The 55537-nt window shown below is 67.4% G+C and carries 56 protein-coding genes (2 of these 56 only partly in view); 37 read left to right on the forward strand and 19 right to left on the reverse strand.

The genetic code is table 11. The annotated features are described in order from the left end of the window. Window positions 1-279: the end of a signal peptidase I gene (lepB, locus tag KQ297_RS06345; RefSeq protein ID WP_259738652.1), read on the forward strand. 297 nt of this gene lie to the left of the window's left edge; only the last 279 of its 576 coding nucleotides appear in the window; its start codon lies off the left edge, out of view; it ends in the stop codon at window positions 277-279. Between the two features lie 53 nt (window positions 280-332). Then, window positions 333-680 (forward strand): DUF760 domain-containing protein, encoded by a 348-nt coding sequence (locus KQ297_RS06350; RefSeq protein WP_259738653.1) that lies wholly within the window; start codon window positions 333-335, stop codon window positions 678-680. 31 nt (window positions 681-711) lie between these two features. On the opposite strand, the gene KQ297_RS06355 is transcribed toward KQ297_RS06350, so the two are convergent. The 6 genes from KQ297_RS06355 to KQ297_RS06380 form a co-directional block, all read right to left on the reverse strand. Then, window positions 712-1890, reverse strand: coding sequence for a DUF4336 domain-containing protein (locus KQ297_RS06355; protein ID WP_259738654.1), 1179 nt, complete (start codon window positions 1888-1890; stop codon window positions 712-714). Further along, window positions 1887-2726 carry a metal ABC transporter permease gene (locus KQ297_RS06360; RefSeq protein ID WP_259738655.1) on the reverse strand — a complete coding sequence of 280 codons (840 nt, stop codon included), beginning with the start codon at window positions 2724-2726 and terminating at the stop codon, window positions 1887-1889. The genes KQ297_RS06355 and KQ297_RS06360 overlap by 4 nt, the downstream gene beginning before the upstream one ends. Next, window positions 2726-3529 carry a metal ABC transporter ATP-binding protein gene (locus KQ297_RS06365; RefSeq protein WP_259738656.1) on the reverse strand — a complete coding sequence of 268 codons (804 nt, stop codon included), beginning with the start codon at window positions 3527-3529 and terminating at the stop codon, window positions 2726-2728. The genes KQ297_RS06360 and KQ297_RS06365 overlap by 1 nt, the downstream gene beginning before the upstream one ends. Window positions 3530-3533: 4 nt before the next feature. Continuing rightward, window positions 3534-4457: a metal ABC transporter substrate-binding protein gene (locus tag KQ297_RS06370; protein ID WP_399251358.1), complete on the reverse strand. Its 924-nt coding sequence runs from the start codon at window positions 4455-4457 to the stop codon at window positions 3534-3536. Between the two features lie 205 nt (window positions 4458-4662). Further along, window positions 4663-5739, reverse strand: coding sequence for a photosystem II q(b) protein (gene psbA / locus KQ297_RS06375; RefSeq protein ID WP_259738657.1), 1077 nt, complete (start codon window positions 5737-5739; stop codon window positions 4663-4665). A 211-nt stretch (window positions 5740-5950) separates the two neighbouring features. Beyond that, window positions 5951-7348, reverse strand: a complete 1398-nt coding sequence (locus KQ297_RS06380) for a YcjF family protein (RefSeq protein WP_259738658.1) — start codon at window positions 7346-7348, stop codon at window positions 5951-5953. Window positions 7349-7451: 103 nt separating this feature from the next. Between KQ297_RS06380 and KQ297_RS06385 the strand changes: the two genes are divergently transcribed. The 4 genes from KQ297_RS06385 (at window position 7452) to KQ297_RS06400 (ending at window position 10486) form a co-directional block, all read left to right on the forward strand. Beyond that, window positions 7452-7982 (forward strand): hypothetical protein, encoded by a 531-nt coding sequence (locus tag KQ297_RS06385; RefSeq protein WP_259738659.1) that lies wholly within the window; start codon window positions 7452-7454, stop codon window positions 7980-7982. A gap of 12 nt (window positions 7983-7994) precedes the next feature. Then, complete coding sequence (locus KQ297_RS06390) at window positions 7995-8522, forward strand: hypothetical protein (protein ID WP_259738660.1); 528 nt, start codon at window positions 7995-7997, stop codon at window positions 8520-8522. Continuing rightward, on the forward strand, window positions 8519-9535 hold the full coding sequence (gene trpS, locus KQ297_RS06395) for a tryptophan--tRNA ligase (RefSeq protein ID WP_259738661.1): 1017 nt from the start codon (window positions 8519-8521) through the stop codon (window positions 9533-9535). Before KQ297_RS06390 ends, trpS begins: the two co-directional genes overlap by 4 nt. 243 nt (window positions 9536-9778) lie before the next feature. Continuing rightward, window positions 9779-10486: a glycoside hydrolase family 104 protein gene (locus KQ297_RS06400; RefSeq protein WP_259738662.1), complete on the forward strand. Its 708-nt coding sequence runs from the start codon at window positions 9779-9781 to the stop codon at window positions 10484-10486. Here the strand turns inward: KQ297_RS06400 and KQ297_RS06405 are convergent, their stop codons facing one another. Beyond that, a complete protein-coding gene (locus KQ297_RS06405) occupies window positions 10487-10930 on the reverse strand; it encodes a TM2 domain-containing protein (protein ID WP_259738663.1) in 444 nt (147 codons plus the stop codon). A gap of 41 nt (window positions 10931-10971) precedes the next feature. Continuing rightward, window positions 10972-11346, reverse strand: a complete 375-nt coding sequence (locus tag KQ297_RS06410) for a DUF2605 family protein (protein ID WP_259738664.1) — start codon at window positions 11344-11346, stop codon at window positions 10972-10974. A 124-nt stretch (window positions 11347-11470) separates the two neighbouring features. Between KQ297_RS06410 and thrS the strand changes: the two genes are divergently transcribed. From thrS to KQ297_RS06435, 5 genes are all read left to right on the forward strand, one after another. Then, a complete protein-coding gene (gene thrS / locus KQ297_RS06415) occupies window positions 11471-13297 on the forward strand; it encodes a threonine--tRNA ligase (protein WP_259738722.1) in 1827 nt (608 codons plus the stop codon). 28 nt (window positions 13298-13325) lie between these two features. Beyond that, window positions 13326-14357: a glucokinase gene (locus KQ297_RS06420; RefSeq protein WP_259738665.1), complete on the forward strand. Its 1032-nt coding sequence runs from the start codon at window positions 13326-13328 to the stop codon at window positions 14355-14357. Between the two features lie 60 nt (window positions 14358-14417). Continuing rightward, a complete protein-coding gene (gene thrB, locus KQ297_RS06425) occupies window positions 14418-15368 on the forward strand; it encodes a homoserine kinase (RefSeq protein ID WP_259738666.1) in 951 nt (316 codons plus the stop codon). Window positions 15369-15458: 90 nt separating this feature from the next. Continuing rightward, window positions 15459-17033: an NAD(P)H-quinone oxidoreductase subunit 4 gene (locus KQ297_RS06430; RefSeq protein ID WP_185464523.1), complete on the forward strand. Its 1575-nt coding sequence runs from the start codon at window positions 15459-15461 to the stop codon at window positions 17031-17033. 55 nt (window positions 17034-17088) lie between these two features. Continuing rightward, the gene (locus KQ297_RS06435; RefSeq protein ID WP_259738667.1) at window positions 17089-19224 is read left to right on the forward strand and encodes a M3 family metallopeptidase; all 2136 of its coding nucleotides are present in this window, start codon (window positions 17089-17091) and stop codon (window positions 19222-19224) included. Window positions 19225-19245: 21 nt separating this feature from the next. On the opposite strand, the gene KQ297_RS06440 is transcribed toward KQ297_RS06435, so the two are convergent. Genes KQ297_RS06440 through KQ297_RS06460 form a run of 5 tightly spaced genes read right to left on the reverse strand, consistent with a single transcriptional unit; the run spans window position 19246 to window position 27089 of the window. Then, window positions 19246-19839, reverse strand: coding sequence for an alpha/beta fold hydrolase (locus KQ297_RS06440; RefSeq protein ID WP_259738668.1), 594 nt, complete (start codon window positions 19837-19839; stop codon window positions 19246-19248). A gap of 4 nt (window positions 19840-19843) precedes the next feature. Beyond that, a complete protein-coding gene (locus KQ297_RS06445) occupies window positions 19844-20233 on the reverse strand; it encodes a dihydroneopterin aldolase (protein ID WP_259738669.1) in 390 nt (129 codons plus the stop codon). A gap of 28 nt (window positions 20234-20261) precedes the next feature. Continuing rightward, entirely contained in the window at window positions 20262-21581 is a 1320-nt protein-coding gene (locus KQ297_RS06450; RefSeq protein WP_259738670.1) for a glutamate-5-semialdehyde dehydrogenase, read from the reverse strand. A 39-nt stretch (window positions 21582-21620) separates the two neighbouring features. Continuing rightward, window positions 21621-22505 carry an ROK family protein gene (locus KQ297_RS06455; RefSeq protein ID WP_259738671.1) on the reverse strand — a complete coding sequence of 295 codons (885 nt, stop codon included), beginning with the start codon at window positions 22503-22505 and terminating at the stop codon, window positions 21621-21623. Between the two features lie 15 nt (window positions 22506-22520). Beyond that, window positions 22521-27089 (reverse strand): translocation/assembly module TamB, encoded by a 4569-nt coding sequence (locus KQ297_RS06460; protein ID WP_259738672.1) that lies wholly within the window; start codon window positions 27087-27089, stop codon window positions 22521-22523. 68 nt (window positions 27090-27157) lie between these two features. Between KQ297_RS06460 and KQ297_RS06465 the strand changes: the two genes are divergently transcribed. The 11 genes from KQ297_RS06465 (at window position 27158) to KQ297_RS06515 (ending at window position 36581) form a co-directional block, all read left to right on the forward strand. Beyond that, a complete protein-coding gene (locus KQ297_RS06465) occupies window positions 27158-27625 on the forward strand; it encodes a Ycf51 family protein (protein ID WP_259738673.1) in 468 nt (155 codons plus the stop codon). A gap of 14 nt (window positions 27626-27639) precedes the next feature. After that, complete coding sequence (locus tag KQ297_RS06470; RefSeq protein WP_259738674.1) at window positions 27640-28029, forward strand: DUF4332 domain-containing protein; 390 nt, start codon at window positions 27640-27642, stop codon at window positions 28027-28029. Window positions 28030-28097: 68 nt separating this feature from the next. Further along, a complete protein-coding gene (locus KQ297_RS06475; protein WP_311133986.1) occupies window positions 28098-28424 on the forward strand; it encodes a hypothetical protein in 327 nt (108 codons plus the stop codon). Window positions 28425-28460: 36 nt separating this feature from the next. Beyond that, window positions 28461-30005: a CocE/NonD family hydrolase gene (locus KQ297_RS06480; RefSeq protein ID WP_259738675.1), complete on the forward strand. Its 1545-nt coding sequence runs from the start codon at window positions 28461-28463 to the stop codon at window positions 30003-30005. Between the two features lie 29 nt (window positions 30006-30034). Further along, window positions 30035-30763, forward strand: a complete 729-nt coding sequence (locus tag KQ297_RS06485; protein WP_259738676.1) for a DUF3887 domain-containing protein — start codon at window positions 30035-30037, stop codon at window positions 30761-30763. A 57-nt stretch (window positions 30764-30820) separates the two neighbouring features. Then, window positions 30821-33130 carry a 1,4-alpha-glucan branching protein GlgB gene (gene glgB, locus KQ297_RS06490; protein ID WP_259738677.1) on the forward strand — a complete coding sequence of 770 codons (2310 nt, stop codon included), beginning with the start codon at window positions 30821-30823 and terminating at the stop codon, window positions 33128-33130. A gap of 26 nt (window positions 33131-33156) precedes the next feature. Then, a complete protein-coding gene (gene hemE, locus KQ297_RS06495) occupies window positions 33157-34215 on the forward strand; it encodes a uroporphyrinogen decarboxylase (RefSeq protein ID WP_259738678.1) in 1059 nt (352 codons plus the stop codon). Beyond that, window positions 34212-35222: an NAD(P)-dependent oxidoreductase gene (locus tag KQ297_RS06500; protein ID WP_259738679.1), complete on the forward strand. Its 1011-nt coding sequence runs from the start codon at window positions 34212-34214 to the stop codon at window positions 35220-35222. Before hemE ends, KQ297_RS06500 begins: the two co-directional genes overlap by 4 nt. A 52-nt stretch (window positions 35223-35274) precedes the next feature. Continuing rightward, on the forward strand, window positions 35275-35652 hold the full coding sequence (petE, locus tag KQ297_RS06505; protein WP_050751477.1) for a plastocyanin: 378 nt from the start codon (window positions 35275-35277) through the stop codon (window positions 35650-35652). A 113-nt stretch (window positions 35653-35765) separates the two neighbouring features. Beyond that, window positions 35766-36107, forward strand: coding sequence for a c-type cytochrome (locus tag KQ297_RS06510; protein WP_259738723.1), 342 nt, complete (start codon window positions 35766-35768; stop codon window positions 36105-36107). A 132-nt stretch (window positions 36108-36239) separates the two neighbouring features. Then, window positions 36240-36581 (forward strand): hypothetical protein, encoded by a 342-nt coding sequence (locus tag KQ297_RS06515; RefSeq protein ID WP_259738680.1) that lies wholly within the window; start codon window positions 36240-36242, stop codon window positions 36579-36581. Here KQ297_RS06515 and KQ297_RS06520 read toward each other — a convergent pair. Continuing rightward, window positions 36542-36748: a hypothetical protein gene (locus KQ297_RS06520; protein WP_006171349.1), complete on the reverse strand. Its 207-nt coding sequence runs from the start codon at window positions 36746-36748 to the stop codon at window positions 36542-36544. The genes KQ297_RS06515 and KQ297_RS06520 overlap by 40 nt on opposite strands. Before the next feature lie 36 nt (window positions 36749-36784). Here KQ297_RS06520 and KQ297_RS06525 point away from each other — a divergent pair, with 36 nt between their 5' ends. After that, a complete protein-coding gene (locus tag KQ297_RS06525; protein WP_259738681.1) occupies window positions 36785-37093 on the forward strand; it encodes a hypothetical protein in 309 nt (102 codons plus the stop codon). A gap of 26 nt (window positions 37094-37119) precedes the next feature. Here the strand turns inward: KQ297_RS06525 and KQ297_RS06530 are convergent, their stop codons facing one another. Further along, window positions 37120-37593, reverse strand: coding sequence for a hypothetical protein (locus tag KQ297_RS06530; protein ID WP_259738682.1), 474 nt, complete (start codon window positions 37591-37593; stop codon window positions 37120-37122). A 149-nt stretch (window positions 37594-37742) separates the two neighbouring features. Here KQ297_RS06530 and clpB point away from each other — a divergent pair, with 149 nt between their 5' ends. The 5 genes from clpB (at window position 37743) to rfbC (ending at window position 43989) form a co-directional block, all read left to right on the forward strand. Then, a complete protein-coding gene (clpB, locus tag KQ297_RS06535) occupies window positions 37743-40370 on the forward strand; it encodes an ATP-dependent chaperone ClpB (RefSeq protein ID WP_259738683.1) in 2628 nt (875 codons plus the stop codon). Window positions 40371-40453: 83 nt separating this feature from the next. Beyond that, entirely contained in the window at window positions 40454-41362 is a 909-nt protein-coding gene (rfbA, locus tag KQ297_RS06540; RefSeq protein ID WP_259738684.1) for a glucose-1-phosphate thymidylyltransferase RfbA, read from the forward strand. Further along, window positions 41359-42321, forward strand: a complete 963-nt coding sequence (gene rfbD / locus KQ297_RS06545; RefSeq protein ID WP_259738685.1) for a dTDP-4-dehydrorhamnose reductase — start codon at window positions 41359-41361, stop codon at window positions 42319-42321. The genes rfbA and rfbD overlap by 4 nt, the downstream gene beginning before the upstream one ends. Next, the gene (rfbB, locus tag KQ297_RS06550; protein ID WP_259738686.1) at window positions 42321-43403 is read left to right on the forward strand and encodes a dTDP-glucose 4,6-dehydratase; all 1083 of its coding nucleotides are present in this window, start codon (window positions 42321-42323) and stop codon (window positions 43401-43403) included. Before rfbD ends, rfbB begins: the two co-directional genes overlap by 1 nt. 22 nt (window positions 43404-43425) lie before the next feature. Further along, window positions 43426-43989 (forward strand): dTDP-4-dehydrorhamnose 3,5-epimerase, encoded by a 564-nt coding sequence (rfbC, locus tag KQ297_RS06555; RefSeq protein ID WP_259738687.1) that lies wholly within the window; start codon window positions 43426-43428, stop codon window positions 43987-43989. Window positions 43990-43992: 3 nt separating this feature from the next. Here the strand turns inward: rfbC and xth are convergent, their stop codons facing one another. Further along, window positions 43993-44814 carry an exodeoxyribonuclease III gene (gene xth, locus KQ297_RS06560; protein ID WP_259738688.1) on the reverse strand — a complete coding sequence of 274 codons (822 nt, stop codon included), beginning with the start codon at window positions 44812-44814 and terminating at the stop codon, window positions 43993-43995. A 69-nt stretch (window positions 44815-44883) separates the two neighbouring features. On the opposite strand from xth, the gene KQ297_RS06565 reads away from it, so the two are divergent. Further along, entirely contained in the window at window positions 44884-45201 is a 318-nt protein-coding gene (locus KQ297_RS06565; RefSeq protein ID WP_259738689.1) for a hypothetical protein, read from the forward strand. Here the strand turns inward: KQ297_RS06565 and KQ297_RS06570 are convergent. Next, on the reverse strand, window positions 45134-46018 hold the full coding sequence (locus KQ297_RS06570) for a lipopolysaccharide assembly protein LapB (RefSeq protein ID WP_259738690.1): 885 nt from the start codon (window positions 46016-46018) through the stop codon (window positions 45134-45136). The two genes, KQ297_RS06565 and KQ297_RS06570, sit on opposite strands and share 68 nt — an antisense overlap. Before the next feature lie 83 nt (window positions 46019-46101). On the opposite strand from KQ297_RS06570, the gene KQ297_RS06575 reads away from it, so the two are divergent. From KQ297_RS06575 to KQ297_RS06605, 7 genes are all read left to right on the forward strand, one after another. After that, entirely contained in the window at window positions 46102-46812 is a 711-nt protein-coding gene (locus KQ297_RS06575; RefSeq protein ID WP_259738691.1) for a hypothetical protein, read from the forward strand. Between the two features lies 1 nt (window position 46813). Continuing rightward, window positions 46814-47479, forward strand: coding sequence for a hypothetical protein (locus KQ297_RS06580; RefSeq protein WP_259738692.1), 666 nt, complete (start codon window positions 46814-46816; stop codon window positions 47477-47479). Between the two features lie 5 nt (window positions 47480-47484). Continuing rightward, window positions 47485-48711, forward strand: coding sequence for a LarC family nickel insertion protein (locus KQ297_RS06585; RefSeq protein ID WP_259738693.1), 1227 nt, complete (start codon window positions 47485-47487; stop codon window positions 48709-48711). Beyond that, a complete protein-coding gene (locus KQ297_RS06590) occupies window positions 48711-49778 on the forward strand; it encodes a flippase-like domain-containing protein (RefSeq protein ID WP_259738694.1) in 1068 nt (355 codons plus the stop codon). The genes KQ297_RS06585 and KQ297_RS06590 overlap by 1 nt, the downstream gene beginning before the upstream one ends. 72 nt (window positions 49779-49850) lie before the next feature. Continuing rightward, window positions 49851-50363, forward strand: coding sequence for a Fur family transcriptional regulator (locus tag KQ297_RS06595; protein WP_399251346.1), 513 nt, complete (start codon window positions 49851-49853; stop codon window positions 50361-50363). 290 nt (window positions 50364-50653) lie between these two features. Then, a complete protein-coding gene (locus tag KQ297_RS06600; RefSeq protein WP_259738695.1) occupies window positions 50654-51250 on the forward strand; it encodes a Crp/Fnr family transcriptional regulator in 597 nt (198 codons plus the stop codon). Window positions 51251-51321: 71 nt separating this feature from the next. Further along, on the forward strand, window positions 51322-52257 hold the full coding sequence (locus tag KQ297_RS06605) for an esterase-like activity of phytase family protein (RefSeq protein ID WP_259738696.1): 936 nt from the start codon (window positions 51322-51324) through the stop codon (window positions 52255-52257). Here KQ297_RS06605 and KQ297_RS06610 read toward each other — a convergent pair. Continuing rightward, window positions 52219-53763: an iron ABC transporter permease gene (locus KQ297_RS06610; RefSeq protein WP_259738697.1), complete on the reverse strand. Its 1545-nt coding sequence runs from the start codon at window positions 53761-53763 to the stop codon at window positions 52219-52221. The two genes, KQ297_RS06605 and KQ297_RS06610, sit on opposite strands and share 39 nt — an antisense overlap. Next, window positions 53760-54803 carry an extracellular solute-binding protein gene (locus tag KQ297_RS06615; RefSeq protein ID WP_259738698.1) on the reverse strand — a complete coding sequence of 348 codons (1044 nt, stop codon included), beginning with the start codon at window positions 54801-54803 and terminating at the stop codon, window positions 53760-53762. Before KQ297_RS06615 ends, KQ297_RS06610 begins: the two co-directional genes overlap by 4 nt. A gap of 73 nt (window positions 54804-54876) precedes the next feature. On the opposite strand from KQ297_RS06615, the gene KQ297_RS06620 reads away from it, so the two are divergent. After that, window positions 54877-55537, forward strand: partial view of a bifunctional aminoglycoside phosphotransferase/ATP-binding protein gene (locus tag KQ297_RS06620; RefSeq protein WP_259738699.1) — the 5' end (the start) only. Its footprint extends 1004 nt past the window's final position; 661 of the gene's 1665 nt are visible here — the first part of the coding sequence; its start codon is at window positions 54877-54879; its stop codon lies off the right edge, out of view.

A 55537-nucleotide genomic window follows, 5' to 3' on the forward strand; every position in this document is an offset into this window, starting at 1 on the left:
CCTGGCGATCGGATTGAGGTGGCTGATGGTGAGCTGCGGCGCAACGGTGTGGTGGTGAGCGAGCCCTGGCGGGCTGAGCCGATCGATTACGAGCTCCCTCCGCTGACCGTGCCGGCTGGGCATCTGCTGGTCATGGGGGATAACCGCAATGCCAGCCTCGACTCCCACCTCTGGGGCCCCCTGCCGTCCGACCACGTGATCGGCACGGCCGTCTTCCGTTACTGGCCCCTGCGCCATCTGGGCCCGATACGGTTCTCACCCACCACCGGGACTGGGTGAGCTGAAAGCTTGCGTTATGGTGCAGCCTCAGAAACGGATCACGCCGGAGGGGCATGTTCAACCCGGAGTTCCTGACCACCGACAGCGAAGCGATCAGCGGCAATTCCCTGATCGAATACCTGCAGGATCAGTCACCCGATGTGCTTCAGCGGGTTGCACGCTCAGCCAGCGGCGACATCCAGGACATCATTCGCCATAACGTTCAGGGCCTGCTGGGGATTCTTCCCGGTGAGCAGTTCGAAGTGAAGATTCAGACCAGCCGCGACAATCTCGCCGGTCTGCTTGCTTCCGCCATGATGACCGGCTACTTCCTGCGCCAGATGGAGCAGCGCATGGAGCTGGAAACCACGCTCTTCGGAGAGGGTGGTCTGGATGCCGACCCGGGCGAACTCAAGCTCTGAGATCCTCCCGATCAGCGCCCAGGCCCCCTGATCAGCTCACTGGGTCGCTCGGCACCACTCCCCAGCGCACCAGGGCCTGATCGATGCCGGCCAGATACGCCCAGGAGCCCTCCGACGGAGCCCAGGCCCGTTTGTCGAGCGCCGCTGCCAGAGCCAGCAGATCGTCTCCGCAGCAAGCCACCGGAGCGTCGTAGTGCGCTGGCACCAGCCAGCGCAGCTCCTTCAGCGTGCCCAGGTTTTCGAGCCAGTGGATCAGGGCCTCCCGGCAGCGCGGGAACACCAGACGCTCCAGCACTGGTGCCACCTGCAGGCGCGGCTGCCCGTCAGGGCCCAGCAGGGACCTGAACTCCTGCTCCCAGCCGGGCGCCCAGCGAAAGGGATAGAGGCCGAAGTAGGCGCTCGGATGGCGCAGGCCCGGTTGCAGGGCCTGGCTGAGCACCTCTTTGATCCCAGGCACTGATACGGACTCGGGGCGCAGGTAGGAGGCGAACAGCACCATCCGCCACCAGCCGCGCCGTCGTTGCTCAGGGCTGTCGGCCAGAGGCTGATCGCCCCTGTCACGGCCATGGAAGAGAAGCGGAGTGGGGTCGGCCTCGAACAGCTCAGGCGGCTCCGGCGGGATGGCCACCAGGGCGTCGGTGACCAGCAGGCTCCCACTGGCTCGGTGCAGACAGGCCACCTCCATGAACGTGCCTGCCCCCAGATCGAGGGGGCCGAGCGGGTGCCAGGAGAGTTCCTGCCCGTGGGGCACACCATCCTCGAAGAGCACCCGCGTACGGGAGGGGGGGAACCCCAGCCAGGGGAGCGGCAGCGTCAGTGGAAAACTCCATTGCCTGGGGCTCACCCACACCTCCGCCTGCGGGAAGGCCCTGGCCATGGCCGGCACCGGCAGTTTGTGCTCCAGGCCCGAGCTGGTGGGCAGCACGATCGTGCGCACGGCTCCATAGCGCTGCTCCAGGGCCCGCAGCTCCCCCAGCAGCTCCTCGGTGGGGGCCACCGGGGCGTACAGCAACAGGCCCGCTCGCAGACGCAGCACCGTCATGCGGATCGGCACTGCCACGTAGAGAATCCCCTGCAGTTGCTCGAAGCTCCAGACCTGAGCGGGGATCAGTGTGCGCACCAGGGTGCGGCGAAGGCCGTAGGGGTAGAGGGGCAGCAGGGGCCACCAGGGCCAGCTCCGGCTTGGCCTTGGCTGCTCCACCGGCGTCAACGGCGCTGCTGGGCCAGCAGGCCGTGCCGGGGGGCGAACAGGAAGCTGAGCAGAAACAGCCCCGTCTGCACCAGCACGATGCAGCCCGCCGTGGACGCATCCATCCAATAGCTCCAGTAGATGCCCAGCACGCTGGAGAGAACGGCTGAGCCGATGGCGATCCAGGTCATCCGGTCGAAGCGGTCGGTGAGCAGGTAGGCGGTGGCTCCCGGTGTCACCAGCATCGCCACCACCAGAATGATGCCCACGGTCTGCAGGCCGGCCACTGCTGCCAGGGAGAGCACCGAGAGCAGCAGATAGTGGAGGAAGCCCGTGTTCACCCCGATCGAGCGGGCGTGGGTGGGGTCGAAGCAGAACAGGATCAGGTCGCGCCGGAACAGCAGCAGCAACGCCAGCACCAGCAGGCTGATCAGCACGGTCTGCCGGATGTCGTCGCCGCTGATGCCCAGCACGTTGCCGAACAGGATGTGGGTGAGGTCGATGGTGCTGCGCACCTTTGAGACCAGGGTGAGACCCAGTGCGAAGAACCCGGTGAAGACCAGGCCGATCACCGTGTCCTCCTTGATCCGGGTCATCTGCTTGATATAGCCGATCACGGCAACCGAGCCCACCCCGAACACGAAGGCCCCCAGGGCGAAGGGCAGGTTCAGCGCATAGGCGATCACCACCCCCGGCATCACGGCGTGGGAGACCGCATCCCCCATCAGGGCCCAGCCCTTGAGGGTCATGAAGCAGGAGAGCAGCCCGCAGACTCCCGCCACCAGAGCGCTCACCAGAAGGGCCCGCACCATGAAGTCGTGGCGCAACGGCTCCAGCAGCCAGACCAGGGGATCCATCAGGGCTCGCTCCCCGTTTCCGGCTGTGGCTCCACTCCCGGGCTGGTCAGCAGTTGCGCCGGACTGCCGCCGAAGGTCCGCGCCAGGTTCTCTTCAGTGAACACCTCGGAGGTGTCGCCGTAGGCCAGCACGGTCTTGTTGATCAGCACCACCTCATCGCAGAAACCGGTGACATGGGAGAGGTCGTGGGTGGAGATCAGCAGGGTGCGTCCCTCGGCGCGGAACTGCTGGAACAACTCGATCATCAACCGCTCCGTGCGGATGTCGACGCCGGCGAAGGGCTCATCGAGCAGCAGCACCGAGGCGCCCTGAGCCAGGGCCCGCGCCAGGAAGGCCCTTTTGCGCTGACCGCCGGAGAGTTCACCGATCTGGCGGTGGCGCAGGTTCCAGAGCTCCACCCGCTCGAGGCTTTTGCGCACGGCCCGGTGGTCGTCACGGCCTGGAATGCGCAGCAGGTTCATGCCGCCGTAGCGGCCCATCATCACCACGTTGGCCACGTGGATCGGGAAATTCCAGTCGACGCTCTCCATCTGGGGCACGTAGGCCACTGCCTGACGACGCAGGGCCTGACGCAGGGGCAGGCCGTTGATGCTGATCTCCCCCTGGGAGGGGCGCACAAAGCCCATCAGGGCCTTGAACAGGGTTGATTTGCCGGCTCCGTTGGTGCCCACCAGGCCACAGATGCTGCCGGCATTCACCTTCAGAGAGACATCGTGGAGGGCCACGACCCCGTGGTAGCTCACGCAGAGGTGGCTGACGCGGATGCGCTCGGCGTTGGGGGCCAGGTCGGGGTGGGCGGCCATGCGATCAGCTTCCCTTCAGGCCCTTGATCAGGGTGCTCACGTTGTGGCGCTGCAGCTTCAGCAGGGTCGGGGCGTCCCCCTGCGGCGAGGAGAGCGAATCGACGTAGAACACACCACCGAAGCGGGCACCGCTCTGCTGGGCCACCTGGCGTTGCACCTTGTCGCTGACGGTGCTCTCACAGAAGACAGCCGGCACCTGCCGCTGGCGCACGGTGGCGATCAGCCGCGCCATCCGCTGGGGGGTGACCTGGGACTCGGCATTCACCGGCCAGAGGTAGGCCTCATCGAGGCCGTAGTCCTTCGCCAGGTAGGTGAAGGCCCCCTCGCAACTGGCCAGCACCCGCCTGGCCGCCGGGATCGTGGCCAGCTCGCGGCGCAACTCCTGGTCGAGCGCCCGCAGCTGGCGGCGGTAATCCTCGGCGCGGCGGCGGTAATCCCCGGCGTTGGCCGGATCGAGCTGGCTGAAGGCCTCACGGATGTTGTCCACGTAGATCTCAGCGAGGCGAGGGGACATCCAGGCATGGGGATTGGGTTTCCCTTGGTAGGCATCCTCGGTGATCGGCAGGGGCGTGATCCCAGCGGTGAGGGTGGAACGCTTCAGCTTCGGCATTCCTGCCAGGAAGCGATCACTCCAGCGCTCCAGGTTCAGGCCGTTCTCCAGCACCAGCGAGGCTCCTGCGACCCGGCGCAGATCGCTCGGGGTGGGCTCGTAGCCATGGATCTCCGCCCCCAGCTTGGTGATCGATTCCACGCGGAGGTGATCACCGGCCACGTTGCGGGCCATGTCGGCCAGGACGGTGAAGGTGGTGATCACCAGTGGGCGATCATCGGAGCCACCGGCAGGGCTGGAGGGGGGCGAGGCGGCAGGTTCTGAGCCGCGGCAGCTCACCAGGGCCGGCAGCACGAGTGCGGCGATCAGCCAGCTCAGGGCCCCAGCGCCAGGGCTCCGGCCTGCGGCCGATGCCTCTCCCCCTGGACGAGATCCCAAACGCCGCCCCTCAGAGCCAACAATCCTAGAGAAGCCCTGTCCGCAACAACAGGCAGGCTGTTCACCCGGCAGCAAAAAGCCCCTGCCACAGGCAGGGGCTGGAACGATCCGGACTGTCGCTGCGAAGGAGCGGACCCAGCCTGGATCAGCCGATGGAGGGAGCGGTCAGTGCCAGGGGCACGATCTCGCTGGTGGCCAGATCCAGCGGGAAGTTGTGGGCGTTGCGCTCGTGCATCACCTCGAAGCCGAGGTTGGCACGGTTGATCACATCGGCCCAGGTGTTCACCACACGGCCCTGGGAATCCAGGATCGACTGGTTGAAGTTGAAACCGTTCAGGTTGAAGGCCATCGTGCTCACACCAAGGGCGGTGAACCAGATGCCGACCACAGGCCAGGCAGCCAGGAAGAAGTGCAGGCTGCGGCTGTTGTTGAAGGAGGCGTACTGGAAGATCAGGCGACCGAAGTAACCGTGAGCAGCCACGATGTTGTAGGTCTCTTCTTCCTGGCCGAACTTGTAGCCGTAGTTCTGGCTCTCGCTCTCGGTGGTTTCACGCACCAGGGAGGAGGTCACCAGCGAACCGTGCATGGCGGAGAACAGGGAGCCACCGAACACACCAGCCACACCCAGCATGTGGAAGGGGTGCATCAGGATGTTGTGCTCAGCCTGGAACACCAGCATGAAGTTGAAGGTGCCGGAGATGCCGAGGGGCATGCCGTCGGAGAAGGAACCCTGACCGAAGGGATAGATCAGGAAAACGGCGAAGGCGGCCGAGAGGGGCGCCGAGTAGGCGACGCAGATCCAGGGGCGCATGCCGAGGCGGTAGGAGAGCTCCCACTGGCGGCCCATGTAGCAGGCGATGCCGATCAGGAAGTGGAAGACCACCAGCTGGTAAGGGCCGCCGTTGTACAGCCACTCATCGAGGCTGGCGGCTTCCCAGATCGGGTAAAAGTGGAGGCCGATGGCGTTGCTGGAAGGAACAACGGCGCCGGAGATGATGTTGTTGCCGTACAGGAAGGATCCTGCGACGGGCTCCCGGATGCCGTCGATGTCGACGGGGGGAGCAGCGATGAAGGCAATGATGAAGCAGATGGTGGCTGAGAGAAGACAGGGAATCATCAGCACACCGAACCAACCGACATAAATGCGGTTGTCGGTGGAGGTGACCCACTGACAGAAGCTTTCCCAGGAGCCAGCGCGTCCGCTGCGAACGGCCGTGGTCATTGGAGGAATGAGGACGGGATGGATGCGCTTGTCGTGCTCTGGCTCGGATCGGGCTGAAGCAACCAAAACCCAGCTTGAGACGTAAGAAGCGCTCCCCAACGCTAAGTACAGCCCCTGAATTGGCCAGGAAATCCTTCGAAACGTTGTCTGTATTCGAATAACTTCATGAACTGCTTCATCAACTCGTCATGAAGCATTGGTTTTGAGCCGGTCAATCTGCTGTCCTGACCCCAGCACCGGGCTGGCTGAGCAGCCAGGCCTGCCCCTGCTGAAGAAATCCTTTCCAGTCGAGCCGTTCCGCTTCGGCAGCCCTGGCCACCAGCAGCGGGGCCTGCCGCTTGAGGGCCTGCAGGTCCATCTCGGCAACACCGCTGGAGAGGGCGAGCACGTCGGCCATCGCATGGGCCACCACCCGGGTGAGGTAGGCGGCGCTGAGGGCCTGCAGCGTTCCACCCACCAGCCAGGTGGTGCCCTCCAGCCGCATTGCGCTGAGCAGGGCCTGGCTGGTCCATTCGGTGATGCCCAGCGCCAGGGCTGCCTTGGCCAGTTCCGTGGCCGCTTCCCGCAGTTGCTGCATCTGCCAGGGGCAGGACCAGAGCTCGGCCATCTCCTTGAGCATCAGGCCGTTGGCCACGGCCAGCACCAGCAGATCGACGCTGGGCAGCGGAGCCGTGAACACCCCTGCGGCCACCAGCCACTGGGTTCGCCGCACCAGTCCCTCCAGGCGCTGACGCCGAAGGCCCTCCAGCAGGCTCTGCCATTCCCCATGGAGAGCCTCCAGGCAGCGAAGCTCGGTCTGCATCAGCAGGTTCCGGCCACGGGCCCGCAGCATCCGGCTGCAGGGCTCGAGCACCGCGCCGAGATCGTCGCCCTGGCCGCTCCAGAGGATCACCTGATCGGAAAGGTTCGCGGGCAGCTGGGCGCGCAACTCCTCAAGCAGGCCTGGCTGCGGCCCAGTGCAGGGGCTTGCCACCAGCAGGGCCACCGTCTGGTCCGCGGGGAGCGCTTCAAGCCAACGCAGATCAGCCGCCCGCAGAGGGGGCTCCAGGTGGAAGAGCAGCAGATCGCAGCGCTCGAACAGCTGCGGCCAGCGCCAGTCGGAGCTGTGGCCGCTCAGCGGGTGACCCCAATGCAGACAGAGCGGCAGGGGAGCCCTCAGGGCCTGCGTCAGCGCTGGCTGGAGGCCTGCGGGCGGCAGGGTCACCCCGGCAAGGCCCACCTGAAGTTGCCGGCGGGGTTGACGGTCGCGCAATTCCTGGAGCCGCTGCCTGCGCAACTGCTGGTCAGCAGCCGTTTCGGGGCCGGCGGGCCCTGCCTGGAGCTGCTCAAACTGCTCGAGCAATCCCTCCAGGCGCTCCATCCACCCGCTCCAGCTGGAGGGAAGGCGGGGCTTGATCGGTGTCCTGCCCCTGCTCAGCCACCACATCCCGGCGGCGGCGGCGGCGGCCATCACAGCTCCAGACCAGCTGCCATGCAGGCTGTCTCCTACTACCAGCCCACCCGCCAGCACCAGCGCCGCTGGCATCCAGGGCATCCCCGGCCGCCACGTCGCCGCCCTGGCTTCGCTGGAGTGATCGGCCTGGGCCTGGGAGGCGGCGGGAGTGGTCAAGGGGGTGGGGCTCTGCCGAAGCAGAGTCTCTCTAGCTCAGCCGACCAGTCCTGCACAGAGTGGCTGGATCACCCCCAGACTGGAGGAGTCGTGCGGCCTCGCCATGGTTGAGACGGCTCTGCCCACCAGTCTGAAGCTCACCCCACGTCTGGAGCTGCAGCTGGCCCGGCGCCTGCAAGGGCAGCAGCGGGAGGATCACTGGCACGGACGCCTGCCGGTGCTGCTGCTGGATCGTTGCTGGTTGCAGCTCCAGGAGGTGCCTGTGGAGCGGCTGGCGGCCCATCTGCCCCCGGATTGCACTGCCGCCGCTCCCGAGCTGGCGGCTTTTCGCCACTGGTGCAGGCAGGGCCTGAGTCCGGAAGCGGCCGAGGCCCACTGCTGGCAGGAGTTCGGTCAGGAGGCCTGCGGTCTGGCTCTGAAACGCCACTGGCAGGCCCAGGAGCGGGGTCATGGCGGTTGGACCCTGACGACGTATCTCGACTTCCTCTCCCGCTACCGCCGCTGCTTCGCCGCGGCGGGACCTCGGCCCTTGCCGCTGCTGGTGATGGCCCGTATCGGTAGTGGCGAGCCCCATCGGCTGCTCTGGCTTGTGGCCCCGGGAACGCTTGATGCGGCACACTTGCCCCCTGATTGAAGGGCTCCGGCGATGGCCGACGAGAACACAGCAGCAGTGCCCCAGCCTGAGCAGGAGCAGACCGCCCGCACCCGGCGGATCGAGTCAGGTCGTGGCGGCGGCGGCGGGCGTGATCGTGATGCCGGCGGTTTCCGCATCCGCCTGAGCGACAACGAGCTGCGGGCCGCCCATGCCATTCAGGAGGCCTTCCAGCTCCGCTCCACAGTGGCGGCACTGGGTTTCTCGATCCGAACCGTCGCCCAGTTGCTGGAGCAGGGGCAGCTTGAGGCCGTGCTGGCCGAGCACCGTGCCCATGGCGGTGGCGCCCGCCACGAAGGCGCTCCCCGAGACGGGCAACGTGCCCGCCGCGGAGCGGCCGAGGGTCGTGGTGAGCGGCGCTCCAGCCGACCGGATCCTTTCGCACGGCCCAGTCGCCCCCCGGCCCCTCCAGCTGAGGCGGAGAGCGACGAGACTGCGGATCAGAGCCCCGAGGCGGAGATCTCCCCTCCAGTGGATGACGCGCCTCAGCCCTCCGTCGAGGCGGCTGAGATCCAACCGTGAGCGGCAGGCCCCGGGTTCTCTCCGGTGTGCAACCCACCGGCGCACTGCACCTCGGCAACTGGCTCGGGGCCATTCGCAACTGGGTCAGCCTCCAGGACAGCCACGACACGTTCTTCTGTGTTGTCGACCTTCACGCCATCACCGTTCCCCACGACCCTGCGCTGCTGGCGGAGAACACCCGTCGCACGGCGGCCCAGTACCTGGCCAGTGGCATCGATCCGGCCCGCTCCTGTGTCTTCGTGCAGAGCCAGGTCACGGCCCACAGCGAACTCACCTGGCTGCTGAATTGCGTCACGCCGCTCAACTGGCTGGAGCGGATGATCCAGTTCAAGGAAAAGGCCCGCAAGCAGGGCGAGAACGTCTCGGTGGGGCTGCTGGACTATCCCGTGCTGATGGCGGCCGACATCCTGCTCTACGACGCCGATCTGGTGCCGGTGGGGGAAGACCAGAAGCAGCATCTGGAACTGGCCCGCGACATCGCGCAGCAGCGCATCAATGCCCGCTTCGCCCCGGAGGAGCGGCCGCTGCTGAAGGTGCCTGAGCCGTTGATCCTCACGGAGGGGGCCCGGGTGATGAGCCTGGCGGATGGGCGCAGCAAGATGAGCAAGAGCGATCCCAATGAGGGCTCTCGCATCAACCTGCTCGATCCCCCCGAGCTGATCACCCGCAAGATCAAACGGGCGAAAACCGATCCAGTGATGGGGCTGGAGTTCGACAATCCCGAGCGTCCGGAGGCCGGCAACCTGCTGGCGCTTTATGCCCTGCTGAGTGGGGTGGGCCGCGAGGTCGCCGCCCGGGAGTGCGCCTCGATGGGCTGGGGCCAGTTCAAACCCCTGCTGGCAGAGGCGGCTGTGGAAGCCCTGCGCCCCCTGCAGGAGCGCTACGAAGACATCCTCGCGGAACCGGGTTATCTCGATCAGGTGCTGCGCAGCGGCCGTGAGAGGGCCTCAGCAGTGGCGGAGGCCTCGCTGACGCGGGTGCGTGAGGCGATGGGATTTCTGCCGGCAAGCTGATCGTCGGCTTGAGATGGATCAGCGGCCCTGATCATCCAGCTCCCGGGCAGGGCTTGCTTCTTGAGTTGTGTGTGGTAACCCGGAGGATCAGGGCTCCAGTGCTGGCCCTGTTTCGGCCCTGGTGGGCCCGACGGAGCACGCGATCAGCACATCGAAGCCTAATTGTCCAGCCCTCGGCGACCACTGTTCCAGATGTGGTGTGCCAACCAGCACAGTTTCGGAATCTTTAAGAATTGATTCTGCATGGTTGGCAAGGGAACATCCCGTGGGCCCATCGACGCCCTGGGCAGCACCGCCCTGCTGCTGGTCCTGCCGGCCCTGATCTCCAGCCGCTACAGCTCGGCCCTGGCCGCCGTCCCCAGCCCTCCGGTCGCTGTTGCTGCCAGCTCCACCCCCTCCACCACGGAGCCTGAGGCCAAGCCGGAGACGCTCGTGCCGCCCACCTCGGAGAACGCCGCCCGCTACGACCTCACCCCCCATCGCAGGGCCCTGCTGGCCACGATCCGCTTCGCGGAGGGCACATGGGCCGACGGTTCTCCCCGGGGCTACCGCACCCTCTATGGAGGCCAGCTGGTGCCTTCTCTGGAGCGCCACCCCGACACCGTGGTTGTGAAGCGCTACGCCAGTGCCGCCGCCGGGGCCTATCAGATGTTGCCCGCCACCTGGAGATCGGCCAGCCGGAGTCTGAGTCTGCGCGGCTTCGGGCCCGCCAACCAGGACCAGGCGGCGCTCTACCTGGCCGATCAGCGCGGGGCCCTCGAGCTGATCGACCGGGGCCAGCTCTGCAACGAGGCGATGGCGCGCCTGGCCGGAGAGTGGGCCTCCTTCCCCCTGCACCACGGCGGCAGTGCCTACGGCCAGCCGGTCAAGAGCGCCACCCAGCTGCGCCGCTTCTTTCAGCAGCAGCTCGATCGCCAGCCACCGCAGCTGGCGGACAGCCGTCTGGGTTGATCAGGGCTCCCGGTAGACCACCCGGCCCCGCTCGTCGTTGCCCACATCCAGCAGATCGTCGTGCAGAAGCCGCTCGATTTCCTGGCGGACTGTCTCGCGGGGGGTGTCGCGGGGGAGCTTGCACTCCAGCAGGGCATCGTTGTATGTGAAACCGCTCGCGCCGGCCCTGCGGGCCAGCGACAACAGCTGGAGATCCAGGGGTGGCAGGGTCGTTCCAGCGGGATCACTGGCCTCAAGGGCCTCCAGGGCTTCCGCCAGCAACAGGGGCTGGTTGGCCTGATCCACCAGCTCCGGGATCAGAAACAGATCCACCAGCTGACCGATGTAGCAGAGGCCGAAGGTGAGCAGCCAGAGGGTCCCGCTCACGGGCTTACGGGCATAGAAGCGCTGCAGGCCGCAGATCCCGAACAAACCCAGGGCCCAGAGCAGATACCCAGGCGCCACCTGGCGGTGGCGCGGTGTGATCGATCGAGATCTTGGGCGGTTCAAGACTTGGGGGGTGGGGGCAGCTCGGGCAGCACAACCCCCGCCTGGCGCAGCTCAGACGAGAGGTTCCAGACGCTCAGCACCAGCCGGTGCCAGGGGGCCATGGCCTGCATGTCGAGGGCCATGCTCACCGGCGCGGCCGAACGCAGGGTCCGCGCGGCCACCAACTCCTTGCGGGCGGTCTGCAGGCGCTCGCAGAGGGCGTTCTGCTCGACGGTGGCCAGCACGGAGGCGGGACAGTGCTCCAGCAGCACCAGACCGCGCTGGAACCAGAAGTCGAAATCCACCAGGAGCGAGCCCAGCAGCTGGTCCAGCAGCTCGCCCGCTGCCCCAGGAATCGGGGTCGAATCCGGTGTGGAGGGAACGTCACTCACCGCTCAAGCTTAGGAATCGATGGGCCGGCGAGGCTGAATCCGGTGCGTAGGATCGGCCCTGGCCTCGCCGAATTCCGTGTCCCCAAACCCGTCGACGCTCCAGGCCGCTGGCCATGGCCCGAGCATGGAGCCGGCGGTGACCCTGGGCGGCGACAGTGGCCCGGTCCGCCTGCCGCGCACGAGCGAGAGTCCGGAGCTGCTGCGGATTCGCCATTCCATGAGCCATGTGCTGGCCATGGCAGTTCAGAAGCTGTTTCCCAAGGCCCAGGTCACGATCGGTCCCTGGACCGAGAACGGCTTCTACTACGACTTCGACAACCCCGAACCCTTCACCGAGGCCGATCTCAAGGCCATCAAGAAGGAGATGGGCAAGATCATTGCCCGCAAGTTGCCCCTGCAGCGCCTCGAAGTGAGCCGTGCGGAGGCCGAGGCGCGCATCAAGGCCCAGAACGAGCCCTACAAGCTTGAGATTCTCGCCGGAATCCAGGAGCCCATCACCCTCTACACCCTGGGCGAGGAGTGGTGGGACCTCTGCGCCGGGCCCCACGTGGCCGACACCGGCGAACTCAATCCCAAGGCCTTCGAGCTTGAGAGCGTGGCCGGCGCCTACTGGCGCGGTGATGAAACCAGGGCCCAGCTGCAGCGGATCTACGGCACCGCCTGGCAGACAGCGGAGCAGCTGGCGGAATACAAGCACCGCAAGCAGGAGGCTCTGCGCCGTGATCACCGCCGCCTCGGCACCGACCTGCAGCTGTTCTCGATCGAGGATGAGGCCGGCGCCGGTCTGGTGTTCTGGCATCCCCGAGGCGCGCGCATGCGCCTGCTGATTGAGGATTACTGGCGGCAGGCCCACTTCGCGGCGGGCTACGACCTGCTCTACACGCCCCATGTGGCGGACCTGAGCCTGTGGAAAACGTCCGGCCACCTCGACTTCTACAGCGAGAGCATGTTCGGGCCGATGGAGGTGGATGAGCGGAAGTATCAGCTCAAGCCGATGAACTGCCCGTTCCACGTGCTCACCTACGCCAGCACCCTGCGCTCCTACCGCGAGCTGCCGATCCGCTGGGCCGAGCTGGGAACGGTGTACCGCTACGAGCGACCCGGCGTGATGCATGGTCTGATGCGCGTGCGCGGCTTCACCCAGGACGACGCCCACATCTTCTGTCTGCCCGAGCAGATCGGTGATGAGATTCTCGGAGTGCTCAACCTCACCGAAACAATTCTCTCCAGCTTCGACTTTCATACCTATGAGGTGAATCTGTCCACCCGGCCGGAGAAATCGATCGGAGACGATGCTGTCTGGGATCTCGCCACCGCCGGCTTGATGGAGGCCCTCGATCGCAAGGGATGGCCCTACAAAGTTGATGAGGGTGGCGGAGCCTTCTATGGCCCCAAGATCGATATCAAGATCGAAGATGCCATTGGAAGAATGTGGCAATGCTCCACGATTCAGCTTGATTTCAATCTTCCTGAGCGCTTCGATCTCCATTACGTTGCCGCCGATGGAACACGCCAGCGGCCGATCATGATTCACAGGGCCATCTTCGGCTCCCTGGAGCGATTCTTCGGGATCATGGTCGAGAACTATGCCGGCGACTTTCCCTTCTGGCTGGCCCCCGAACAGGTGCGCCTGCTGCCGGTCACCGATGAGGTGATTCCCTACGCCGAGGAGCTGCTGGGCCAGCTTCGGGTTGCCGGCGTGCGCGCCGCCATCGATCGCAGCGGCGATCGCCTCGGCAAGCTGATCCGCCAGGGGGAGCAGCAGAAGATCCCCGTGCTGGCGGTGATCGGTGCCAAGGAGGCGGAGCAGGGCAGTGTCAGCCTCCGCTCCCGCCGCGATGGCGACCTTGGCAGCGTGCAGGCTGAAACCCTGGTGACGGCGGCACGGGCAGCGAGTGAGACCCGCGCCTCCGGTCTGTCCCTGGAGCCGTCGCCGGCCTCCAGCCCCTGACGGTGGCCTTTCCTGAGCGACCCTCTCCATGACCACCCTGCTGGCCGGTGACATCGGTGGAACCAAGACCCTGCTGGCCATCTACCGGCTGGAGGGCGGCTCGCTGGTGCAGCTTCGCTGCCAGCGTTACCCGTCGGCGGCCTGGGACGACTTTTCGGCCCTGCTGAGCGATTTCCTCGCCGGCGGCGATCCCGGATCCGAGCGCCCCAGCCACGGTTGTCTGGCCATCGCCGGGCCTGTGCAGGACCGGCGGGTGCGGCTGACCAACCTCCCCTGGGAGCTGGAGGAGCTCCAGCTGGAGGCGGCCTGTGGCCTGGAGCGGCTGGAGTTGGTGAACGACTTCGCCGTGCTGATCTACGGCCTGCCCCACCTCGGGGCCGAGCAACAGGCGATGGTCCGTCCGGGCCAGTCCAGGCCTGGGCCCCTGGCGATCCTGGGGGCCGGAACAGGCCTGGGGGTGGCCATCGGGGTCCCAGGGCCCCAGGGTCTGATCGCCCTGGCCAGCGAGGCCGCCCACGGGGAATTCGCGCCGCGCCTGGAGCGGGAGTGGCGGTTGAAGCAGTGGCTGCAGGAGGATCTGGCCCTGGAGCGGGTCTCGATCGAGCGGATCGTCAGCGGCACCGGGCTGGGCCATGTCTTCCGCTGGGTCCTCCACGATTCCCGGACCAGCTCCACCCATGGCCTGGCGGAGTCCGCAGGACTGTGGGCTCTGGCCGAGCGCCGGGGGGAGGCGGAGCGACCGGATCTGCCCGCCCTGGTGGCCGCCGCCGCGGGCGAAGGGGACGCCCCGGCCGGGGCCGCCCTCGACCTCTGGCTGGGTGCCTACGGCAGCGTGGCCGGTGATCTGGCCTTGCAGAGCCTCTGCCGCGGCGGCCTCTGGCTGGGGGGCGGCACCGCCGCGAAGCTCCTGCCCCGGTTGCGATCCCAGGCCTTTCTCGCACCTTTTGCCGCCAAGGGACGCCTGACGCCCGTGCTGGAGGAGATCCCGCTGCGGGCCCTGAGTGATCCCGAAGCCGGTCTGTTCAGCGCCGCCTGCCGGGCCAGGATGCTGCTGGGCTGAGGGTGTTCGGCCCGGGGCTGATCGGGTGGATGGGACACTGGCTCGAGCAGAACGGTCGTGATGGTGAGGCCCCGCATCGGGCAGGGTGTGCAGGTGGATGTGCCGGCGACCACCGCCAACCTCGGTCCAGGGTTCGATTGTCTGGGAGCCGCCCTGGAGTTGAACAACCGCTTCGAGCTGCGCTGCATCGAGGGCGATGGTGAGCGCTTCGATCTGCTGATCGAGGGCAGCGAGGGCGCCCACCTGCGCGGTGGACCCGACAACCTCGTCTACCGCTCCGCCCAGAGGGTGTGGAAGGAGGCGGGGCAGCAGCCGGTGGCTCTCGAGGCGCGGGTTCGCCTGGCGGTTCCTCCGGCCCGGGGGCTGGGAAGCAGCGCCACGGCGATCGTGGCGGGGCTGATCGGTGCCAACGCCCTGGTGGGTGAACCACTGAGCAAGGAGAAATTGCTGGAACTGGCCATCGACATCGAGGGGCATCCCGACAACGTCGTGCCCTCCCTGCTGGGTGGCCTCTGCATGACCGCGAAAGCGGCCTCCCATCGCTGGAGGGTGGTGCGCTGTGAGTGGCACGAGAGCGTCAAGGTGGTGGTGACGATTCCGGCCATCCGTCTCTCCACCAGTGAGGCGCGGCGGGTGATGCCCAAGGTGGTCCCGATTTCCGACGCCGTGGTCAATCTGGGTTCACTCACTCTCCTGCTGCAGGGTCTGCGCACCGGCAATGGCGATCTGATCGCTGATGGCATGCACGACCGCCTGCATGAGCCCTACCGCTGGGGACTGATCCAGGGGGGGCGCCAGGTGCGGCAGGCGGCCCTCGATGCCGGTGCCTGGGGCTGTGTGATCAGCGGCGCCGGGCCCAGCCTGCTGGCCCTGGCCAGCGCCGACCATGCCCAGGCGGTGAGCCGGGCGATGGTGGCGGCCTGGGAGCGGGAGGGCGTCGCATCCCGGGCTGAGGTGCTGCAGATCCAGTTGAGCGGCAGCCGCTGGCATGACCTCCCCGATCGCCCCTGAGCGATCAGCCTGAGTACAACTACCTAACTGATACATTCAGTGCCCGAAAGCCGGACCAGCCGGCTACAACCAACGCTGCCGCCGGCTCGAATGGACGTCACTCTGCCCCTGACGGTTGCGTCCAGCCTGCCTGCATCATTTCCCTGGCTGAGCCTGATCGCCCTGCTGCCAGCGGCCGGCGCACTGCTGATGCCCCTGCTCCCCGGTGATGGCACCGACCCCCGGGCCCCCCGCAGCATCGCCCTGGTGGTGCTGCTGCTCGATCTGCTCCTGATGCTGTGGGTGTTCAGCCAGCACTTCGATGGCGGGTTCAGTGGCCTGCAGCTGGTGGAGCGGTTGCCATGGGTGCCGCTGCTCGGTCTGGAATGGTCGCTTGGAGCCGATGGCCTCTCGGCTCCCCTCGTGGTCCTCAGTGGTCTGGTCACCCTGCTGGCGGTGGCGGCCAGTTGGAATGTCAACCGCAAGACCCAGCTCTACTTCGGTCTGTTGCTCCTGCAGGCTTCCGCCCAGTCCCTGGTTTTTCTGTCCCAGGATTTCCTGCTCTTCTTTCTGGCCTGGGAACTGGAGCTGGTGCCGGTCTATCTGCTGATTGCGATCTGGGGTGGCAGCCAGCGCCAGTATGCCGCCACCAAATTCATTCTCTACACAGCCACAGCCTCCCTGCTGATTCTGATCAGCGGCCTGGCTCTGGCCCTGGGCGGTGACGGCTTCACCCTCAACCTTCAGGAGCTCAGTCAGCGGTCCTACGGGGGAACTTTCGGCCTGCTCTGTTATCTGGGTTTCCTGATCGGCTTCGGGGTGAAATTGCCGATGTTCCCTCTGCACACCTGGCTGCCCGATGCCCATGGTGAGGCCAATGCGCCCGTGTCGATGTTGCTGGCGGGTGTGCTGCTGAAGATGGGTGGTTATGCCCTGCTGCGCTTCAACGTTCAGATGTTGCCGGAAGCCCATGTGCAACTGGCCCCTGCCCTGGTGGTGCTGGGCATCGTCAACATCATCTACGGGGCCCTCAACGCCTTTGCCCAGGACAACGTCAAGCGGCGCATCGCCTGCAGCTCCGTGAGCCACATGGGCTTCGTCCTGCTGGGCATCGGGGCCATCGACAGCCTCGGCATGAGTGGCGCGATGCTGCAGATGATCAGCCACGGCCTGATCGCCGCCTCGATGTTCTTCGTCACAGGGGTGTTCTACGAGCGCACCAGGACCCTCTCCATCCCCAACATGGGCGGCCTCGCCAAGGTGCTGCCGATCACCTTCGCCTTCTTCCTGGCCAGTTCGCTCGCTTCCCTGGCCCTGCCGGGGATGAGCGGTTTCATCAGCGAGATCACCGTGTTCCTTGGAATCACCTCCAACGATGGCTTCACCGTGCCCTTCCGGGTGGTCACGATCGTGCTGGCGGCCATCGGTCTGGTGCTTACTCCGGTGTACCTGCTCTCCCTCTGCCGTCGTGTTTTCTTCGGCCCCAGGATTCCGGCACTGGCTGTGGTGGGCGACATGAAGCCCCGGGAGCTGGTGATCGGCCTCTGCCTGCTGGTGCCCACCCTGGCCATCGGCTTCTGGCCGCGTCTGGCGATCGATTTCTACGGCGCCACGACCACGGCTCTGGCGGAGGGTCTGAGCAGTCCCAGTGTGATGGCGATCGGACGGCTTTCCGCTCTCGGCTGAACCGCCAAGGCGCCGCTGATCGGCTGGAATGGGCCCACTGAAGCGGACCACCGCCATGAGCGCCTCCCTGCTGTCTCCCCCCCTGTTGCGGGGCGAAGGCCTTCCTGATTTTCCAGCCATCACGCCCGAGCAGGTGCGCCAGCAGATTCCTCTGCTGCTTCAGGAGCTCAATGCCGGCCTGAGTGATCTGGAGGATGGCCTGAACCTGACCCTGGGGTCATCCGAACCCCTGGGCTGGTCCCAGGTGATGGATCCCCTGCAGCGGCTGGGGGAGAGGCTGCGCTGGAGCTGGGGCGTGGTCAGTCATCTCAATGGCGTCTGCAACAGCCCGGAGCTGCGTGAGGCGCACCGGAGCCAGCAGGGGGCCGTGGTGGCCTTCGGCAATCGCGTTGGCCAGAGCCGCTCGATCTACCACGCCCTGAAGCGCCTGCAGGAGCAGCACAGGGCCGGCAGTCTGCCCCTGGATCCCACCCAGGAGCGCATTCTCGAGGCTGAGCTGCTTGACATGCAGCTGCGGGGGGTGGCTCTGGAGGGCGAAGCCCAGGCCGCCTTCAATACGGCCAGTGAGGAGCTCGCCGAGCTCGCCACCCGTTTCGGGAATCACGTGCTCGATGCCACCAACGGCTGGAGCCTCGCCCTGAACTCCACCGAGGAGGTGGACGGTCTGCCTGAGAGCCTGCGCCAGCTGCTGGCCCAGGCGGCACGGGATGCGGGTCTGAAGGCGGCGGATGGGAGCGAGCCCAGCGCTGAGAAGGGCCCCTGGTTGCTGGGGCTGGACATGCCCCGGGCCATGCCGTTCCTCAAATACAGCCGCCGCCGCGACCTGCGCGAGCGGCTCTACAAGGCCCAGGTGAGCCGTGCCTCATCGGGGGATCTCGACAACAGTCCGCTGATCGAGCGCATCCTCACCCTCAAACGTGAGCAGGCTGCTCGGCTGGGCTACGCCACCTGGGCCGAGGTGAGCCTGGCCTCGAAGATGGCCGACTCCGTCGATGCGGTGGAGCGCCTGCTGGAGGACCTGCGCGCGGCGGCCTATCCGGCGGCACAGCGGGAGCTGAAGGCCCTGGCCGCCTGTGCCGAGCGCCATGGTGCTGCCGAAGCCGGCGAGCTCAAACCCTGGGACGTGAGCTTCTGGGCCGAGGTGCTGCGCCGGGAGAGCTTCGACCTGCATGGGGAGGCCCTGCGTCCCTGGTTCCCTCTGCCGCGGGTGCTCGATGGGCTGTTCGCCCTCTGCGGGCGTCTGTTCGCCATCCGCATCGAAGCTGCTGATGGTGAGGCGCCGGTCTGGCATCCCGATGTGCGGTTCTTCCGTGTTTTCGACGCGGCCAACGACAAGGCCATCGCCGGCTTCTACCTCGATCCTTACAGCCGCCCGGGCAGCAAGCGTGGCGGCGCCTGGATGGACGATTGCCTGGGTCGCTCCCGGGATGCCGCCGGCCACCCGGTGCTGCCGGTGGCCTACCTGATCTGCAACCAGAGTCCGCCCGTGGGGGACACCCCCAGCCTGATGACCTTCGAGGAGGTGGAAACTCTCTTCCATGAATTCGGCCATGGGCTGCAGCACATGCTCACCACCGTCGAGCGTCCCGAGGCCGCGGGCATCAACCATGTGGAGTGGGATGCGGTGGAGCTGCCCAGCCAGTTCATGGAGAACTGGTGTTACGACCGTTCCACGCTGCTGGGCATGGCCCGGCACTGGCAGAGCGGTCAGCCCCTGCCCGAGGCTGAGTTCGCCAAGCTGCTGGCGGCGCGCACCTTCATGGGCGGCAGCGCCACCCTGCGCCAGGTGCACTTCGCCCTGGTGGATCTGCGCCTGCACAGCGCCTGGAGTCCCGCCACGGGCCTGAGCCCCGAGGCCCTCCGCCGTCAGATCGCCACCACCACCACTGTGCTGCCTCCGATTCCGGAGGATTCCTTTCTCTGCGCCTTCAGCCACATTTTTGCGGGGGGGTATTCAGCCGGGTATTACTCCTACAAGTGGGCCGAGGTGCTCAGCGCCGATGCCTTCAGCGCCTTCGAGGAGGTGGGCCTGGAGAACGAGCCGGAGGTTCAGAGCACGGGTCGTCGCTTCCGCGACACGGTGCTCAGCCTCGGCGGCAGCCGAAGCCCCTCCGAGGTGTTCGAAGCCTTTCGCGGCCGGGAGCCCTCCGCCGAGGCCCTGATCCGTCATTCAGGCCTGTTGGCAGCCTGATGCGCTCAACCTTGGAGGCCGTCAGGGGCGCAACAACTCCCGATGCAGCACCTTCAGCGACGCCGGTGCGCTGAGCACGTTCTGGTGCAGCCAAACCGGCAGGGGCCTGGCAGGCCCGAAGGGCAGGACCGCCTTCCAGCCAGGCACCACCACCTGGTCGGTTGGGGTGTAGAAGCTCAGGCACTCCACCCCTGCCAGGGCTTGAGGATCCTCGTTGAGCTGGCGCAGCAGCGGACTGCCGGGTTTCATGTCGGCGATTCCCCCCAGCAGGAACGATGGCCAGGGCTGGGCGGTGATCGTTCCCTGCTGAGGGCTGGCCACGCTGATGAAGCGGCGGGTGCGCTGCTCCCCACCCAGCAGCTGCAGCCAGCAACGGGCGATCACACCGCCCATCGAGAACCCGAGCAGATCGATCGGTTCCTCCGCCCCGAAGCGTGCCTCGATGGCCTGACCCAGCCGCTCGGCCAGGTGGAGCAGGGGAGTGGCGCCCAGACGGTGGCTCAGGTGGGGAACCAGCAGCGGATCGCGGGCCCCCGCCAGGAGCTTCTCCAGGCGCCGGAACAGGCGGGGCGAATCCCAGAGCCCATGGACCATCACCAGGGGTGGGTAGGTCATCGGTTCAGCCGCCTGCAGGGGCATGGCGCCAGCGCTCCACCTGCACCAGGCCGCTGAAGCCGCTCACGGGGGCAGCGCATTTGCCCAGGATCACCCGCTGGGTCACCGGGCCGTAGAGCTGGTCGATCCGCTCCATGATCCTCTCGGCGTAGTGCTCGAGCGTGAGGCAGCGGATCGATCGAGCCTGCTCCTGCAGGGCCTGGATCGCCAGGCCGTAATCCAGGCTGAGGGCCAGATCATCGCTGCGGCCTGCCGGGCCGAGGTCGTGCCAGAGGCTGAAGGCGAGCTCGAACCATTGCCCCAGGTCCCGCTCCTGCTCAAGCACACCCACGTGAGCCCAGAGCCGCAATCCGTGCACATGGATCGCCTCGCCCTTCGCGACGACTGGATGCATGTGGGGGGCCGGAGCGTTCATCGGGTCGTCACAGGAGCAGGGAACGGTGCGTGAAACGTCGCTCGCCACTGGCGTAGTCGGCCACGATGTGCCCCTCCCCGCGCAGGTGGTACCGGTAGGTGACCAGGCCTTCCAGCCCGACGGGGCCTCGGGGTGGCAGGGTCTGGGTGCTGATGCCCACTTCGGCACCGAAGCCGTAGCGGAAGCCATCGGCGAAGCGGGTGGAACAGTTGAGGAAGACCCCTGCGCTGTCCACGGCAGCGAGGAAGCGCCGGGCCGCTTCGGGATCGTTCGTGCAGATCGCGTCGGTGTGCCGGGACCCGTGGCGGGCGATGTGCTCGAGGGCCTGCTCGAGGTTGTCCACCACCTTCACCGCCAGGATTCGGTCGGAGAATTCCCTGCCCCAGTCGTCCTCGCGGGCTGGGTTGGCCACCCCCAGGGCACAGGCCTCGGGGCAGCCCCGCAGTTCCACCGCCTCCGCCGCGAAGGCGGCGATGGCCGCAGGCAGGAAGCTGAGCGCGGCCTCACGATGCACCAGCAGGGTTTCGATCGCGTTGCAGGCGGCCGGGTACTGGGTCTTGCTGTCGATGGCCAGGCGCAGGGCCTGCTGGGGATCCGCAGCCCGGTCCACCAGCAGATGGCAGACCCCGTCGGCATGGCCCAGCACGGGGATGCGGGTGTGGTCCTGGATGAAGCGCACCAGCGCGTTCGATCCCCTGGGAATGATCAGATCCACCAGGCCATCAAGCCTGAGCATCCCCAGGCTTTCCTGGCGGGTGGTGAGCAGGGCGAGGGCCCCCGGATCCACCGCACTGGCCGCCAGACCCGCCTGCAGAGCCTGGAAGATCGTTGCGCAACTGCGGCTGGCCTCGCGTCCCCCCTTGAGCAAAGCGCCGTTGCCGGAGCGGATCGCCAGCGACGCGATCTGGATCAGGGCATCCGGCCGGGCCTCGAAGATCACCCCCACCACCCCCAGGGGCACGCTGATCCGCTCCAGCACCAGGCCGGCATCCAGCTCGGTGTGCAGCTGACGCCGCCCTACGGGATCGGGAAGCGCGGCCAGCTGACGCACCCCCTCGATCGCGCTGGCGAGTTTGGCGCCATCGAGCTTGAGGCGGGCCACCAGGGCCGGCGCCAGCTGATCCGCCGCCGCCGCCTCCAGATCGGCCTCATTGGCGGCCACGATCGTGTCGCCAGCCTGCTCGAGCGCCTGGGCCAGCGCCAGCAGCGCCTGCCGGCGCTGCTCATCCGTGCACTGCCCCAGGGCCATGGCGGCGCGGCGAACGGCACCGGCGCGGCTGAGCAGCTCGGGGCTTGGATCGGGGACGCCGGATGGGGTGGAAGCCATCTGACCATCATTCCAGCCGCCCATTCCTGCCCCCCCGGCTCAGGCCGGCAGGGTGTCCAGGGCCAGCCGCACCGCCCCCAGCCGTCCGGCCCCGTTGCCCAGGGCACAGCGGCGAATCTCCAGGCCCTGGCGACTCTCCGGCAGCACCCGCTGCTCCACCTCCCGCCAGACAGCCGGCAGGATGTGGTCGCTGGCGGCACTGAGGCCACCGCCGATCAGCACCAGCTCCGGAGTGAGCACGTAGAGAAGTGAACTCAGACCGATCCCCAGCCAGCGGCCGTAGCGGTCCCAGACGGCCAGGGCTTCGGGATCACCCCCGTCGGCGCGGCGGCCGAGCTCGGCTGGATCCAGCGGGCTGAGGCGGCCCAGCCCCGTGATGCTGCAGAACTGCTCGAGCGAGCCCCGGTTTCCGCTGCGGCAGGGGGGACCCTCAGGGTCGATGCTGATCAGGCCGGGCTCGATCGCCGCCCCATCCCGGCCGGTGAACAGCTGGCCCCCCAGCAGGGCCGCTCCACCCACACCCGTGCCCAGGGTGAGCAGCAGCACGTCGCTCCGGCCCCGGGCCGCCCCCAGCCAGGCCTCCCCCAGCAGGGCGCAGTTGGCGTCATTGGCCAGGATCACCCGCCGCTCCAGCTGGGGCTCCAGCCAGTCGGCCAGGGGAACGTCGTGCCAGCCGGGCAGGTTGATCGACACCCGCGCCACCCGGCCGCTGCGGTCCATCGGTCCGGGCAGGCCGATCCCCACCCGATCGGCCCTGCCTTCAGGATCCACGGCCGTGATCGCCTCCACCAGCGCCATGCTCACCGCTCCGGGCAGGGCCGGTCGAGGGGTGGGGCACTCGAGTTCGGCCAGGCAGGCACCGCCGGCGTCGAAGCGGCCCAGCTTGATGGCGGTGCCCCCCAGATCCGCGCCGATCAGTTCCATCTCAAGCGGAGCCCATCAGAAGCGGAAGAACAACTGCAGCTGGCTCTGCCAGCGCCCTTCGGTGTCGAAGGATCCCTGCAGGCCCAGGGTGTCACTGGCCTGGTAGCGCAGGGTGAGCTGGGGGGGGATGTCGGTGCGGTTCGGTGCCGCCAGCACCGAGAAGTTGAAGCGCTCGGTGATGTCGAGGCCCAGCTCCGAGCCCAGCACCAGCTGGGCGGGAGCCCGGCGGGACTCCCGCCGTGATCCCGACGCATTGCTGCCCACCTCGTTCGCCGACGGGGTGAAGAAGGTGGGAAAGATCGAGAAACTCACCCGCTGGCCGAAGGCGTTGCTGAGGGTCCCGATCAGTGGCGAGAGCAGCGACTGACCGAAGACCGTGGCCAGGGCCGTCGTGGCGTTGCCGCCGCTCAGACCCGCCAGGGAACTGCCGCCGATCAGCGCCACCAGCCGCTCTTGCGACAGGGGTGGGGAGCTGCGGATGGTGAGGGATTCCTGGATCTGGTCGGCCGGACCACTGGCGGTCACCACCACCTTGATCAGATTGAGCTGATCGAGCGGGGTGTAATCCCCCCGGAGGTCGGTGTCGTCGATCCCTCCCCGGCTCCGGCCCACCCTGAGGGTGTCCGACACCCTGGTGCGCAGGGCGATGTCCACATAGGGGATCAGCCCGAGGCTTGGGGTGAACACCGCCACGTTGGGGGCGTCGGGATCGAGGGTGAAATTGGTGGTGAACAGGCTCAGGCGACCACCGAGCAACCGCACCACACCACTGATGCTGAGGCTGGGGTCGATCGGGCCATTGAGGGCGAGGCTGCCGCCCGTCTTGAAGTTGGCCACCGGCGGCACCACCACCTCCAGATCCGGGCCGAGGGCAAGACGCAGGTTGTCCAGACGCAGAAGGGGTACCCGTGGCACTGATTCACGCAGGGACTGGGCCGTGTCACTCTCCACATCGGGGCCGAGCAACACCAGGGGTTTCTCGAAGTTCCAGTCTTCCTCTGCCAGCCGCTTCGCCGGCTTCGGTTTGAGGACCCCGTCGGCGTCTTCCTGGGCCAGGGCCCCGGGCTGACCATTGATCGTGCCCTTGCTGAAGCGCAATTCACCGCTCAGCTGCGGTCGCAGCAAGCTGCCGCGCAGGGCCAGGCTGCCGTCGGTGAGCGCGTTGAGGCGGGGCCCGCTGATGCGGGCTTTGCTGATCGTCAGGTTGAGGGGTTGACGCTGGGTGATGTCTTTGAACAGACCCAGACCCCCGCTGCCGTCGAGCTCGCCCTGGCTGCCCATGCGGGCCTTGAACTCCTGCACCAGCAACTCTTCGAAATCGAAGAGCACCGTGGCCTGGAGCTGGCGGATCTCCTGACCGCCCACCACCAGCTCGCCGTCTCGGAAGCGCAGGAAGCCGTTCGCCAGCGGTTGGAGCAGGCTGCCCCGCATCAGCAGCTCCAGGTCGGCGTTGCCCTTGCGCCATTGCAGTCCTTGTCCCACCAGGGTGCTGATGAAGCGCAGGCCATCGCCTCGGCTGGAGAGCCGCAGCTTCAATCCCTCCTCGCGGGGATCGAGGGGAATGGTGCCGCTGAGGTCGATGCTGCCGTCGGCCCCTTCGCTGCGCAGGGAGGCCGCCAGGGCCAGGGCTTCCCCTTCCAGGCTCACATCGGCGTCCTCGAGCCGCAGTGGGATGCCGTTGAGGCTGGCGTTGCTCAGGCTCAGGCTGGTGCGGAATGCGCGCTCGCGGGTGCCGGATCCCAGCTGATACGAGCCCTCCAGATTCACCCCCCCACGCAGGCTGCTGGGCACGGGTGTGGCCAGGGCCAGCAGGGTCAGGGGGAGGTTCTCAAGGCTGAAGCTGCCCTTCCCGCCCTGGATCGGTCCTTGAATCCGCACCCGGAAGGGATCGAGCTCGAGGGCCTGGTCGCGGTCGTCGGCCCGCATCCAGACGTGGCCCTTGGCGGCCACGTCGAGGTTGAGGCGTTCCAGATCGGCTCCGGCCAGGTTGACGTCGAGATCGACCAGACCACGCAGGTCTTCGAGCGTCATCCGTGATCCGGCGGGCCTGGTGGGCCGAAACTCCGCCAGCCTTGCCTGAGCGGCCCGCAGGGCCTGCAACTGGCCATCGATCGTGCCCCCGAGGGTGTCGATCACGAGCGTGCCCAGATCGCTGGCCCTCCCCCTGGGCGGTGGAGCTTCGCCCCGCCAGATCGTCAGGGCCTGGGCCAACTCCTGGAACAGTTGCAGTGGCAATCCCCGGCCTTCGATGCGGGTGCTCAGACCTCCCCTGCGCTGCCCATCGGCGCTGAGGGCCACCGTTCCACCGGTCAGGGGGGTGAACTCGCCCTTCAGGCGGAAACGCCCTGCGCTGTAACGGCCGGAGGCGGCCAGCCGCTGCCCGCGCACCCCCATCAGCATCGGCCTCTCCAGGGCCACGCTCCCCTCCATGGCCAGAGGCTGAAGATCCAGAATCCCCTTGCCGCTGAGCAGACCATCGAGGGCCCTGGGCCTGGCGGGATCCCCCAAGGCCAGGCGCAGGCCCCTGAGGGGAAAGCGGGACGCCTGCCAGCGGTAGCGACGGGCATCGCCGTTGAGGGTCAGCAGTCCCTGCTGGCGCCGCAGCTCCACCTGGGTGGGCAACCAGGAGCGGTTCAGCTGTGCCTTCAGGCTTCCCCCCGAGGCAGGGGCGACGGCATCCAGAGCCAGGTCGCCGCCGCCGCCTGAGCGTGCCGTCAGCCTTCCTTCCCAGGTTTCCAGCAGTTGCAGCGGCCCCCCGCCGGGCTGACGCACCGACAGCCAGAGGTCGGGCCGCAGGGCCGAGAGGGGTCCGCTCAGGCGGCCCCGGGCGCTGAGCTCCCCCTGAAGGGTGGTGCCCAGCAAGGGGCCGATCCGGGCCAGGGCGTAAGGCCTGAGCTGGAGGTTCAGCCCCAGATCACCCGCCACCAGGCCGCGCCGGCGCTGCCAGCGAAGGGGGAGGCCGCCGTCGGCACTGAGCTCCGGACTCTCGAAACTCAGCAGACTGAGGCGATTGCCGGACCAGGCCAGATCGGCGCTGATGGGTCCGAGCAGCAGGGTGTCCTCCAGGCGGAGTCCGGAGGGGGCGCTCAGCCTGGCTTTCAGGCGTCCGAGAGGACCAGGGCGGTCACCGTCGGGACCGGCGCTGGCCTGGAGGTTGAGCAGGGTGGTTCCCTGGCGTTGGAAGGTGGCGCTGAGGGTCGGCTCCCTCAGGCTTCCCCCCAGCAGAAGCCCCCCCTCCAGCCACGAGTCGCGGCCCAGCAGGCCCTGGGCCACTGCTCCGGCCGGTTGCCAGAGGGATGGATGCAGCCTCAGCTGCTGGCTGCGCACATCAAGCCTGGGCCAGACCTGTCCCTGTGCCGTGAGTTCGGAGCGGCCGGAGCGCGCTTTCAGGCTCTCGAGACGCAGCTGAAGGCTGCGCCGCCAGTCGGCACGAAACAGGGCGTTGAACTTCAGCGGTTGGGGGCTGGTGGGGGTTCCTTTGCCCAGGGGGATGTGGCCATCCAGTGCCAGAAGGGGCTGCCGCCAGGGTCCGCGCAACCCCAGTCCGAGCCGATCGCCTCGCTTGGGGTCGTTGGCGGTCAGGCTCAGATCGAAACGGTTACCGGGAACCAGGGAGCCCTTGAGAGTTCCTTGCCAGTTCGCCATCCGCCAGGGGTCACCCTCCAGCAGGATCCGCTGCCCTCGGCAGCCGAGCGAGAGGCGTCTGGTCTGGAGTGGAGCCGGCAGAAGCGGATCACGCAGCTCGAGACCGGCCAGGCGCAGGGAGCCTCTGCAGCTGGCCTTCCCCTGGCTTCGGCTGAGCTCGAGACGGCCGTTGGCGGTTCCCTTAAGAGCCTGTTGGCGCGGGGGACGGGCGCGGGGGATCAGCGACACCAGGGGGGCCAGATCCCAGCGGCGCAGATCAAGGCCAAGCCGAACATCGCCATTGCCCCAGTTCGCCGACCCCCGCAGCAGGGCACGGCCACGGGCCCTGCTGGCCCCAGCGCTGCCCTGAGCCCGCGGCCTGGCCGTGACACGCCAGTCGGCGCTGCGACGGTGCAACCTCACCTCCCCCCGGCCCTGCAGCTTGAGGTCGAGATCGCCAGTGCCAAGGCGAAAGCGTGCGGGTTGCTCCAGCAGAAGCTTGAGCGACAGTCTTGGCGGTGGTTTCGTGCCTGCTGGCCCGAAGACCCAGACCTGTCCCTTGGCGTTCGGGATGAGGTTGAGCTGGGCCCCTCGGGGCCGCAGTTGCAGCACCAGGGCGCGCTCGAGGAGGGTGCTCGCCGGGTCCAGGCTTACCCCCAGCCCTTTCAGGCGCAGGTTGGAGCGGTCGGCCGGCCCGCTCAGCACACGGGTGGGACCGATGCTCAGACCCCAGGGCCTCAGCCCCTGATAGGGACCGAGCTGGATCGGGTGGCCAAGCCCACGACCGATCAGGGTTTCCAGCCGGGGCCGCCAGCTCTCGTAGGCCCAGCGCGCCAGGTGATCAGACCCCCACCAGGCTCCCAGCAGGCCTGCGCTTCCCCCCAGGACGGCCGCCAGCAGCAGCTGACTGCGGCGACTGCGGGGCTCGGTACCCGTCTCAGGCGAAGGCGGGGACCCCATCGGCTCGTTGCTGTCACCGCCTGAGGACGCCGCAATATAAAGGGGTTTCCGCTTCTGCCCAGGCCGCCATGCCCGTTGATCCGCTGTTGCTCAAAGCCGGTCTCTGGCTGGGGGCCGCCAGTGGAGTGCTGGCCGTGCTGATGGTGGCGGGATTCGTGCGGAGCTGGGGGATCCGCTTCCGCCTGGTGGGGGTCACCAGCTTCACGGTCCTGCTTTCCCTGTCCTGCCTCGCTTTTGCCATCAGTTATTCACCGCGCATCCAGGTGGAGGGAGCCGTGACCGTGCCGGTGGTCTTCGACAACGGAACCAGTCTTGTGGTCGCAGCAGCGCCGCCGGAGCTGTCGAGCGACACCTATGGCCCCACGGTGGAGCAGCTGGCCCTCAACCTGCGCGGCAGCGGTCGCAGCAGTGCCGATGGGCTGGTGCATGTGCGCCTGCGGCGGGTCGAGCCTGCCGGTGCCGGCACCAGCCGCCCGGTGGTGCTGGCCGAGGCCACCCGCAGCCTCGAGGACGGCACGGTGACCGTGCTGCGCTGAGCCCCCTGCTGCCGATGCTTGATGTTCCTCCCCACTTCAGCGCTGAGCAGACCCAGCTGCAGCAGGCAGGCCTGCAGGACTGGTCCTCCCTGGCCGCCCTGAGCGATCCGGCCCTGCGGCGCCTGGCCCGCCACGGAGCTTCCGAGCAGCGGCTGATCAGGTTGCGCGCCCAGGCTCGCCTGATCAGCGAGCTGGGTCTGGCCCCCGAGCAGGCCGCTCTGCTGCTGCATGCAGGCTTGGCCAGTTCCTCTGCTCTGGCTGAGGCCTCCCCCCAGCAGGCCCACCGCCAGCTCGGCCGCCTGCAGCGCTCGCTGATCGGATCCGCCCTGCCGGTGCCCACCCTTCCCGAGGTGCGCGCCTGGATCGCCACGGCCCGGCGGGCCTCCGGTCGCCCGGCAAACTGACCAAGATCTCTCCATCCAGACGCCGGAAGCCTCTCAAATGGAGTGATCCACCGAGTGGAGGACGTTTCTTGCCCTTGCCTTCTCTCACCGGACGACAACGCCCACTCCAGCCAGCAGTGAGACGACTGGCCTTCACCTGCTTCGCGGTGCTGCTCAGCGCTGCCCTTCCCCTGCCTCCGCTGCAGGCCGCCTCACCCCTGCTGGAGTCGGTCAAGCAGAATCCCCAGCTGGCCAAGCGTCTCTGCGACGACCTGCGTCAGCTCAACGGACGCGGGGTGACCTCCAAATCACCGGAAGCGATTGCGATGGTGGCCAAGAGCCAGGGGCTGAACTCCACCGATGCCGAGATTCTCACCACCTATGTGGTGGGTCTGCACTGTCCCGACGTGCGCTGAGTCTTCCAGCTGGACACCGAAGTTCTCGAGGAGTGGATGCCCTGCCCTGACGGGGTGTTGCTGGCGACCCGAATCTGGAAACCGACGCAGCCGGGCCGCTGGCCCCTGCTGCTCATGCGACAGCCCTACGGGCGGGCGATCGCGTCCACTGTCACCTATGCCCATCCACGCTGGTACGCCAGCCAGGGCTATGCGGTGGCGGTGCAGGACGTGCGTGGGCGAGGGGCGTCCCAGGGAGAATTCAGGGGGTTTGCCCAGGAGGCTGCCGATGGCGGCGTGGCCCTGGCCTGGGCCCGCACCCTCCCCTATGCCAATGGACGGGTGGGAACCTATGGGTTCTCCTACCAGGGGCTCAGCCAGCTGTTGCTCAGCCCGGGAAGTCCGCTTCCCGATGCCCTGGCACCCGCGATGGCCGGTCTTGACGAACGCCTGCACTGGGCCAGCGAGGGGGGTGCCCACTGGTGGGGGCTGGGCCTCGGCTGGGCGTTGCAGCTGGCGGCTGAAACCATGCGCCGCGCCGGGGACCCGAGCGCCTGGAATCGCATCCGCCGCAGCCTGCAGGACGGCACCTTTCCCTCCGATGGCCTGGCCCTGCTGGAGCGCCATGATCCGGGGGGGATGGGGCTGGGCTGGTTACGGCTGGATCCTGGCCAGCCCCAGGGCTGGCGGCGGCATGAGCCTCCCGAAGCCCTCTTCCGCCAGCCGATGCTGCTGGTGGGGGGCTGGCATGATCCGCACCTGGTGGGGGTGCTGGATCTGCTGGCCCGTGGCCGCGCCGCGGGCGCTGACCCCTGGGTGCGGATCGGTGCCTGGAGCCACCTGAACTGGAGCGGGGGACTCGATCGCCTGCAGCTGAGTTTCTTTGATCGGCACCTGCGGGGGAGGGAGGGACTGGAGGTTCATCCCAAGGAGGCGATCGCCGATCTGGGCAGCGGTCAGTGGCAGGGCCTGAGCGACGCCGGCAGCGGTCGACGGGACTGGTCCCTGGGCAGCGGGGGCCTGGCCGCCATTGATGCCGACGAAGGTCGCCTGCTTCCCGGTGGCGATGGAGGGGGTGCACTCTGGCTCGTTCACGACCCGTGGCGGCCGGTCCCGGGGCGGGGGGGACACCTGGGGCTCGACGCCGGCCCGGTGGCCCGCACGGATCTCGATGCCCGCTCCGATGTGGCCTGCTTCACCACGGCACCCCTGGATGAGCCGCTGCAGCTGGCGGGGCGGCCTGTGCTTGACCTGGAGATCTGCGCTGATCAGGACGGTTTCGATCTCTGTGGCGCTCTCTCGGTGATCCGCCAGGGCACGTCCTGGCAACTGAGCACGGGTGTGGTGCGCTTCCTCGGTCCCCACTGCCGTCGCAGGCAGCGGCGGCGCCTCAGCCTGCAGCCTCTGGTGGCCACCATCTGCGCAGGGGAACGGCTGCGGCTGTCCCTGGCCGCTTCAGCCTGGCCCCAGGTGGCGGTCAACCCCGGCACAGGCGAGTGTCCGCTGGGTCCTGTGGGCCCGGTCCACCGGGTGATCACCCTCGAACTGCAACTGGCCGATGCCCACCTGCGCCTGCTGCCGCTTGATCCTGGGGCAGACTGACGCGAGCCTGCTGTCCTCCGGTCATCTCCATGAACCTGCGTGTCCCCCTGCTGGCGATGGCCCTGGCTGCTGGCTTGCATGGGGGTCCGTCGCTGGCCACCTCCGCCCTGCCGCAGGCCCAGGCCCGCGCGGCCGGTCAGGTGTTGCTCGATGCCCTGAAACGCCAGGACAGTCAGGCCGTGTTCGATCGCCTGGCCCCTGATCTGAGGAAGCTCACCACGGTGGAGCGGGTGCGCCAACGACTGCGCGAACGACTGCGCGAACAGGGACCGATCCTCGACAGCCGCATCACCGAGGTGTCTTCGGGTGTGGATGACAGCACCGTGGAGGCGGAGCTGAGGGGATCCGCCGGCAGCCGGCCCCTGGTGCTGGTGCTTGATGGCCAAGGACGTCTCCTGGGCTGGGAACTGGATCAGCAGGACAAGCCGATCAAGCAGATCGCCACCACCTTCATCACCGCCCTCAGCGAGGGTCGTGTGGTCGATGCCCGCAGTCTGCTGATCCGCGAGCTTCAGGAGGAGATCACGCCCCAGGACCTCCTCAACCGCTGGAAAGATCTCGAGAAACTCACGGGTTCGTTTCAGCGCCTGCGCGGCACCGTGGTGGCCAGTGAAGGTGGTCCTCAGCAGCTGGTGCTCGTCACCACCCAGTTTCAGAGGGTCACCGACAACCTCTTCGTGATCTTTGATCCGGAGGGTCACATCATCGGCGTCGACTTCCCCGAAGACCCGGAGCGCCCAGGAGCCCCCCTGCCCTGATCCAGGGAGGCGGCAGGAACGGCGGGCCTAAGCTCCGCTTTCGACTGCCGTTGATCGATGCCTTCCACCAGCCTCGAATGGATGGTCCAAGACGGGCAGAGGCTTCAGGACTGCCGGCACGATCATCCTTTCGCCGTGCTGGGGCCCCAGCCCCACGGCGATGGCTGGGTGGTGCGGGCCTGGATGCCGGAGGCCAGCCAGGTGCACCTCCTGCTCGACGGCCAGACCCTGCCCATGGCCACACCCCACCATCCCTGGGTGTTCGAGGCAGAGCTGAGCGCTGATCCCGGTCGGCGCTACCAGTACAGGGTGCAGCGCGGTGGCATCGAGCACCAGCAACACGATCCCTGGGCCTTCCGTGAGGAATGGATGGGCGAGCTCGATCGCCATCTGTTCGCCGAGGGCAACCACCATCACATCTGGCGCCGCCTCGGCGCCCACCCCTGTGAGCGCGAGGGCATCGCCGGCGTGCAGTTCGCCCTCTGGGCCCCCAATGCCCGCAGCGTGGCCCTGCTGGGCGAATTCAACAGCTGGGATGGCCGTCATCACCCGATGCAGCTGCGCATCGGGGGAATCTGGGAACTGTTCGTGCCTGGTCTGACGACCGGCACGCTCTACAAATACGAGGTGCGCTCCCCCGAGGGCCACTGCTATCAGAAAGCGGATCCCTACGGCTTTCAGCACGAGGTCCGCCCCCAGACCGGCTCGGTGGTCACCCAGCTGGGCCAGTACCGCTGGGGCGACCAGGCCTGGCTGGCCGAGCGCGACAGCCGCGATCCCCTCAATCAGCCGATCTCGGTCTACGAACTGCACCTGGGCAGCTGGATGCATGGCCCGGCTGATCAGCCCTACATCGAGGCCGATGGCAGCCCGCGCCCGCCCGTGGCTGCAGCCGATCTCAAACCCGGCGCACGGCTGCTCACCTATCCCGAGCTCGCCGACCGGTTGATCCCCTATGTGAAGGAGAGGGGTTTCACCCACATCGAGCTGATGCCGATCGCCGAGCATCCCTTCGATGGCTCCTGGGGGTACCAGGTGACGGGCTTCTACGCCCCCACCAGCCGCTTCGGGCCGCCGGATGAATTCCGTGCCTTCGTGGACCGCTGCCACGCCGAAGGCCTCGGGGTGATCCTCGACTGGGTGCCTGGCCACTTCCCCAAGGACAGCCATGGCCTGGCCTTCTTCGATGGCTGCCACCTCTACGAGCATGCCGATCCCCGCATCGGCGAGCACAAGGAATGGGGAACGCTGATCTTCAATTACAGCCGCAACGAGGTGCGCAACTTCCTCGTGGCGAATCTGGTCTATTGGTTCGAGGAGTTTCACCTCGACGGCATCCGCGTGGATGCGGTGGCGTCCATGCTCTACCGCGATTACCTGCGCCCCGATGGCGAATGGCTGGCCAACGAGGAGGGCGGCCGTGAAAACCTCGAGGCGGTGCGCTTTCTGCAGCAGGCCAATTCAGTGCTGTTCCACCACTTCCCCGGAGCCCTCTCGATCGCCGAGGAATCCACCACCTGGCCGATGGTGACCAAGCCCACCGACATGGGTGGCCTCGGCTTCAACCTCAAGTGGAACATGGGCTGGATGCACGACATGCTCGATTATTTCGAGCTGGATCCCTGGTTCCGCCAGTTCCACCAGAACAATGTCACGTTCTCGATCATGTACCACTACACCGAGAACTTCATGCTTGCCCTCAGCCATGATGAAGTGGTGCATGGCAAGAGCCACCTGTTGCACAAGATGCCGGGTGACGACTGGCAGAAGTTCGCCAATGTGCGCGCTCTGCTCGCCTACATGTGGACCCATCCGGGCAAGAAGACCATCTTCATGGGCATGGAGTTCGGCCAGCGCTCGGAATGGAACGTCTGGGGCGACCTGCAGTGGGACCTGCTGCAGTACGAGGCCCACCAGGGGCTGCGCAATCTGGTCGACGATCTCAATCGTTTCTATCGCGAGGAGCCGGCACTCTGGAGGGAGGATTTCGACCACTACGGCTTCCAGTGGATCGACTGCAGCGACAGCCGCCATTCGGTGATCAGCTTCATGCGTCGGGAAACCCTTACGGGCCGCTGGGTGGTTGTGGTGGCCAACTTCACGCCCCAGAGCCATTCCCATTACCGGGTGGGGGTGCCGATGGAGGGCTACTACGCCGAAGTCTTCAACACCGATGGCAGCCGCTATGGCGGCAGCAACCTCGGCAATCTGGGGGGCAAATTCACCGAGGAGTGGGCGCTCCATGGCTACAGCCAGTCGCTCGACCTCTGCCTGCCGCCTCTGAGCGTGCTGGTGCTGCAGCGCGACCCGGTTCGCAGCCAGCCCCTCTGTGACGAAGCCACCGAAACAGGTGGTGCGCTCGGGTAGGTTCGCCCCTGGCATTCCTTTCACCCATGGCCGAATCGCTCCCCCTGCTGCTGCGCGCCGCCCGAGGTGAGCAGGTGGAGCGGCCACCGGTCTGGATGATGCGCCAGGCCGGGCGCTACATGAAGGTCTACCGCGACCTGCGCGACCGCCATCCCGGCTTCCGGGAACGCTCGGAGCAGCCCGATCTCTCCTATGAGATTTCGATGCAGCCGTACCGGGCCTTTCAACCCGATGGAGTGATTCTCTTCTCCGACATCCTCACGCCCCTGCCGGGGATGGGGATCGATTTCGACATCATCGAGAGCAAGGGACCGATCATCGACCCGCCGATTCGCAGCCTCGCCCAGGTGGAAGCGCTGAGGCCCCTGGATGCCGCGGCCTCACTTCCGTTCGTCGGCGAGGTGCTGGGCCGGCTGCGACAGAGCGTGGGCAACGGGGCGGCGGTGCTGGGCTTCGTGGGGGCCCCCTGGACCCTTGCCGCCTATGCGGTGGAGGGCAGGAGCAGCAAGAACTACGCCGTGATCAAGGCCATGGCCTTCCAGGAGCCGGCGCTGCTTCACCGCCTTCTGGGCCTGCTGGCTGATTCAATCGCCGCCTACGTGAGCTATCAGATCGAGAGCGGCGCCCAGGTGGTGCAGCTGTTCGATTCCTGGGCCGGTCAGCTCAGCCCGATCGACTACGACGTGTTCGCCGCTCCTTATCAGAAACGGGTGGTGGATCAGGTCAAGGCGAAGCACCCCGATACCCCCCTGATTCTCTACATCTCCGGCAGCGCCGGTGTGCTGGAGCGGATGGCCACCACCGGCGTCGATTTCATCTCGCTCGACTGGACCGTGGACATGGCCGACGGCTGCGCCCGCTTGCCGCAGCACCTCGGTGTGCAGGGCAATGTGGATCCAGGTCTGCTCTTCGGCACGCCGGAAGCGATCAGGGCACGTATCGTCGACACCGTGCTCAAGGCCCGAGGCCGCCGCCACATCCTCAACCTCGGCCATGGCATCCTGCCGGGCACGCCCGAAGAGAACGCCCGGGTGTTCTTCGAGGCCGGCAAGTCGGTGAACGAGCTGCTGGGGGCAGCCGTTTGAGCAGCGCCAACGGACCCGCCCGGGTTCTGATCACCGGAGCGAGCGGCTGCGTCGGCCAGGCCATCGCCGAGCAGTTGCTGGGCAACTCCGATGCCGAGCTGCTGCTCTGGCTGAGGGATCCCGCCAAGCTGACGGCCGTGCCCCGGCAGCATCCACGCATCAGCCTGCTGGTGGGGGACCTGCGCGATCAGGCACCCCATGCCGCTGCGATCGCTTCGGCCACCCGGGTGATTCACACCGCCACAGCCTGGGGCGACCCCGAGCGGGCCCATCAGGTGAATGTGGTGGCTGTGAAAGAGCTGCTGGGCCGGCTCGATCCCGAGCGGCTGGAGCAGATCATCTATTTCTCCACCGCCAGCATCCTTGACCAGCAGTTGCAGCTGCTGCCGGAAGCGGAGGCCTACGGCACCGAGTACATCCAGACCAAGGCCCTCTGCCTGCAGCAGCTGGAGCGCCATCCCCTGGCCGAGCGGATCGTCGCCGTCTTCCCCACGCTCGTGTTCGGTGGCTCGGTGGGTCCTGGCGATCCCCACCCCACCAGCTACCTCACGGCCGGCCTCAAGGAAGCGGTGCGTTGGCTGTGGCTGGCGAAGTGGCTGCGGGCCGAGGCCAGCTTCCATTTCATCCATGCCGCTGACATCGCCCTGGTCTGCTCCCATCTGGCCCTGAACCCCCACCAGCCCAATCCGGAGCCGAATCAGGGGCCGCTGCGCCGGCTCGTGCTGGGTCAGCCTGCCGTCACCGTGGATGACACCGTGAGCCGCCTCTGCCGCTGGCGCCGCAGCTGGCGGCCGCCTCTCGGGCTGGCGCTGAACGGCTGGTGGATCGAAGCCCTGATCCGGGTGCTGCCGATCGAGGTGAATGCCTGGGATCGCTTCAGCATCCGCCAGCGCCACTTCATCCACGACCCGGTGAGCCCGCCGGAGCGCTTCGATCTGGTGAGCCATGCCCCCAGCCTGGAGGCGGTGTTCGAGCTGGCGGGGCTGCCTCACCGCGGAAGGATCTGAAGACGTCATACGCTGCCCTCAGTGTCAGGATTACCAGATGGTTCAAGGTCTGATGGCTTCCGCGGCTCGCCTCTTCCGGGCTGTTGCCGCTTCTGCTCTGCTCGGAGCGCTGCTGGTGCTGGTGAGCGTCAGCTCCGTGCAGCCGGCTGAGGCTGCCACCGTTGAAGTGAAGCTCGGCACCGACGCCGGCATGCTCGCCTTCGAGCCCAGTGAGATCACGATCAGCAAGGGCGATACGGTCCACTTCGTGAACAACAAGCTGGCCCCCCATAACGCCGTCTTCGATGGCCATGAGGAGCTCAGCCACACCACCCTGGCCTTCGCCCCCGGGGAAAGCTGGGATGAAACCTTCGATCAGGCCGGCACCTACGACTACTGGTGCGAGCCCCACCGCGGTGCCGGCATGGTCGGAAAGGTGATCGTCGAGTGAACCCCGCTGGGGCTCAGTAACGACATTGTTTCGATCCGCTCCCGCCGCCGGCTCTCTTCCGGTGGCGGGACTCTATTTTTGACGGGTTGCCCGCTCCATTGCTCGCCTCCCTGATGCGTCGCCTGCTTTCATTCTTCGCCGTCTGCCTGGCACTGCTGCTGGGAGCCGCTCCCAGTTTTGCCGCCGACGCTGCCCACGGCGGCCAGATCTTCTCCGCCAACTGCGCCGCTTGCCACATGGGCGGCGGCAATGTGGTGAACGCCGAGCGCACCCTCAAGGCTGACGCCCTGACGGCCTACCTGGCCAACTACAGCACCGACCATGAGGCAGCCATCGCCGCTCAGGTCACCGTTGGCAAGAACGCCATGCCGGCCTTTCTCGGCAAGCTGACCGAAACTGACATCGCCGATGTGTCCGCCTACGTCGAGGAAATGGCTGCCAAGGGCTGGGCCTGATCCAGAGTCACCGGTACCTGCTCCTCTGATCTCAGCTGATCGGCGTCTACGCCTTCTCTTCTCCACCCCTGCCTCAGGGGTGGTTTTTTTGTCTTTGTGTCCCGAGGCTGTGCTGTCCATGGCTGCGGCGCGATGGTGGGCAGGCCCGATGAAGCGGCTGAGATGTCCCTGGAGCAACTGCGACGGCTGGTGGTCGATGCCGAGCAGCAGCCGAGCCTGAGGGCCTTGCTGCGGCAGGGTGCCCAGCAGTGGAACACCGACAGGGGCCATCAGCCATGGGGGCAGCTGATCGAGCGAGCCAGGGCCCTGGGCTATGCCATCGACTGGGCCGATCTGGAGCAGGCCTGTTCCGCTGAGGAGGCCGCTCGGTTCCTGACCCGGTCCAGGATCGAGCCGGTGGCCGATCTGATGGGTTCCGTGACCGGACGAAAGCCTCAGCTGAGCTCTCGGCGCCTGGCGAGCACCTCGAGGTAAAGATCTTCGGGCACGTCGCGGATGTCGTATTCGCTGGGCAGCACCCCATGGGCATGGCGGTGCACCACCAGCCAGCAATTGCGCTCAGGATCCTTGCTGGTGCCCTCGAAGTCGCGGGATTCCTGCGCCAGTCGCCCCACCAGATCTTCCCTCTCCTCGTTGCTCATCCCTACCCTGGGCCCGTGGCCTGACGCGGCGTCATCATGGCAACTCCAGTGTTGAAGCGTTCACTCCTGGCGGCGCTCCCCCTGATGCTCGGCGCTCCCGTTTCCGCCCTGGCCCAGCAGCCCCTGGCAGTACCACCCCTGTCCAGCGCGCCCTGGGTGCCGGGGGCCTCCTGCCCGCTGCTGGTCCCCCTGAACGACTCGGTGCTGCAACCGCTGAGGATCCAGCCACGGCAGGTGCCGCGCAAAAACGCCGGCGGTTGCCTGTCGGCGGCGGATGCCCTGTACAGCGCCGATGGCTGCCCGCTCAAGCTCTGCCCACGGGCGCTGCCGAGCCTGGACCTCTGAACCTGGCCTGGTTTGCGACCGCTTCCTCAGCGGCAGCCGAACACCGAGATCGTGTAGCTGAAACCGGTGGCATTGGCGTTGTAGCCCGAGCCCACCTTCACGTTCACCTGGGTCACCAGTTTGCCCGCCGGTGGGTAGAAGGGGCCGAACTGGCGGAACTGGCCGGGCTGGGCATCAAGGGTTTCGTTCACCACCTGCAGGTTGGTGCCATCACTGAACTTGAGGTAGGCCTGGATGGGGTAGGGGCCCCGCTGGGTGGAGGTGGACTTGAAGTTCACCTTGTAACTGGAGAAGGCCCGATTCACGCTGAAGTCGGTGTTGAAGTTGGTGCGGCCGAAGGGAAACACCAGGGGGCCGTTCAACTGGATCGTCTTGCTGACGCTGGTGCCTCCCCCCACGGCCGAAAGGTAGGTGCAGCTGGCGGCCGCAGCGCCGGGGGCCAGGCCCGCTGCCAGCAGGACAAGGGCCGCGAGCGTGGCGAGGGAACGTGTCCTGGGCATCGGGCAAAGGCGCGGCATGGGCTTGACGTTACGGACCGGTCTGAGCCGCCGTTCGGTTGATTCGCCAATTGTTTCGGCCTACCCATCCTGTGCTGGCCGTCGGGTCGTTCATAGCCTTTCAGCAACGAACACCCATGAGGAGATCATCCATGCACCCCACCGCCGAAGCGTTCACGGAGAAGGCCTGGGCCGCCGTCGTGGCCGCGCAGCAGCTGGCCCAGCAGCGCCGGCAGCAGCAGCTGGAGAGTGAGCATCTCTTCGCCAGCCTGATCAGCCAGCCCGGACTGGCCACCCGCATCCTTGAGAAGGCCGGCGTTGATGTGGCGGCCCTGAATCAGGCGGTGGAGTCGTACCTCGCGAGCCAGCCCAGTCTGGGCGCGGCTCCGGAGAACGTGTTCCTGGGCAAAGGTCTCAATGAGGTGCTCGATCAGGCCGAACAGCTCAAGGCGACCTACGGCGACAGCTTCATCTCGATCGAGCACCTGCTGTTGGCCCTGGCCATCGACGACCGCTGCGGCAAGCGGCTGCTCTCGCAGGCCGGCACCAGCGCTGACAAACTCAAGGACGCCGTCCAGGCCGTTCGCGGCAACCAGAGCGTGACCGATCAGAACCCCGAAGGCACCTACGAATCCCTGGAGAAGTACGGCCGCGATCTCACCCAGGCCGCCCGTGACGGCAAGCTGGATCCGGTGATCGGCCGCGACGAGGAAATCCGTCGCACGATCCAGATCCTCAGCCGCCGCACCAAGAACAATCCGGTGCTGATCGGAGAGCCGGGCGTCGGCAAGACAGCGATCGTGGAGGGCCTCGCCCAGCGGATTGTGAATGGGGATGTTCCCCAGGCGCTGCAGAACCGTCAGCTGATTGCCCTCGACATGGGCGCCCTGATCGCCGGCGCCAAATACAGGGGTGAGTTCGAAGAGCGGCTGAAGGCCGTGCTCAAGGAGGTGACCTCCAGCGAGGGGCAGATCGTGCTGTTCATCGACGAGATCCACACCGTGGTGGGGGCCGGTGCCGCCGGCGGCTCGATGGATGCCAGCAATCTGCTCAAGCCGATGCTGGCCCGCGGTGAACTGCGCTGCATCGGTGCCACCACCCTCGATGAGCACCGCCAGCACATCGAAAAGGATCCCGCCCTGGAGCGGCGCTTCCAGCAGGTGTTCGTGGATCAGCCCACGGTGGAAGACACGATCTCGATCCTGCGGGGCCTCAAGGAGCGCTACGAGGTGCACCACGGCGTGCGCATCGCCGACAACGCCCTGGTGGCGGCCGCGGTGCTCTCCAGCCGTTACATCGCCGATCGCTTCCTGCCCGACAAGGCGATCGATCTGATGGATGAATCAGCCGCGCGCCTGAAGATGGTGATCACCTCCAAGCCGGAGGCGATCGATGAACTCGACCGCCGCATCCTGCAGCTGGAGATGGAGAAACTCTCCCTGGGCCGTGAATCCGATCCGGCCAGCAAGGACCGCCTGGAGCGGCTGGAGAAGGAACTGGCCGATCTGAGTGAGCAGCAGAGCACCCTCAATGCCCAGTGGCAGCAGGAGAAGGGGGCGATCGATCAGCTCAGCGCCATCAAGGAAGAGATCGAGCAGGTTCAGCTGCAGGTGGAGCAGGCCAAGCGCCAGTACGACCTCAACAAGGCCGCCGAGCTGGAATACGGCACCCTGGCGGACCTCCACAAGAAACTGGCGGCCAAGGAGGCCGAGCTCAACGCCGGTGATGGCGAGAAAACCCTGCTGCGTGAGGAGGTGAGTGAAGACGACATCGCCGAGGTGATCGCCAAGTGGACCGGCATCCCCGTGTCGCGGCTGGTGCAGAGCGAGATGGAAAAACTCCTGCATCTGGAGGATGAACTGCACACCCGGGTGATCGGCCAGAGCCAGGCTGTGACCGCGGTGGCCGATGCCATCCAGCGCTCCCGTGCCGGGCTCTCGGACCCCAACCGCCCGATCGCCAGCTTCCTGTTCCTCGGCCCCACCGGTGTGGGCAAGACGGAGCTCTCCAAGGCCCTGGCCTCCCAGCTGTTCGACAGCGACGACGCCATGGTGCGCATCGACATGAGCGAATACATGGAGAAGCACGCTGTGTCCCGCCTGATCGGAGCGCCTCCGGGCTATGTGGGCTACGAGGAAGGCGGCCAGCTGACTGAGGCGGTGCGGCGGCGCCCGTACGCCGTGATCCTCTTCGATGAGGTGGAGAAGGCCCACCCCGATGTCTTCAACGTGATGCTGCAGATCCTCGATGACGGCCGCGTCACTGATGGGCAGGGGCGCACGGTGGATTTCACCAACACGGTGCTGATCCTCACCAGCAACATCGGCAGCAGCTCGATCCTCGATCTGGCCGGTGATCCGGCCCGCCACGGCGAGATGGAGAAGCGGGTGAACGAGGCCCTGCGGGCCCACTTCCGCCCCGAGTTCCTCAACCGCCTCGATGAAACGATCATCTTCCACAGCCTGCGGGCCGAGGAACTGCGCCAGATCGTGGAGCTGCAGGTGCAACGGCTGCGCCAGCGCCTGGAGGATCGCAAGCTCGGCCTCGAGCTCGATGGCGCCGCCCTCGACTGGCTGGCGGGGGTCGGCTACGACCCCGTGTATGGCGCCAGGCCCCTGAAGCGGGCGATCCAGCGTCAGCTGGAAACCCCGATCGCCAAGGCGATCCTGGCGGGTCAGTTCCCCGAAGGCAGCACAATCGCTGTGGATGTGGATGCCGAAGCGGAGCCAGCACGGTTGCGCCTGCAGCTCGCCAGGAGCCGGGAACTGGCCATGGTCTGATTCCTACCCTTTCGATCCAGACCCGATCGGGACTTCTGCGTGGGCACGATCGGTCACAATCCCCGTGTCCCGCTGCCGCTGCCATGTCACCAATGTCTGACGGCCCACCCGATCGCCGCGGGATCATCCTGGCGGGGGGTTCCGGGACTCGCCTGCACCCGATCACCCAGGCGGTGAGCAAGCAGTTGCTGCCCGTCTACGACAAACCAATGATCTACTACCCGCTCAGCACCCTGATGCTGGCGGGCCTGCGCGAGATCCTGGTGATCTCCACCCCTCGCGACCTGCCCCAGTTCAGGGATCTCCTCGGCGATGGGTCCGCCTGGGGGATCTCGCTCTCCTACGCCGAGCAACCCAGCCCCGATGGCCTGGCCCAGGCTTTCCTGATCGGCGCCGAGTTCCTCGCCGGCCGACCCGCGGCGCTGGTCCTCGGCGACAACCTCTTCTATGGAGATGATCTCTCGCGCAACCTGCAGGCCGCAAACGTCCGCTCCAGTGGCGCCTCGGTGTTCGCCTACCGCGTGGCTGATCCCCAGCGCTACGGCGTGGTGGGCTTCGATGAGCAGCGGCGGGTGGTGTCGCTCGAGGAGAAGCCCGAGCGGCCCGCCTCCAACTACGCCCTGACGGGGCTTTACTTCTATGACGCCGATGTGGTGGAGCTGGCCCGAAAGGTGCGGCCGTCCCCCCGCGGCGAACTGGAGATCACAACCCTCAATCAGCTCTACCTCGATCGCGGCGACCTGCGCGTTGAGCTGCTCGGTCGCGGCATGGCCTGGCTCGACACCGGCACCTGCGACTCCCTCCATGAAGCCGGCAGCTACATCCGCACCCTCGAGCACCGCCAGGGGCTCAAGATCGGTTGCCCCGAGGAGGTGGCCTGGCGCCTGGGCTGGATCACGGACGCGGAGCTGGAGACCCTGGCGGTCCCCCTGCGCAAGTCAGGTTATGGCGCTTACCTGGAAAATCTCCTCCTGGAGGGCCCCACCCCATGACCACGACCAACGGGTCTGCACCCGTGCTCGTGATCGGACACCAGGGCCAGGTGGCCTGCGCCCTGCGGCGGCTGGCGCCCAGCCGGCTCCCTGGGCGTCCGCTGATCGCCGTCGGTCGTCCGTCCCTCGATCTCTCGACCCCGGTCGAGGACCTGGCCCAGCAGCTCGATGCCCTGGTCGGCGAGCACGGCCCTGCCCTGGTGATCAACGCGGCGGCTTACACCGCCGTTGATCGGGCCGAAAGTGAGGCGGCGCTGGCCCATGCGGTCAACGCCGGAGCCGTCGGTGTCCTGGCCCGGGTCTGCGCCACCCACGCCATTCCGCTGTTCCATCTCTCCACCGACTACGTCTTCGATGGCAGCGGCGAGGCCCCCTGGCAGGAGGATGATCCCACCGGCCCCCTGGGCGTCTATGGCGCCAGCAAGCTGGCCGGCGAACGGGCCCTGCGTGAGGCTGGCGGCCGCCATCTGCTGCTGCGGGTGAGCTGGGTCTTCGGCCAGGAGGGCGCCAACTTCGTGCGCACCATGCTGCGGCTGGGGCGCGAGCGCTCTGCCCTTTCCATCGTTGCTGATCAGATCGGTGGTCCCACCAGCGCTGAGGCGATAGCGACCACCCTGCTGGACCTTCTCGAGCTGGCGATCACCGACCGTTCACCCCTGAACGCCGCAGCTCCTTTTCCCTGGGGCACCTACCACCTGGCGGGGGTTCCGGCCGTGAGCTGGTATGGATTTGCCACCGAGATCTTCGCGCAGGCCGTGACACTCGGTTTGCTGGAGCGAGCCCCGGAACTCACCCCGATTTCCACCAGCGCCTATCCAACCCCGGCCGAACGCCCCGCCAATTCCCGACTGGACGGCTCCGCCTTTCTCCGGGACTTCGGATACCCCATGCCCGACTGGCACCGTGACCTCCATTCCTGTCTCCAGGCCTGGGCCAGTTCCACCACCACCACAGCCTGATGCCTCCGATCCCTCGTCATCTCCTGATCACCGGCGGAGCTGGTTTCATCGCCGCCAATCTTGTCCACCACTGGGCCGCTGCCCACCCCGACGATCGGATCGTCGTGCTCGATGCCCTCACCTACGCCGGCAACCGGGCCACGATCGCGCCCCAGATCGAGGCCGGGCGCATCAGCTTCGTGCATGGTGATATCGGCGATCGACCACTGGTGGACGACCTCCTGGCTGAGCAGGCCATCACCCATGTTGCCCATCTGGCCGCCGAGTCCCATGTGGACCGTTCAATCACCGGGCCTGGAGCCTTTCTCAGCACCAATGTCACCGGCACCTTCACGCTGCTGGAAGCGTTCCGTGCCCACTGGCAGGCCGCAGGTTCTCCCGACGTGTGGCGCTTCCTGCACGTGAGCACCGACGAGGTCTACGGCAGCCTCGAGCCGGGTGATCCCCCATTCTCTGAGACCACCCCCTACAGCCCCCGCTCCCCCTATGCCGCCAGCAAGGCCTCCAGCGACCACCTGGCCCGGGCCTGGCAGCACACCTATGGGCTCCCCGTTCTGGTGAGCAACTGCTCCAACAATTACGGGCCTTTTCACTTTCCCGAGAAGCTGATTCCTCTCACCCTGATCAACATCCTGCTGGGCCGACCGATCCCCGTCTACGGCGATGGCAGCAATGTGCGTGACTGGCTCTACGTGCAGGATCATTGCCGCGCCCTCGAGCGCATCCTGCTGGCCGGGGAACCTGGTCGTACCTACTGCATCGGTGGCTGCAACGAGGTGGCCAACCTTGATCTGGTGCGGATGCTCTGTGATCTGATGGATGAGCAGGCTCCGGAACTACCTGTGCGTCCCAGCCGCGAGCTGATCCGTTTCGTGGCCGATCGCCCCGGCCATGACCGGCGTTATGCCATCGACGCCACCCGCATCCGGGAGGAACTGGGCTGGCAGCCCCAGGTGACGGTGCAGGAGGGCCTCCGCCGCACAGTGCAGTGGTATCTCAGCCACCGTTCCTGGTGGCAGCCGCTTCTCTCCGAGGAGTACGCCAGTTACCTGGAGTCCCAGTACGCGTCGCGGCTCGCCTGACCGTTCAACCCCGTTTCATCTGATGCAGATCGTTCCCCAGTCGATTCCCGACGTTCTCCTGTTCGTCCCGAAGGTGTTCGGCGATGAGCGTGGCTTCTTTGTGGAAACGGCCAGGCAGACTGTTCTCAACGAGGCGGGCATTCCGCCCCTGGTGCAGCACAATCAGTCACGCTCAGGTTGTGGTGTTCTGCGCGGACTGCACTATCAGCTGATGCAACCCCAGGGGAAGCTTGTGCGTTGCTCCCGGGGTTCGGTGTTCGATGTGGCGGTGGATGTGCGTCGTGGATCGCCGAGCTTCGGCCAGTGGGTCGGAGCGATTCTGGATGACGTGAATCACCACCAGCTCTGGGTGCCACCTGGTTTCGCCCACGGTTTCCTGGTGCTTTCGGAGCTGGCCGACTTCTGTTATCTCTGCTCCAATTATTATCACCCTGAGTCAGAACAGGGCATTCTCTGGAGCGACCCTGATGTGGGGATCCTCTGGCCGGAGTTGCCGCCGGGTGTCACCGTGCAGCTCTCCTTGAAAGACAGCTCCAACCCCTCCCTTGAGCACCAGGATCCTGCTCGGCTTCCAGCCCTGCTCTGATTCTCACCAAGGAACCTCGTCCCCGTCCTCCGGCGGCCATTGCAGCTGCACCACCACCGGGGCGTGGTCACTGGGCTTCTCGTTGGCGCGAACCGATTTGTGGATCAGGCAGCCGGTGGCCCGCTCCAGCAGCTCCTCACATACATAGATGTGATCGATCCGCCAACCGCTGTCGCGGTCCCAGGCTCCGCTGCGGTAGTCCCACCAGCTCCAGTGGCCCGGTTCCGGCTCGAAGATCCGGAACACGTCGCTCAGGCGTTCGTCCAGGGCCAGGCGGAGGGCCTGCCGCTCCGCCTCGCTGGCCATGATCCCGCCGCTGAGCCGTGAGGGGTCATGGATGTCGCGGTCTTCCAGGGCGATGTTGAAATCGCCCACCATGCAGAGGGGATCGCCGTCGCCGTCCTGGGCTTCCAGATAGCGACGCAGGCAGGCCAGCCATTCCAATTTGTAGGTGTACTTCTCCGAGCGCAACGACGAACCGTTGGGCACATAGAGGTTGAGCACGCGCACCCCCTCGATCAAGGCGCTGATCACCCGTTTCTGCTCGCTCAGGGCCAGCGCCGGGCCATCGGGCAGGAGCGCGTCAAAGCCGATGCGCACATCCTCAAGCGGCAGGCGGCTGAGGATCGCCACTCCGTTGTAAGCCTTCTGGCCGCTGATCACGGCGGTGTAGCCCAGGGCGGTGAATGCCTCGGCGGGGAAGGCCGCATCCTCAACCTTGGTTTCCTGCAGGCAGAGCACGTCGGGGCCTTCACGCTCCAGCCAGGCCACCACCTGCTCCAGCCGGCTGCGCACGGAGTTCACGTTCCAGGTGGCGATCCGCATCCCGTCCAATCAGCCACCATCGGTGACCCTTAGCATTGAGGCATCATCCTGTCCCGTCGCACGCCTGCCATGGCCCGTCCCCTGGCCCTTGCGGCCTTCACCCTGCTCGCCCTACCTCTGCTCCCCCCCACCGCCCAGGCCCAGCTCAGCTCCTTCGGGCAATCGGTCCAGGAGAAGCAGATCTACGACAACAGCCCCACAGGCCGACCCACCGGCGGGATCCTCGAATCGGGCAATCCGATGGAGCTGATGAACAAACTGCGGCGCAACAGCGCCCTCGACAACGCCACCCAGCCCGGCGATGCCATCGATCAGGCCCTCAAGGACCTGGAGGTCCAGGCGGCTCCTGCCCCTGGGCCGGCTGGGCCCTTGGTGACGCCTCCTTAGGCGGCTTCCCCCCCTTGGCACGCCGCAATGGCTCCAGCCCCCAGGCGGCTGCCACCTCATCAAGGCGTGGATCCGGCTGATTGGGCTTGAGGCGCCGGGCTCGATCGAGCAACTCCAGGGCCTGACGGGTCTGCCCCTGCTGCTGTCGCATCAGGGCCTGGCCGAGCAACGGTCTGGGATCCTCCGGGTCTGTGGCGCTCAGTTGCCTGTAGAGGCCCTCGGCGGCCTTGAGCTGTCCGCGGCGCTGGTGCAGGTCGGCCAGCAGCAGCCCGATCGCCAGGGTCTGCTCCTTCGCCTTTTTTCGGCTGGCCTGTTGGTAGGCCTTGGTGAGCAGGGCCTCGGCCTCGGCACCACGGCCCTGCTCCAGCTGGATCAGGGCCATCAGCTGCAAGGCCTCGAGCAGCTCCGGTCTGAGGTTCAGAAGCTGGCGCACCTCCCGTTCAGCGCCCGTGGGGTCCTTCTGGTCACGGCGCAGTTCCGCCAGCATCAGGCGCAGGCTCCACCGCTGGGGCTGCTGGTCGGCCATGCGCTCCAGCAGCGCTGTGGCCTCCGCCTTGTCGTCGAGGGCCAGCAAAAGCTGCAACAGCCGTTGCTGCTGGCCCTCGCTGGCCTGCCCCCGATTCACCTCTGCCTGCAGCCGGATCGCCTGCTGCTCCAGCTCCAGTCGGGAGCGATCCACAGGCTTTTGTTCCGGGCTGCGCTGTCCCAACCACCAGCCCGTCAGAAGCGAGGCCATGGTGAGGGCCACGGCTCCCAGCGCCAACAGCCAGGGCCTTGATCGGGAGCTCACGGCTGCGGCGGAGGGGCGGGATGGCATGGATCCGGAGCCGGTTCCAGCAAGTCTGGCTCCTGGGGCCCTGGCTAGATTGCGTTCCGGGCCATTGGTTGCCCCCACCGACAATGCGTCACCATCCCATTTCCCCGGTCACCGAACCGCTCCAGTACCGGGCCATCGGCGTGGTGCGTGGTCAGTACGTGCCCAGCGACCCCGAGCAGCTCACCCGCGGTCTGATCCGAACCGACGACGGCACCGAGATCGACGCCGTTGTGCTCGGCCGGGTGCTCAGCCTGGTGCGCCGTCACCTCGACCTGGAGCGCTCCCACCTCTGGGTGGTCTACCCACGCTGCCGTGAACCCGGCTCCCTCCATCTCCAGATGGTGGGAGTGTGGGAGCCGAGCACCCTCAGCGAGGCGGAACCGGAACCGGAACCGGAATCGAGCTCTGCTTCTGAGCCTCCCGCCGCTGAGCCCTCCCCCGACGATGGCCTCCCCGAAGGCGACGACTACTTCTCGGTGCGGGGTGAGCTCATCTACACCCGCCCGGACTCCCAGGAGCTGGTGGTGAAGGTGCGCCAACGGCCCCGTCCGGATGGCAACCGGCCCCAGCCATTCAAATTGCCCCTGCGCGGCGAGGTTCCTCTGGAGCATCTCCGTCACTTCGTCGCGCTGGACCTGCGAAGAATCGGGGAGGAGCTGCATGTCGAGCGCTATGAGGTGATCGCTCCTGTGGCCCAGCGCGGCAACCGCGGCGGCAAGGGACGCCCGGAGCGGGGAGGCAGCGGTGGCGCCAGGGGCGGACACCGCAGCGCCGTGAGCCGCCCCGGCCGCTGAGATGGAGCCGCGACCCCAGCTCGGTGATGGCTCATCCACGGCTCTGCGGGTGGGAGCCGTGGTGGCCGGGGGCACCCTGCTGGCCGTGCTCGGTCCTGTCCTGGGGTTGTCGCCCTGGCTGGTGGCCCTGGCCGCCGGAGGAGGTCTCACTGGTCTCACCGTCGACGCGGCCCGGTTCGGTGGCCGGGGCGGCCATCTTCTGGCGGAAACCCTCCCCGGTGGTCTCTGGCGCTTGCGCCGCATCGCCATCCACGAGGCTGGCCATGCCCTGGTGGCCGAGCAGGAAGGGCTGCCCGTGAAGCAGGTTCTGGTGGGCAGCCTGGCCTGCCTGCGTGCCGGCATCGGCGCCAGCGGCAGCACCGAATTCGAGCCCCCCGAGCACGCCAAGCTGCCCCCGGAGGATCTTCGCCGCTGGAGCCGGGTGCTCCAGGCCGGGATGCTCGCTGAGCGTCTCCTCTACGAGCAGGCCCGCGGTGGCGCCGACGATCGCGCTCTCCTGGGTCGCCTCTGGGGTCTCTCCGGCTTCGATGTCGACACCGCCCAGCGGGAACAGCGGCGCGCCCGCCGCGAGGTGGAGCAACTGCTGCGCCGCCGCCAGCCGGAACTGGTGGCCCGCGCCGAGGAGCTTCTGCAGGCGGCCCCCCGGCTGCTTCGGAGCGCTGCCTGAGTTCCATGGTGCTGGCCTTTCTGGATTGCCCCACCGGCCTGGCCGGCGACATGCTCCTGGCCGCCCTGCTGGATCTGGGGTTGCCTGAGCCGGCGATCCATCGGCCCCTGGCCCAGCTGGGGCTGGAGGGCCGCTATCGCCTTCACCACCAGGACGGCCGCAGCGGCGGCCTGCGTGGGCGGCGGCTCACGGTGGAGACCCTCGAGGCCGATCCTCCCCACCGCTCCTGGGGCAGCCTGCGCCAGACCATCGCCACCAGCGCGCTCGAGCCGCCCCTGCGCGAGCGGGTGCTGGCGGTCTTCAGCCTGCTGGCGGAGGTGGAGGGGGCGGTGCATGGCCATGCACCGGAGCAGGTGCACTTCCATGAGGTGGGTGCTCTCGATGCCCTGGTGGATGTGGTGGGGGTCTGCGCCGGCCTCCTGCACTTTCAGGTGGACCGGCTGATCTGCGGGTCTCCCCCTGCCGGCCATGGCAGCGTGGACACAGCCCATGGCCGGCTGCCCCTGCCGGCGCCGGCGGTGCTGGAGCTGGCCCGCCGTTGTCTCGTTCCCCTGGCGAGCGCCGAGGGTTTCCCTCCCGGGGAGCTCACCACACCCACGGGGCTGGCCCTGATGGCCTGCTGGGCCGATCGCTTCGGAGTGGCTCCGGCCCTGGTGCCCTCACAGGTGGGGATCGGCCTGGGCCATCGGGAGCTGGATCGCCCGAACCTGCTGCGGCTCTGGCTCGCGACACCTTCCCCTGAAAGTGATTCACGCAGCGGGCCTGCGCTGGAAACGGTGCTGCAGCAGCAGGCTCAGATTGATGACGCCACCCCCGAAGACCTCGCCTTCGTGGTGGAGGAGCTTCGCCGCGCTGGAGCTCTCGAGGTGTTCACTGCCGCCATTCAGATGAAGAAGGGCCGTCTGGGGGTGTTGCTCACCGCGCTGGCTTGGCCGGATCAGGCCGGTGCTCTGCGGGAGGTGTGGTGGCGCCATGGCACCAGCCTGGGTGTGCGCGAACAGCTGCAGCATCGCTGGGCCCTGCCTCGCCGCACGCTCAGCCTCAGCACCGATCTGGGGATGGTTCGCCTCAAGCAGGCCGGCGCGCCCGGCGGCCCACCCCGCTACAAAGCCGAGCACGACGACCTGGCGGCCCTTGCCCGCCGCCATGGCCTCAGCCTCGCTCAGGTGCGCATGGCAGTGGATGACGCCCTGGCGAAGGACAATGCCCTCGCCCCACCCGAGAGTGGCTGATGCCCTCCCCCCCGCAGCTGTGGTCATTGCTGATCACCCGGGCGCAGTCCCTTGCAGCAGGCCTGAAGCGGGTGTCCTGGCGGCTGCCGCCTCTCCCCGGGGGCGCCCGCCTCTGGGTGACACTGTTGAGCCTCGGCTTTCTGCTGGCAGCTCTCAAGGGGAATGGCGAGCAGCTGCTGGCCCAGCGCCCTGATTCCCAGGGCTGGCTCTGGCTGCTGATCGGGGTGGGGCTGAGTCTGCTCAGCCTGGTGATCAACGGCCTGGCCTGGGCGGTGGGGCTGCGCTGGTTCAGGCTTCGGCCCCGCTGGGGTCTGAGTGTGAGGGAGTACCTGAGCACCAACCTGCTCAAGTACCTGCCGGGGGGCATCTGGCACCTGGCGGCGCGCGTGCGCCTGCTCGGCCTGGGCGAGCCACTGCTCGTCGGTCAGGCCAGCCCGGTGGGCACCCCCCTGGCCCTGGCGGCAACCCTCCTGGATCCGCTGCTGGCGGCCAGTGCCGCCCTGGCGATCGCCGCTGTGGCGGGTTGGAGGGTGGGCTGGCCCCTGTTGGGCCTGCTGCCGCTGCTGGTCCTCGCGCCACGCTGGTTCCAGCCGCTTCTGCAGCGTCTGGAGCGCTCCCGCGAGCGGCAACTCGCGCGGGCCCAACGAAGTGAAACTGAGCCTGCGCTCCCTGGCTCAGGCGGGTTTCTGCTGCCCGGTTATCCGCTTGTGCCGTTGCTGGCTCAGGCCCTGTTCGTCGTCTTTCGCTTTGCGGGATTTGCCGCCTGCGTGCTGGCGTTCGATCAGCAGCTTTCCCTGGCCTGGGGCGGCTGGCTGCTGGGCTTCTGTCTGGCCTGGACGGCGGGACTGGTGGTGCCGGGCGCCCCAGGGGGACTTGGGGTGTTCGAGGCGGTGCTTCTGCTTCAGCTCGGGGGTCAGCTGGCGGAAGCGCCCCTGCTGGCCGTGGCGCTCAGCTACCGCCTGGTGGTCACCGCCGCTGATCTGCTGGGTGCCCTGACAGCCCGGCTGGATCAGGCCATCGATCGTCAGCACGTCCATGGCGCCCGACCTGAGCAGCACAACGTCTGATCAGCTAGTTCGCAATTGAAGGACCTGTTGAGAATTGCAGGCTAGGATCTCCCTGACGTACGGGGTGATCCGGTGCCATCCCGATTGCCGGCAGGGTCGCGGCCCCGCTCCGCCTCAGCCGCCACCCTTCCTGCCAGCACAAGTCCGGCCACGGAACTGCGCTCCAGCCTGCATGGGAGAGGCCAGCGGCTCACACCCCAGCGGCAGAAGGTGCTCACGCTGTTCGAGCGGATCGGTGAAGGCAGTCACCTCAGCGCCGAGGAAGTCCATCAGCGCCTCCTGCGTGCGGACGAGCGGGTGTCTCTGGCCACCGTGTACCGCACCCTGCGGTTGCTCAGTTCGATGGAGCTGCTGCGGGAACTGGAATTGCCCGAAGGGGGGCGTCGCTTCGAGCTGGCCAGTGATGCCCACCGCGATCACCATCACCTGGTCTGTGTGGGTTGCGGGCGCACCGAGGAGTTCGAGAGCGCCGTGGTGCTGGCGGAAGGCCGCCAGGCCGCCAGCAGTCTCGGCTTCCGCCTGATCGAGTGCGTGCTCAACGTGAGGGCTTTGTGTCCTCGCTGCGCCGCCGGCGAACCCGCCTGAGCGGGGGGTGGTTGGCCCCGTGGGCAGTGAGAGCGGCGAGAAGGGTGGCGCGATCGCCGTGGAGCCTGAGCATCGCAGTGGTGCGGCAACGACCCGAGGCTGGGCCCAGCCGAGGCAGGCCGGCGCCGCAGGGGGCACGACTGCAGGCGTGAAAAGGCACATCCCTGAGACGCTTCCACGACGGGCGGCGCCCGGGCCGGGGCTTTCAACAATGGGAGTTATTGAGAACAGATTGCAAAAAGGGGCCTGCACTGATTAGATTGCGAGTCATTCGCAATAGCGTCTGTTCCGTGAGCTTCCGTTTCCTGCCCGAGCAGCCCCTCTCCTGCGTGCGGATGCCGGCCGGCCAGACCGTGCTGCTTGACCCCACCCGCCGCCCCGGTGGCAGTTCCATCGAGGTGCTGGAAGGCATCGCCCGCGTCTACTGCCCCTGCGAGGAGACCGAGAGCATGACTCTCGCTTTCCTCCAGCCTGGTGATCAGCTCCGCACCGATCGACTCTGCAGTGAAGGGGTCTGTGTGGAGGCCCTCACTCCGCTCAGCTTCCGCTCGGAGGTGGAGCCGGCCGGTGAGACCGGCTTCGATGCGGTGAACGAATGGACCTTGCAGCTGCTGCGGATCCGCCATCTCGGCTCAGCGGAGCAGCGGCTTCATGCCCTGTTCGGACTGCTGGTGCGTCGTCTCGGGCGACGCTGCGGACCCTGGTGTGATTTGCCCTTCCGCCTCACCCACGAGCGCATCGGTGAGTTGATCGGCACCACCCGTGTCACCACCACCCGATTGATCTCCAGGATCCGCCAGGCCCAGCTTCTGGAAGCCCCTGCGGGCGAACCCGGCCTGCGCCTCGCGCCTTCCCTGGTGGAATCCGCTCCCCTGGCCGCCGCCTGATCCCACTGCCCACGCCGGCCCCGCCACCACCCCCGCTCCTGCCCTGCCCGCTCACGGCCGGCTGGGAGCTGGTGGCCCACGGCGTCCTTCCGTCCCAGGGAGTCCGTGGACGACGCCTGGGGGGGTTCTCCGCCGTGGCCACCGATCCCCACAATGGGCGCCTCTGGTTGCTCAGCGACCGCGCGGTGCCCGAACTGCTGCCCATCTGGGACGTGGCCAGCCTCGGCCGACGTCCTCTGCGTATCGGTGATCGTCTGCCCCTGCGCTCCAGCGCAGGCGATCGCTTCCCGGCGCCCCTGGACGGCGAAGGCCTGGTGATTGATGGTGCCGACGCCTGGATCGTGAGCGAGGAGCGTCGCAGCGCTGATCGGCCCGCTCAGCTGCTCCGTTTCGATCGTGGCAGTGGCCGGCTGCGTCAGGCCCTGCCTCTGCCTCCGGCCTGGAGGGCAGCCCCTGGCCAGGGCCTCGGCGCCAACCAGGGCCCGGAATCGCTCACACGCCTGTCAGGCGCTCCCCTGGTCCTGCTGCTGGCGGCGGAGCGCCCCTTGCTTCAGGACCCCCCCGATCAGCTGCGCCTGCTCAGGCACGGACCCGATGGCTTCCGCCCGGCGGGGGCTCTGCGCCTGTCTCTGCCGGGTGCTCACTGGGGGCTCACCGAGCTTCTCGCCCTTCCGAGCGGTGGTCTGCTCGGACTGGTGCGAGGCTTTGAGCCCCCCTCCCGCTGGTGGGCCCAGCTGCTGCAGCTGCCTTCCCCGGGAGCGGCCGCTTCGGTGCAGCTTCCACTCATGCGCTGGGATCTGCTGGCCACGGGACTTCCCCCCGACAACTGGGAGGGACTGGCTTTGGGGCCTCCCCTGCCGGATGGACGTCCCACACTGCTGGTGGTGAGTGACGACAACTTCAGCCCCCTGCAGGCCAACCGTCTGGCCCGCCTCGCTCCACGCCGGCAACCCGGCTGCAGCGATGGCTCAGTCGCGGCTCTCGAGGGTGGGGATCAGGGCCAGTGAGGCCACCATCCCCAGGGCCATGATGATCAGGGCCGGGGCCATCGCCGCACCCACCCGCTCATCGCTGGCGTACTGGAAGACACGCACGGCCAGGGTGTCGAAATCGAACGGACGCAGAGAGAGCGTCAGCGGCAGTTCCTTCACCACATCCACGAACACCATCAACCCGCCCACCAGCACCGGACCGCGCAGCAGGGGCAGGTGAACCCGCCGCAGCACCTGGGTCCAGCTGCAACCCAGACTGGTGGCCGACTCATCGATGCTGGGAGGTATCCGCTCCAGGCCGGCGTCGAGGCCCTGCTTGGCCACGGCCATGAAGCGCACCCCATAGCCCCAGAGCAGAAGCAGCAGTGGGCTGAGCAACCAGGGACCCCCCAGCAGCATCAGACCCAGAGCCAGGACGCTGCCCGGAACGGCATAGCCCATCCCCGCCAGGAAACTGAGTTGCCGCACCACCAGACGCGGGCTCCAGCGGCGGATGATCGCCAGCAGCAGGGCCGCCACTCCGGTGAGCAGTGTGGCCACCAGCGCCAGGGCGAGGCTTCGGCCCGCCAGGACCAGCTGCTCACCCAGCGGTTCCTCCAGCAGGTTGCGCCAACCTTCCGTCACCCAGACCAGTGGGATGACCAGCACCAGAAGGGGTGGCAGGGCTGACACCAGCTGGGCCAGCAGCGCCCGCCAGCCCTGCAACACGTAGGCCTGCGCCTCGCCGCTCGAGGAACCCAGATTCCAGCGCCGACTGCGCCGACGCAGGGAACGCTCGGCGGCCACAAGGATCACGACGATCCCCAGGGCGATCAGTGAGAGCAACGCTGCCCCGCGGGGATCACCTTCCACTTGCCAGCGATCGAGGATGCCCGCCGAGAGGCTGGGAACCCCCAGCAGCCGCACAGCCCCCAGTTCATTCACCACCTCCATCGCGCTCAGGGCCACCCCGGCTCCGATCGCCGGCAGGGCGATGGGCAGCGCGACCCGCCGGAACGCCTGCCAGGGCCCCACGCCCAGGCTGCGGCTGGCTTCCAGCAACTGGCCACCGGTGATCGAGAAACTTTCTGTGCTCAGCAGAAACACATAGGTGTAGTTGCCCAGAGCGAGCAGCAGCACAGCCCAGCCCAGACCGTGGATGCGCAGGCCATGGCTGCTGCCCCAGTCGATCAGGCTGGCTGCCAGCAGATAAGCCGGAAAGGCCAGCGGCAGCAACTGGGCCATGCGCAACCAGCGCCGACCTGGAAAGCGGCAGGCCGCCGTGAGCCAGCCGATGGCGGTGCCCATCACGGCACCGCAGACCCCCTCACCCAGCACCAGCACCAGGGTGCCGCGAATCTGATCCGCACCATCGAAGCCCAGATCCAGACCCCCCAGCAGCGAGGGCTGCAGGGCGGCATCGCCGAACAGCGCAGCCAGCGGCAGCAGAGCCAGCACAACAATCACCACCACCACGGCGGTGAGCGCCGGACGGCTGGAGGGGTTGACCTGCGCGAGCGGGCGTGGGGCGAGCAGGGTCACTTCCAGCCAGTTTCCACCATCAGCGCGCTGGCCTCTCGGTTGCCGCTGGCCAGCTGATCCGCACTGACCGGCGAAGGCTGAAAGTTGCCGAAGCCATTGAGGATCGGGTTTTCCCCGAAGCCTTTCAGCGGGTATTCATTGTTGGCGGCCGCATAGCCCTTGCCTGAGCTCGGGGAGGCCAGAAATTCGATCAACCGGGTGGCCGCCTCGGGGTTGCTGGCATGGCGGGTGACACCGGCGGCGGTGATGTTCACGTGGGTGGGGGATGGGAACACCACCTTGATCTTCTGCGCCAGGGCTTTGTCCCCGGGTTTGGCCTCGCTGGAGAGCATGCGCGCCAGGTAGTACTGGTTGGCCACGGTCACCCCGCACTCACCACGGCCGACCGCCCGCAGCATCGGGGTGTCGCTGGTGAAGAAGGGTGGCTTCACATTGGCCACCAGGCCCTCCAGCCAGCTTCTGGTGGCGGCGGCTCCCTGTTGCTGGAGGATGTCGGCCACCAGTGACTGGTTATAGACGCTGGCCCGGTTGCGCAGGCAGAGCTTGCCCTTCAGTTCCGGCTTGGCCAGATCGGCGTAGCTGTTCAGGCTGGAGGGGGCCACCAGGGCAGGGTTCACCATGATCGGCCTGGCCCGGCGGGTGAGGGCGTACCAGCTGCCGGCTGGATCCCGCAGGTTGGCAGGCACGTCGCGGTTGAGGGCCTCGGAGCTGATCGGCTGGAACAGCTCCTCCTGGCGGGCACGCTGAATCCGGGCGGCGTCCACCAGCACCAGCACATCAGCGGGGCTGTTCTCCCCTTCGCTCTTGAGGCGCACGATCAATTCGTCGTCCTTGCCCTCGAGCAGGTTCACCTTGATGCCGGTCTCGGCCGTGAACTGCTTGTAAAGCTCCTTGTCGGTGTTGTAGTGGCGGCCGGAATAGATGTTCACTTCCCCGTCTGACTTCTTCGCGGCTGCGCAACCTGTGAGGACGGCCAGGCCGAGCGCTCCGGCGAGGGCGAGCGCCCTGGAGCGAATCAGGGGGGGACGATGCTGAGTCACGGACGAAAACTGCTCGAGCAGGCAAGGTACGGAGCCGGCCCATGGCCTCCGCGTTCAATTGCTTCCAACTGATGTGACATCGGCTACCCCTGCTCCTCCCACCGGCCCGGAACCGCCGCTGGATCTGGCCGTTCTGATCAGGGCCCTGAGCCGCGCCGAGGCCTATCCCGACGACGCCTGGGGGGAGCTTCCAGTGGAGCAACGCCGGGTGAAGGTGGTTCAGACCCATATCAGCGTGGTCTTCCTCAGCGGCCAGCGCGCCTACAAGCTCAAGAAGCCCCTGCGCTTCTGGGGTCTGCTCGATTACGGCAGTGCCGAGCGGCGTCTGCACTGGTGTCACGAAGAAGTCAGGCTCAACAGCCGCCTGGCACCTGATCTCTACCTCGGGGTGGCACCGGTGCTGCGCTTCGCAGACGGCGGGGCCAGGGTCGGTGCCCTCGGCACGGAGCTGGAGGGGAGGGAGCACGTGGTGGTGATGCGTCGCTTCGAGGCCGGAGCCACCCTCGCCAGCCGGCTGGCAGCCGGCCGGGTCAGCGAAGCGGATCTGCAGCGTCTGGGCGAGCGCATCGCCCGCTTCCACGATCAGAACCTGCTGGACCCCGCCTTGGCCGAGGGCGCCGACCGGCGCTTTGCGGCGGTGCTGCGCAACAACGTCCGCGCCACCCGCCGCTCGGTTCCTGAGCTGTTTCCTGCGGGGGTTCATGAGCTGCTCGTCGGCGGCCTGGCCCTGGCCC

This window comes from Synechococcus sp. CS-205 (genome assembly GCF_025128255.1).
Lineage (GTDB): Bacteria > Cyanobacteriota > Cyanobacteriia > PCC-6307 > Cyanobiaceae > Regnicoccus_A.

What these genes read in the sequence shown, in the direction of transcription:
- KQ297_RS06580 (WP_259738692.1), top strand. Translation starts at nt 46,814, where the DNA reads ATGGAGCCGCGACCCCAGCTCGGTGATGGCTCATCCACGGCTCTGCGG.
- petE (WP_050751477.1), top strand. Translation starts at nt 35,275, where the DNA reads ATGGCTTCCGCGGCTCGCCTCTTCCGGGCTGTTGCCGCTTCTGCTCTG.
- KQ297_RS06480 (WP_259738675.1), top strand. Translation starts at nt 28,461, where the DNA reads ATGCCCTGCCCTGACGGGGTGTTGCTGGCGACCCGAATCTGGAAACCG.
- rfbD (WP_259738685.1), top strand. Translation starts at nt 41,359, where the DNA reads ATGACCACGACCAACGGGTCTGCACCCGTGCTCGTGATCGGACACCAG.
- KQ297_RS06365 (WP_259738656.1), bottom strand. Translation starts at nt 3,529, where the DNA reads ATGGCCGCCCACCCCGACCTGGCCCCCAACGCCGAGCGCATCCGCGTC.
- thrS (WP_259738722.1), top strand. Translation starts at nt 11,471, where the DNA reads ATGGAGCCGGCGGTGACCCTGGGCGGCGACAGTGGCCCGGTCCGCCTG.
- KQ297_RS06385 (WP_259738659.1), top strand. Translation starts at nt 7,452, where the DNA reads ATGGTTGAGACGGCTCTGCCCACCAGTCTGAAGCTCACCCCACGTCTG.
- psbA (WP_259738657.1), bottom strand. Translation starts at nt 5,739, where the DNA reads ATGACCACGGCCGTTCGCAGCGGACGCGCTGGCTCCTGGGAAAGCTTC.
- KQ297_RS06455 (WP_259738671.1), bottom strand. Translation starts at nt 22,505, where the DNA reads ATGGAACTGATCGGCGCGGATCTGGGGGGCACCGCCATCAAGCTGGGC.
- KQ297_RS06400 (WP_259738662.1), top strand. Translation starts at nt 9,779, where the DNA reads ATGGTTGGCAAGGGAACATCCCGTGGGCCCATCGACGCCCTGGGCAGC.
- glgB (WP_259738677.1), top strand. Translation starts at nt 30,821, where the DNA reads ATGCCTTCCACCAGCCTCGAATGGATGGTCCAAGACGGGCAGAGGCTT.
- KQ297_RS06590 (WP_259738694.1), top strand. Translation starts at nt 48,711, where the DNA reads ATGCCCTCCCCCCCGCAGCTGTGGTCATTGCTGATCACCCGGGCGCAG.
- KQ297_RS06435 (WP_259738667.1), top strand. Translation starts at nt 17,089, where the DNA reads ATGAGCGCCTCCCTGCTGTCTCCCCCCCTGTTGCGGGGCGAAGGCCTT.
- KQ297_RS06575 (WP_259738691.1), top strand. Translation starts at nt 46,102, where the DNA reads ATGCGTCACCATCCCATTTCCCCGGTCACCGAACCGCTCCAGTACCGG.
- KQ297_RS06390 (WP_259738660.1), top strand. Translation starts at nt 7,995, where the DNA reads ATGGCCGACGAGAACACAGCAGCAGTGCCCCAGCCTGAGCAGGAGCAG.
- KQ297_RS06510 (WP_259738723.1), top strand. Translation starts at nt 35,766, where the DNA reads ATGCGTCGCCTGCTTTCATTCTTCGCCGTCTGCCTGGCACTGCTGCTG.
- clpB (WP_259738683.1), top strand. Translation starts at nt 37,743, where the DNA reads ATGCACCCCACCGCCGAAGCGTTCACGGAGAAGGCCTGGGCCGCCGTC.
- KQ297_RS06450 (WP_259738670.1), bottom strand. Translation starts at nt 21,581, where the DNA reads ATGGCTTCCACCCCATCCGGCGTCCCCGATCCAAGCCCCGAGCTGCTC.
- xth (WP_259738688.1), bottom strand. Translation starts at nt 44,814, where the DNA reads ATGCGGATCGCCACCTGGAACGTGAACTCCGTGCGCAGCCGGCTGGAG.
- KQ297_RS06460 (WP_259738672.1), bottom strand. Translation starts at nt 27,089, where the DNA reads ATGGGGTCCCCGCCTTCGCCTGAGACGGGTACCGAGCCCCGCAGTCGC.
- KQ297_RS06520 (WP_006171349.1), bottom strand. Translation starts at nt 36,748, where the DNA reads ATGAGCAACGAGGAGAGGGAAGATCTGGTGGGGCGACTGGCGCAGGAA.
- KQ297_RS06565 (WP_259738689.1), top strand. Translation starts at nt 44,884, where the DNA reads ATGGCCCGTCCCCTGGCCCTTGCGGCCTTCACCCTGCTCGCCCTACCT.
- KQ297_RS06360 (WP_259738655.1), bottom strand. Translation starts at nt 2,726, where the DNA reads ATGGATCCCCTGGTCTGGCTGCTGGAGCCGTTGCGCCACGACTTCATG.
- rfbB (WP_259738686.1), top strand. Translation starts at nt 42,321, where the DNA reads ATGCCTCCGATCCCTCGTCATCTCCTGATCACCGGCGGAGCTGGTTTC.
- KQ297_RS06585 (WP_259738693.1), top strand. Translation starts at nt 47,485, where the DNA reads ATGGTGCTGGCCTTTCTGGATTGCCCCACCGGCCTGGCCGGCGACATG.
- KQ297_RS06525 (WP_259738681.1), top strand. Translation starts at nt 36,785, where the DNA reads ATGGCAACTCCAGTGTTGAAGCGTTCACTCCTGGCGGCGCTCCCCCTG.
- KQ297_RS06485 (WP_259738676.1), top strand. Translation starts at nt 30,035, where the DNA reads ATGAACCTGCGTGTCCCCCTGCTGGCGATGGCCCTGGCTGCTGGCTTG.
- rfbA (WP_259738684.1), top strand. Translation starts at nt 40,454, where the DNA reads ATGTCACCAATGTCTGACGGCCCACCCGATCGCCGCGGGATCATCCTG.
- KQ297_RS06465 (WP_259738673.1), top strand. Translation starts at nt 27,158, where the DNA reads ATGCCCGTTGATCCGCTGTTGCTCAAAGCCGGTCTCTGGCTGGGGGCC.
- KQ297_RS06420 (WP_259738665.1), top strand. Translation starts at nt 13,326, where the DNA reads ATGACCACCCTGCTGGCCGGTGACATCGGTGGAACCAAGACCCTGCTG.
- KQ297_RS06470 (WP_259738674.1), top strand. Translation starts at nt 27,640, where the DNA reads ATGCTTGATGTTCCTCCCCACTTCAGCGCTGAGCAGACCCAGCTGCAG.
- thrB (WP_259738666.1), top strand. Translation starts at nt 14,418, where the DNA reads ATGGTGAGGCCCCGCATCGGGCAGGGTGTGCAGGTGGATGTGCCGGCG.
- KQ297_RS06445 (WP_259738669.1), bottom strand. Translation starts at nt 20,233, where the DNA reads ATGCATCCAGTCGTCGCGAAGGGCGAGGCGATCCATGTGCACGGATTG.
- KQ297_RS06430 (WP_185464523.1), top strand. Translation starts at nt 15,459, where the DNA reads ATGGACGTCACTCTGCCCCTGACGGTTGCGTCCAGCCTGCCTGCATCA.
- KQ297_RS06350 (WP_259738653.1), top strand. Translation starts at nt 333, where the DNA reads ATGTTCAACCCGGAGTTCCTGACCACCGACAGCGAAGCGATCAGCGGC.
- rfbC (WP_259738687.1), top strand. Translation starts at nt 43,426, where the DNA reads ATGCAGATCGTTCCCCAGTCGATTCCCGACGTTCTCCTGTTCGTCCCG.
- KQ297_RS06530 (WP_259738682.1), bottom strand. Translation starts at nt 37,593, where the DNA reads ATGCCCAGGACACGTTCCCTCGCCACGCTCGCGGCCCTTGTCCTGCTG.
- KQ297_RS06440 (WP_259738668.1), bottom strand. Translation starts at nt 19,839, where the DNA reads ATGACCTACCCACCCCTGGTGATGGTCCATGGGCTCTGGGATTCGCCC.
- hemE (WP_259738678.1), top strand. Translation starts at nt 33,157, where the DNA reads ATGGCCGAATCGCTCCCCCTGCTGCTGCGCGCCGCCCGAGGTGAGCAG.
- KQ297_RS06515 (WP_259738680.1), top strand. Translation starts at nt 36,240, where the DNA reads ATGGTGGGCAGGCCCGATGAAGCGGCTGAGATGTCCCTGGAGCAACTG.
- KQ297_RS06570 (WP_259738690.1), bottom strand. Translation starts at nt 46,018, where the DNA reads ATGCCATCCCGCCCCTCCGCCGCAGCCGTGAGCTCCCGATCAAGGCCC.